The organism is Streptomyces atratus (genome assembly GCF_014648655.1).
Classification (GTDB): domain Bacteria; phylum Actinomycetota; class Actinomycetes; order Streptomycetales; family Streptomycetaceae; genus Streptomyces; species Streptomyces atratus.
In genome coordinates this window covers 1-54307 of the sequence record NZ_BMRN01000042.1, presented here as the reverse complement: position 1 = coordinate 54307, position 54307 = coordinate 1, and the positions used below count along the sequence as shown (strand labels likewise).

The following is a 54307-nucleotide window of genomic DNA, read 5'->3' as shown; positions in this document are numbered from 1 at the left end:
TGCTCGCCGCACCCTCGACCGCCTCAGCCGCCCCGGGTCCCGCAACCCGTCCCGATGCGACCCCTGCGGCACACGCCGCCACCGCACCGTCGCTCGAAGTCCCCCGGCCGACCGGACCCTACGCAACGGGCCGGGACACCCTGCATCTGACCGACTGGAGTCGCCAGGACCCCTGGGTCCCCGCCGCGGGCGCCCGGCAGTTGATGGTGTCGGTCCACTACCCGGCCCGCCCCGGCAGCGGCACGGCGACCGCGCCGTACATGACCACGGACGAAGCCCGGCTGATGCTGGCGTCCCGCGGTCTGGAGGACGTGATCCCCGCGACCACGGTCAGCGCCACCCTTACCCACGCCCGCCCGGCCGCCCGGCCGGCACCCGGCCGGTTCCCGCTGGTGGTGCTCTCCCCCGGCTTCGGCACGCCGCGGACGACGCTGACCGGCCTGGCCGAGGACCTGGCCAGCCGTGGATACGTCGTCGCGACGGTCGACCACGCCTACGAGTCCACCGGCACCACCTTCCCCGGCGGGCGCCTGCTCACCTGCGCCGCCTGCGAACAGACCGCGACGACGGGGATCGCAGCCGTGGCCACGGGGCGGGCCAAGGACCTCTCCTTCGTACTGGACCGGCTGACCGGCCGTCACCCGGCCTGGCGTCACGCCCGCATGATCGACCCGGACCGGATCGGCATGGCCGGCCATTCCATCGGCGGCAACGCCACCGCCTCGACGATGGCCGCCGACCACCGCGTGCGCGCCGGGGTCGACATGGACGGCACCTTCTTCGACCCGGTCCCCGCCGGCGGACTCGACGGCAGACCGTTCCTGATGCTCGGCACCGCCTCCGACCACCATCCCGGCGGTGAGGACGAGAGCTGGGACGAGGGCTGGGCGCGGCTGGACGGCTGGAAGCGCTGGCTGACCGTCACCGGCTCCGGCCACTTCTCCTTCACCGATGTCCCCGCGCTGGGAGACCAGTTGGGCATCGTCGACCCCGAGGCGCCGCTCTCCGGCGAACGCTCGATGCGGATCACCCGGGACTATGTCGCGGCCTTCTTCGATCTGCATCTGCGGGGAACCCCCCAGCCGCTCCTGGACGGCCCGACACCGGACAACCCCGAGGTCGGGTTCCAGCACTGATCCGGCCCGTACGGGACGAGGCGCGTGGCGTCGCGCACGCACGTGGTGCTCGGAGCCCGAGTGCCACGTGCGTGCGGTGGTGCGGGTACCGGGTGAAGTCGCCGTGCTCGCAGCCCGGCGCGCACTCGACCAGGTCCAGCGAAGCCTGCGCGGCAGCGATACGGGTCCGCAGCCGCGCCGCCTCACCGACGAGCACCGCCCGGCGCTCGTCGGGGTCCGCGGCAAAGACCGGAACCCGGATCGCATCCGGGCCGAGCCCTGCCTGCTCGGCCCGGACGACGACACCGACCCGGGTGAGGTCGTCCGTACCGTAACGCCGCCTCTCCGCACCGTCCCACGCGGGCGCCACCCAAATCGCGGGTGCGGGGCACGTTCCGTACGAGCCTGGGGACGTCAGGCGGCGGCGAGCACAGCCTGCGGCTCGTCCACGGGGGAGGACGTCGCCGCGTTGTACCTGTCGCGGTCGAGGATCTTCTCCCGCGAAGCCACGATCAACGGGATTACAACCTGACCGGCAACGTTCGTAGCCGTACGCATCATGTCCAGGATCGGGTCGATGGCCATGAGCAGACCGACGCCCTCCAGCGGCAGGCCCAGCGTCGACAGCGTGAGGGTCAGCATGACCGTGGCACCGGTCAGACCGGCGGTGGCCGCGGAACCGATCACCGAGACGAACGCGATGAGGACGTAGTCACCGACACCCAGCTGGACGTCGAAGATCTGCGCGATGAAGATCGCCGCCAGCGCCGGGTAGATCGCGGCGCAGCCGTCCATCTTGGTGGTCGCGCCGAACGGGACCGAGAAGGAGGCGTACTCCTTCGGGACGCCGAGGCGCTCGGTGACCTTCTGGGTGACCGGCATCGTGCCGACCGAGGAGCGGGAGACGAAGGCCAGCTGGATCGCCGGCCAGGCACCCTTGAAGAACTGCAGCGGGCTGAGCTTGGCGACGGTGACGAGCAGCAGCGGGTACACGCCGAACAGCACCAGGGCGCAGCCGATGTAGACGTCGGCGGTGAACGTCGCGTACTTGCCGATCAGGTCCCAGCCGTAGTCGGCGATCGCATAGCCGATGAGGCCGATGGTGCCGATGGGGGCGAGGCGGATGACCCACCACAGGGCCTTCTGGAGCAGCTCCAGGACGGATTCGCTGAGGGTGAGGATCGGCTGGGCCTTCTCACCGAGCTGCAGAGCTGCGATACCGGCGACGGCCGCCATGAAGACGATCTGGAGCACGTTCAGCTCGGTGAACGGCGTGATCACGTTGTCCGGGACGATGCCGGTGAGGAAGTCGAGCCAGGAGCCCGCGTGCTCCGGCAGCTTGCCGTCCTTCGGGGTCAGACCGGTGCCCGAACCCGGGTTGGTGATCAGACCGATCGCGAGGCCGATGGCGACCGCGATCAGCGAGGTGATCATGAACCAGAGCAGCGTGCGGGTGGCCAGCCGGGCGGCGTTGTTGACCTTGCGCAGGTTGGTGATCGACACCAGGATCGCGAAGAAGACGAGGGGTGCGACGGCCAGCTTCAGCAGCTGGACGAAGATGTGGCCGACCTTGTCGAGCGTGGTGTAGAGCCAGTTGATGTCCTGGCTGCGGGCGAGCCACCCGAGCAGCACACCGAGGACGAGACCGGCGACGATCTGGGCCCAGAACGGGACCTTGGGTATACGGAAACCGGAGCCGGAGCCGGACGGGCTGTCGGTCGCGGCGGCGGACGCGGGATTCGCGGACACGGACACACTCCAGATGTGACGCATCGGGGCGCACGGGGACGTCGTGCGGGGGGACGGGGGTGCGGCGCCCGCGTCAGGGGCGGCGCCGCTGCATGGTGCCGGTTCAGACGTTGCGGCAACAGACCGCGGACATACAGCGGCATAGATCGACATGCAGGCGCTCCACGAGCGGGATGCTCGCGGCAGATCGATGGCGCACTGCTGTCTTCATGTCGAACACGTTAACACTTGAACTTTGAGAACCTCAAAGGTCTTCTTTGAGCGGGGATACGGACCTCGGAGCGCCCGGCACACGTGCGGGAACGACGAAACCCCAGTACAGGAGCGCTCGCTCCGGCACCGGGGTTTCATTCGGAATCTGTGCGGGGTGTGAGGAACCTTACGTAGCCCTTACGCCATCCTCACCGGGTCGTCACTGGGTGACGTGGTCCTCGCGGGTCCGGTTCGCTTCGAGCCGCGCCTTCGTGCGGTCGACCGTGGACACGATCTGCGCGGACATCTCGTCACGCTGCTTGCGCAGCAGCACGTAGCTGAGCGGCGCGGAGAGGACCAGCGCGAGCAGGATCACCCAGACGAAATTGGAGCCACTCGCCCCCGAGGGAAACAGACCGAAGTGGACGGCCACGGCTGCGACGGCGAGGCAGCCGACGAAGATGCCGAGGCGCATCGCGGTGTACCGAATCGTCGCGCTCGGCTTGGCAGCGGACACAGTTGGCCCCTCTCTCTACGTACGACAGTCCTGCGATCCTGCCCGACCAGTGAAGCATGCCCCGGAATCGATCACTTCGGAGGGTTGCACCAAAGGAAGTCCGAGGGGGGCGTCGGCCTGCCCGGCGGACCGGGACCGAGGACCTCAGCCGAGCGGCAGCAGCATGATGATGTCGTCGCGGTCGTCGCCGTCGGCCACCCGTATCGCGTCGGGGACCCGCCCGACCTCCTTGTACCCGCACGAGGTGTAGAACCGGTCGACACCGGTGCCGCCGCGGCAGGTGAGCCGGATCGCCTCCATTCCCTCCATCCCGCGCGCGGCCTGTGCCGCGGCGTCCATCAGGTCGCGCCCGTAACCCTTGCCCTGGTGGCGGGGGTGGACCATCACCGTGTAGAGCCAGAGCCAGTGGGTCATCAGCCGGTGTGTGTTGAGGGCCAGGAAGGCCGTGGCCGCGACGGCGCCCGCCTCGTCGTAACCGACCAGCAGCCGGGTCCGCCCCTCGGCCATGGCGACCAGGTGACTGACCAGTTCGGGCCGGACGTCATCGGCCGTGACGGGCGGTACGAAGCCGACCGCACCACCCGCGTTGGAGACATCGGTCCACAGCTCGGCGATGCCGTCCCGCAGGGTGCGGTCGAACTTGGGATCCAGCTCAAAAGTAAGCGCCATAGGCGCAGGTTAACTATTACCGATCCATCGCCTCAAGCCCTGTCCGGTACGCGAGAGAGCCCCGGCCGGCGGCCGGGGCTCTCTCACATCTGAACTACTGACGACGCGGCAGGTCGGACGGGTCAGACGCGCATCGGCTGCGGCGACTCGCGGCGCTCCGCGTCCGGGCCCGGGTACTCGCGGATGATCTCGTACCGGGTGTTCCGCTCGACGGGGCGGAAGCCCGCATCCCGGATCAGGTCCAGCAGGTCGTCGCGGCCGAGCTTGTTCGGCGTGCCGTAGTTGTCCGCGTCGTGCGTGATCTTGTACTCGACGACCGAACCGTCCATGTCGTCCGCGCCGTGCTGGAGCGCGAGCTGGGCGGTCTGCACCCCGTGCATCACCCAGAAGACCTTGACGTGCGGGACGTTGTCGAAGAGAAGACGCGAGACGGCGAACGTCTTCAGCGCCTCGGCGCCGGTCGCCATCGTCGTCCGCGCCTGGAGCTTGTTGCGGACCTTGCCGTCCTTCATGTCCACGAAGTCGTGCTGGTAGCGCAGCGGGATGAAGACCTGGAAGCCGCCGGTCTCGTCCTGCAGCTCACGCAGTCGCAACACGTGGTCGACGCGGTGACGCGGCTCTTCGATGTGCCCGTACAGCATCGTCGCCGGGGTCTTCAGACCCTTTTCGTGGGCGAGGCGGTGGATGCGCGACCAGTCTTCCCAGTGGGTGTCGTGGTCCACGATGTGCTGACGGACCTCCCAGTCGAAGATCTCCGCGCCGCCGCCGGTCAGCGACTCCAGACCGGCCTCGATCAGCTCGTCGAGGATCTCGGAGGCCGAGAGCCCGGAGATGGTCTCGAAGTGGTGGATCTCGGTGGCGGTGAACGCCTTGAGGGAGACCTGCGGCAGAGCCTTCTTCAGCGCGCTGAGCGAGCGCGGGTAGTAACGCCACGGCAGGGTGGGGTGCAGCCCGTTGACGATGTGCAGCTCGGTGAGGTTCTCGCCCTCCATCGCCTTCGCCAGCCGGACGGCCTCCTCGATGCGCATGGTGTACGCGTCCTTCTCGCCCGGCTTGCGCTGGAACGAGCAGTACGCGCACGACGCGGTGCACACATTGGTCATGTTGAGGTGCCGGTTGACGTTGAAGTGCACGACGTCGCCGTTCAGCCGCGTACGCACCTCGTGCGCGAGGCCGCCGAGCCAGGCCAGGTCGTCCGACGCGTAGAGGGCGATGCCGTCCTCACGGGTCAGCCGCTCCCCTGCGCGGACCTTCTCCTCCAGCTCGCGCTTGAGCCCAACGTCCATGCGGCTGCCTCCCAGTTGTCGACGCGCTGTGCCTTTCCCGGTGATACCGGGCGAAACCCCCGGTCACCCGGGGGCTCCACCACGTTACGCCTACGCCTCCTCGGGAAGTTCCCCGACCCGGTTCTCCCACTTGGTGGAGAGCACGATCGTGGTACGCGTGCGCGAGACGCCCTTCGTACCGCTGAGCCGGCGGATGGTCCTCTCCAGACCGTCCACGTCACCGACCCGCACCTTGAGCATGTACGAGTCGTCGCCCGCGATGAACCAGGCGTCCTCGATCTCCGCGAGGTCCTTCAGCCGGCGCGCCACGTCCTCGTGATCGGCGGCGTCGGAGAGCGAGATACCGATCAGGGCCGTGACCCCGAGCCCCAGGGACGCGGCGTCGACGGTGGCGCGGTAGCCGGTGATGACACCGGCGGTTTCCAGCCGGTTGATGCGGTCGGTGACGCTGGGCCCGGAGAGCCCGACGAGCCGCCCCAGCTCGGCATACGAGGCCCTGCCGTTCTCCCTGAGGGCCTGGATGAGCTGCCTGTCCACCGCGTCCATATGACTGAAACCTTCCATTGTTCAGCAGTATCGCGAGTCTACGTGTAGAATCTAAGGCATGCAGGCTTCAGCGCCTGTAAATCTTTCCGAACATCCAAAAAATGCTTTCGAATCTTCAGGAGTGAGAACACCGTGTACACGATCGAGATGGCCTACGCCCGAATGCGCGAGCTGCAGGACCTGGCCAACCGCTCGCGTGCCCACCAGGCCGCCGCCGCGCACCGGGTCGACAAGACCCGCACCCCGCGCGCCAAGAAGAAGCGCTGACCACAGGCTCAGTCTCCGGAGCCGCGAGAGCCGCGAGAGCCGCCACCGAGCTCTCCCTCCCATCGGCGGTACAGGTCGTGCGGCACCCCCGCCGCGTCCAGCACCCGCCCCGCGACGAAGTCCACCAGATCCTGGATGTGCGTCGCCCCCGCATAAAACGCCGGAGAGGCGGGCAGCACGACGGCGCCCGCCTCGTCCAGGCTCACCAGATGCTTCAGTGTCTGCCCGTTCAGCGGTGTCTCCCGCACCGCGACGACCAGCTTCCGCCGCTCCTTGAGCGTCACGCTCGCGGCCCGCTGGAGCAGATCCTTCGAGAGTCCGAGCGCCACCCCGGCCACACATGCCGTCGAAGCCGGGACGATCAGCATCCCCTTCGCCGGGTACGACCCCGAGGACGGCCCGGCGGCGAGATCACCGGCCGCCCAGTGCCGTACACCCTCGACATCCACATCGAAGGTGTGCGGCTTCCCGTCCGCCCCTCGCGCCAGCCAGCTGCGCAGATCCTCCTGCCAGTGCGCGTCGCGGAACGCGATCCCGGTCTCGTCCAGCAGCGTCAGCCGCGACGCCCGGCTCACCACCAGATCGACGCTCTCCCCCGCGGCCAGCAGACCGCGGAGCACGGCGGCGGCGAATGGGGTGCCCGAAGCGCCTGAAACCCCGACAATCCAAGGCTGCCGCTGGTGCTGACTCACTGAAGTCCCGGAATCCACACAGCCGAGCCTATCCGGCTGCCCGAACCCGGAACCGAGTAAGGTGCCCCAGCCGTTCTGAGGGATGGAAACAGGGGCGACACAGGAGACCGGCAGGGGGGTCGTGATGGCCGCATCGTCAGATCGAATCGCACCGGCGTGGAGCACGGGCGACCGCGCGAAGGCCGCTGCCAAGCTGATGCTGGGCTGGGTGGCGTTCCTCTGGATACTCGAAGTCGTCGACGTGTCGAGTGGCCACTCGCTGGACACGTACGGGATCGAACCGCGCCGGCCCGGCGAACTGCTGGACGTCGTGCCCGCGTCCTTCATCCACTTCGGCTTCGGCCATGTCGCCTCCAACAGCGTGCCGCTGCTGGTCTTCGGCTTCCTGGCCGCGCTGGGCGGCATACGCCGGTTCGCGGCCGTGGCCGCGCTGATCATCGTGGTCGACGGTCTCGGGGTCTGGCTGGTCTCGCCGGCCGGCTCCAACACGGCGGGCGCGTCCGGGCTGGTCTTCGGCCTCTTCGGCTATCTGCTGGTCCGCGGCTTCGTGGACCGCAGAGTGCTGGACATCGGCGCCGGGCTGGTGATCGGCGCGATATGGGGCTCGTCGATCCTGCTGGGGATCTCCCCCGCCAACACCTCGGTCAGCTGGCAGGGCCATCTGTTCGGACTGGCGGCGGGCGTGGCGGCGGCGTTCGTCTTCCGCCGCCGACGGAGCACGGCGACACCCGCCCGACCGCTCATGCCGTAGGGCCTTGTCCGGCTCAGACCGTCAGACCCCGCACCAGCAGATCCAGCAGCGCGCACGCGAACAGCGCTATTCCGATGAACCCGTTGACCGAGAAGAACGCCCGGTTCAGCCGGGACAGATCGTGCGGGCGCACCACCCGGTGCTCGTACACGAAGGCGACGGCGACTATCACCATGCCGATCCAGTAGAACAGGCCCGCCTCCGTGGCCAGCCCGAACCAGACGAGCAGCCCGGTCGTCACCGCATGGCAGACCCGCGCACCCCACAGCGCGGCCGGAATCCCGAACCGGGCCGGCACCGACAGCACCCCGTGCGCCCGGTCCGCCTGGACGTCCTGGCAGCCGAAGATCAGGTCGAAGCCACCGATCCAGATCCCGACCGCGAGGCCGAGGATCACCGCGTCCCACGACCAACTGCCGGTCACAGCCAGCCAGGCGCCGATCGGCCCTATGGCCTGCGCGATTCCCAGGATGGCGTGCGGGTAGTGGGTGAACCGCTTCCCGTACGGATAGACCACCATCGGCACGACGGCGGCGGGCGCAAGCGCCAGACAGAGCGGGTTCAGCAGAGCCGCCGCCCCGAGGAAGACGACAACGGCGACGAGCGCCCCCGTCCACGCCGACTTCACGGACACCGCCCCGGTGACCAGTTCCCGGCTCGCGGTGCGCGGGTTACGGGCGTCGATCTCCCGGTCGATGATCCGGTTGCAGGCCATCGCGAACGTCCGCAGCCCCACCATCGCGATGGTGACGAGCAGCAGCGTGACCCAGTGGATGGACTTGTCCGCCTGGAACATCGCGGTCAGGGCGGCGATGTACGCGAAGGGCAGCGCGAAGACCGAGTGCTCGATCATCACGAGCCGCAGAAACGCCTTGACCTTGCTGTTCGGTTGTACGGGCCCTGAGCCCAGTGCTGCTTCGGCGGCGCTCACAGTCCGTATTCCTTCCACCGGCGGTCGACCTTCGCCGCCGTCCGAGGGTCGGACTCGACCATGTTCGGCCAGCCCCCGTCCCGGGTGTAACCCTCCTCGGGCCACTTCTTCGTCGCGTCGATGCCCGCCTTGCCACCCCAGAACTGCTGGTAGGAAGCATGGTCGAGATGATCGACGGGCCCCTCGGTGACGGTGAGATCACGCGCGTAGTCCGTATTGCCGAGCGCCCGCCACGCCACCTCGTGCAGATCGTGGACGTCGCAGTCGGAATCCACGACGACGATCAGCTTGGTCAGCGACATCATGTGCGCACCCCAGATGGCACTCATCACCTTCTGGGCGTGCTTCGGGTACTTCTTGTCGATCGAGACGATCGCACAGTTGTGGAAGCCGCCCGCCTCCGGCAGGTGGTAGTCCACGATGTCCGGCACGATGATCTTGAGGAGCGGCAGGAAGAACCGCTCCGTGGCCCGCCCCAGCGGCCCGTCCTCGGTCGGCGGCCGTCCCACCACGATCGACTGCAGCAGCGGTCGTTTCCGCATGGTCACGCAGTCGATGGTCAGTGCGGGAAACGGTTCCTGCGGCGTGTAGAAGCCGGTGTGGTCGCCGAACGGCCCCTCGGGAAGCATCTTCCCGGGCTCCAGCCACCCCTCGATGACGACCTCCGCCTGCGCCGGGACCTGCAACGGCACGGTCTTGCAGTCGACCATCTCGATCCGCTTGCCCTGGATGAAACCGGCGAAGAGGTACTCGTCGATGTCCCCCGGCAGCGGCGCGGTGGAGGCGTACGTCACCGCGGGCGGCGCCCCGAACGCGATCGCGACCGGCAGCCGCTCCCCGCGCTTGGCGGCGACCTGGTAGTGGTTGCGGCTGTCCTTGTGGATCTGCCAGTGCATTCCGATGGTGCGCCGGTCGTGACGCTGGAGCCGGTACAGACCCAGGTTCCGCACACCCGTCTCCGGGTGCTTGGTATGGGTGAGCCCCAGGTTGAAGAACGATCCGCCGTCCTCGGGCCAGGTGAAGAGCGCGGGCAGCTGATCCAGATCCACGTCGTCGCCGGTGAGCACGACCTCCTGCACGGGCGCGCTCTCGGACTTCACCTTCTTCGGCGGCACATGCACCATCGAGCCGAGCTTCCCGAATGCCTCACGCACCCCGACGAAGCCGTGCGGCAGCTCCGGCTTGAGCAGCCCGCCGATCTTGTCGCTGATATCGGCGTACGACTTCAGTCCGAGCGCCTTGAGCAGCCGCCTGTCGGTCCCGAAGACATTCATGGCCAGGGGCATCGAGGACCCCTTGACGTTCTCGAAGAGCAACGCGGGCCCGCCCGCCTTGTTCACCCGGTCGACGATCTCGCCGACCTCCAGATACGGGTCGACCTCGGCCTTGATGCGCTTGAGCTCGCCCTCGCGCTCCAGGGCCCGGAGGAGGGAACGAAGATCGTCGTAAGCCATGCCGTCCAGTTTGTCATCACCCCTGTGGATCACCCGGGGTGCCCCACCTCAGCGCCCCTCACGGATCGCGGACGCGCCCGGGACGGTACGGCGGAAGGTGGCCTGTGCCGTGTCGAGGAGGTGGCGCAGGCGAAGGCCGTCCGGGGCGACGGCGGTGACCAGCGCAGCGGGACCGGCGAGCGGTGTCAGCACGGCCTGGCCGTCTTCCGGGGAGCCGCCGAGCAGTTGAACTTCGAGGGGCGTCTCCTCGAAGACGGGGTCGACGATCAGGAGCTGCCCGGCCGCGCGGTGGCCGGCGAGGACGGCGGGGCCGTCCCAGCCGGGTGCACCCGGTCCGTACTCGGCCTGTTGGTCCAGCAGAGTCCGCCCACCGCGTCGGACGGTGAGACGGGTCGCCACATGGCCGGGAGATTCGCCCGTCCGTCCGAGGATCTGTTCCTCGCGCAGTACCAGCCGTGCGGTGGGGGCGAGGTCGACGGTCCAGGTCTGGCGCAGATCGCTGCCGCCCGCGCAGATCAACGGCTTGGGGAGCCAGTGGAGCTGTGCGTGCTCCCCTGCGGTCAGATGCACGTCGTAGGTGGCGTGCTCGGAGTCCGGGCCCCGCAGGGCGAGGGTCGCGGCAGCGGAGGTGATGTGCAGCGCCGCGCCCTGCTGGGCGGTCGCTTCGATGCGCAGCCGGTCACCGCCGAGAGGGGCACTCATCGCGCCGACGATGCACACCCGCGCCTCACTCCCGTGTGAGCGCAGGCGACGGAGCTCGAAGGGCCCGTCGCCGTCGAGGACGGGCAGCGTGGTGGCGGTGCCGCCGACGGTCGCCGTGATGCGGGCGGTGGCACGTACGCCCACCGCAGTCCGCCCGGGAGCCGCCGCGGCCGGCGGGGGTACGAGGGTCATGCGGGGCCTGCGGTCCAGTCGGTGAGTCGCTCGCGGACCCAGTCGGCAACCGGCTTCGCACCGTCCTCGGTCTTGAGGCAGGTGAAGGCGACGGGGAGGTGGCCACGCTGGACCTCGGCGTCGCGCGCCATGCTCTCCAGGTCGGAGCCGACGTGGGCGGCGAGGTCGGTCTTGTTGATGACGAGGAGATCCGAATTGGTGACGCCGGGGCCGCCCTTGCGCGGGATGTCGTCGCCGCCCGCCACATCGATGACGAAGATCTGGGCGTCGACCAGGCCTTTGGAGAAGGTGGCGGTGAGGTTGTCGCCGCCCGATTCCACCAGAACGAGGTCGAGCGGGCCGATGGCGTTCTCCAGGTCCTCGACGGCTTCGAGGTTTGCGGAGATGTCGTCGCGGATGGCGGTGTGCGGGCAGGCACCGGTCTCCACCGCGGTGATCCGCTCGGCGGGCAGTACCGCCTCGCGGAGCAGGAATTCGGCGTCTTCGCGCGTGTAGATGTCGTTGGTGACCACGGCGATGGAGAACTCGTCGCGCAGCACCCGGCACAGGGCTGCGACGGTGGCGGTCTTGCCCGAGCCGACCGGCCCGCCCAAGCCGATCCGCAGGGCACGCCGGGTGCCGTCGGGGCGCCGGGGTTCGGCGCTGTGGGTGTGGCGCTCGGGGAACGTCTCTGCGTGGTCGAGGTGCATACGGGCTCCAGTCGTGTGTGGTGTTCCGTGGTCGTGGGTGTCAGGAGGCGAAAAGGCGTACCGGCCAGGCGGCGTGCTGCTGCGCGGTGATGTCCAGCAGCGGCGCCGAGGCGGCGGGCAGGGCGTCGAACCCCTCCTCGGGGATGCGCCCGGCGGCCGCGGCCGCCGCGGCGGCGGTCCGGTCGAGGTCGGGGGCGAGGCGGGCGAGGACGGCGGTGGCGTCGAACGGGTCCAGGCTCAGCAGCCGGACCGCCGCAGTGGCCGGCCCGCTGACGGTTTCGTACGCCACCGCATACGCGGCATCCAGCGGCGCCAGCCCGGCCGACCGCGCGGCCAGACCCAGCACCACTGGCTGGTGAGCGCCGCGCGGCCGGGCCGCGGACAGCGCGTCCAGCTCGGCCGACGGCCAGGTCGCGCGGGCGGCCCGCATCATCTGCCGCCCCAGCTTGCGGGCAGTGGTCCGCAGCGCCTGCACCGGAGTACGGGCGTCGGCGGCCTCGTCCAGCGCCAGCGGATCGTGGCCCGCGGCGGCCGCGGCGGCCAGACCCGCCGCGACCAGACCCGCGGTGTGCAGCCGCCCCCGGCAGAATTCCTCCAGCGAGTCAGCATCCTTGATCCGGCCCGCGGCCACGGCCGGCTCGGCTCCGCCGGAGTGGGCGTGCCCTCCGGCGGGGAAGCGGCCGTCGGCCAGGACGAACAGCGCGGCTCGGCTCATATTTCGCAGGTCACCTTTCGTCACTCGCCTTCGAAGCTCACACTTCACAGCTCGCCGCCCGCGTCGCACCGCGGCCCTCTCGCGGGACCTCAGAAGAGGAAGTACCGCTGCGCCATGGGGAGTTCACGGGGGTAGTTCCGCTCGACGATCTGGCCTTCGATGCAGGTCGTCACGTCCTCCACCTTTGCGCCCCCGGCGATCACCTCGAAGGTGTCGGGGTCGATCCGGACGTCGGGGGTGGCGTCGTTCTCCTTCATGTCCGCCTTGCGGACGTCACGTGTGCTGCTGATGGCCTTGAACTGCTTGCCCAGCGCGAGCCGTTCGGGCAACCCGTTGTCGATCGCCCGCTGGGTGACGAAGTTGAACGAGGTGGCGCGCGGCGCCAGGCCCGTGGCGCCCCACATGGCGCGGGGCAGGACCGGCTGCGGGGTCGGGATGGACGCGTTGGCGTCGCCCACCTGCGCGTACGCGATCTGCCCGCCCTTGATCACCTGATGCGGTTTGACCCCGAAGAACTTCGGCTCCCACAGCACCAGGTCGGCCAGCTTGCCAGGCTCCACGGACCCGACCACTGCGTCGACTCCCTGGGCGATCGCCGGGTTGATGGTGTACTTCGCGACGTACCGCCGGGCGCGCCTGTTGTCGGAGCCCTTGTCGCCCGTGGGCTGTTCACCCTCCGGCAGCTTGTCACCCTCCAGAAAGCCCCGGCGAACCTTCATGACGTGCGCGGTCTGCCACGTACGCATGATCATCTCGCCGATGCGGCCCATGGCCTGGGCGTCGGACGACATGATCGAGATGGCGCCGAGGTCGTGCAGGATGTCCTCGGCGGCCATCGTGGAGGGCCGGATCCGGGAGTCCGCGAAGGCCAGATCCTCCTTGATCTTCGGGTTGAGGTGATGGCAGACCATCACCATGTCGAAGTGCTCCTTGACCGTGTTGATGGTCAGTGGCCGAGTGGGGTTGGTGGAGGCGGGCAGCACATTGCCCTCATGCACCATCTTGATCATGTCGGGGGCATGGCCGCCGCCCGCGCCCTCGACATGGAAGACGTGGATGGAGTGGCCGTCGATGGCCCGAATGGTGTCGTCGACAAAGCCCGCCTCGTTCAACGAGTCGGCATGGAGCGCGAGTTGGACTCCAGTCTGCCGGCAGACCTCCAGACACTTCTTGATGACCGCCGGTGTGGCGCCCCAGTCCTCGTGGATCTTGAAGCCGATGACGCCCGCGTCCACCTGGTCGTACATGGACTTCTCCGACATCGTGGCGCCCTTGCCGAGCAGTCCGACGTTGACGGGGAAGGAGTCCAGCGCCTCGAATGTCCGGGCGAGGTGCCAGGAACCGGGTGTGACGGTGGTGGCCGTGCTGCCCTCCGCCGGTCCCGTACCGCCACCGATGAGCGTGGTCACGCCCGCGGACAGCGCCTCACCGACCTGCTCGGGGCAGATGAAGTGGACGTGTGTGTCGACCCCGCCCGCAGTGAGGATCTTCCCGTTGCCGGCGATGACCTCGGTATCGGGGCCGATGACGAAGTCCGTGGGGATCGGGCCGACGTCGTTGTGATTGCCGGCCCCCTCGTGGAGAGGGTCCATGGTCTCGTCGTTGTACGCCTTGCCGAGCGCGGTGATGCGACCGTCGCGGATGGCGACATCGGCCTTGACGATGCCCCAGTGGTCCAGGACGACGGCACCGGTGATCACCGTGTCCGGGGGCATGACGACCTCGCCGCCTTCGGACTCGCCAGGGCCTCCCGGCCCGTCGGCACCGGCCGGGTCGCGCGGCGCGATGGACTGCCCCATCGACTCACGGATCACCTTGCCGCCACCGAAGACCATCTCGTTCCCGCTGCGCCCGGGGCCACCCGCCCAGTCGTCCTCGATCTCGATCCGCAGCTCCGTGTCGGCGAGACGGATGCGGTCGCGGACCGTCGGGCCGAACCGGTCCTCGTACGCGGCACGGGTCAGGGGATCGGAGCGCTTGGGGTGCTCCGGGCAGCAAGGACACTCGGTGAAGTCAGTCATCGGACTCTCCTCCGACCTCACCGAACGGACCCTCGGTGTTGTCGAGTGAACCGTCGATCTTGCCGGGCAGACCGTCGATCCTTCCGCGCAGGCCGTGGACCAGACGCTTGCCCTCGATGGGTACGAGTTCGACCTCTTCGGTGATGCTGGGCTCGAAGCGTACGGAGCTGCCGGCCGGGACGTGCAGACGCTTGCCCCACGCGGCCTCACGGTCGAACTCCAGCCCGGAGTTGGCCTCGGCGAAGTGATAGTGGGATCCGACCTGGATGGGACGGTCACACGGGTTCTTGACGGTCAGGGAAGTGATCTCCCGGCCCTCGTTGAAGGGTACGAGCCTGTCTTCCGGCTTCGCGGAGTGATCGACCTGCCCCGGGGAGACGAGCGCCTCTTCCTCCTCGCCCGCCTCCGGCAAGGGATCGTGGATGGTGACCAGCTTCGTACCGTCGGGGAACGTGGCCTCCACCTGCACGTTCTTGATCATCTCGGGGATGCCCTCCATGACCTCCTTCCGGGACAACAGCTTCCGGCCGGAGGCCATGAGTTCGGCCACGGTGCTGCCGTCCCGGGCCCCCTCGAGGACATGCACGGTCAACAGCGCCACCGCCTCGGGGTAGTTGAGCCGCACCCCCCGAGCCCGGCGCTTCTCGGCGACGTCCGCCGCCAGATGGATCATCAGGCGCTCTTGTTCATGTGGAGTCAGGTGCACAGCCATTCCCCTGCGTTCGCCCTGCCCAGGGCTTCTGCCGTGGGCGCTTGTGCTGGGGCCCGGCCGCGCACCATCGGCGGTCCGGGCGGAGTCTCCACGACTTCACGCCCGCGCCGTCGGCGCAGCACGGCTCCCTCGGCCATCCGGCCCCAACCCCTCGCGGGACCATCATGAGCACGCCGACGGAGCCGGAAACGAGCACAGCCCGACCATCGCCCATACGAGTGACGATCGGGCCGAACCGCCCGAACCTGAGGCTCCCCTGTGGTTCAACCGCAGCCGCCTGGTCACCCCGTAACCATCAACGCCGGAAGGCTCCGCGCGGCATACAGGGCGCTTACGGCCTGCGAACATCGTCGGACTCCACGCCGCGTTCCGCCGAAAGGCCCTGCTGGAGCCGTCCGCCCCGGCTCTCGGCGATCCGAAGCGCATCGGTCAGGCACTCGGCCACCCGGACCGCAGCAAAACGGAGTTCTGTCACTGTCGCACCGGCGGCGTCCTGGAGACGGTCCGCACCCAGGAGCTCCTGCGCCGCCGTCTCCCGCCCGCACCGGCATCCGTGCTCGACGTCGGCGGCGGGCCCGGGACGCACGCCCGGTGGCTCGCCGAGGACGGCTACCGGGTGCACCTCGTGGACCCGGTACCGCGCCACATCGCAGAGGCCGAGGCCTCTGGATGCAGCGTCGAACCGGGGGACGCGCGAGCCCTGAGCGCCCGGGACGACTCGTACGACGTGGCTCTGCTCCTCGGCCCGCTGTACCACCTCGTCGACGCCGCCGACCGCAAAACCGCCCTCGCCGAGGCCGCCGGGTGGTCCGGCCCGGCGGCCTCGTCGCCGCGGCGGGCATCAACCGGTACGCCTCGCTGTTCGAGCACACCGCCTTTGCCCACCTCGACCGCCCGGCCCTCCAGGACGGCATCGGCCGCATCCTGGCGACCGGTTCGCACGACGGGAAGGAGGGATTCACCGAAGCGCACTTCCACACCGATCCCGAGCTGGAGGCGGAAATGCGCGAGGCCGGCTTCACCGACACCCGGGTGTACGGCGTCGAGGGCCCCGTCCGGGCGCTGCTGAAAGCGACCGAGCAGCACACCGGTGAGTCACTCACCGGATCATGGATGTTCGCCTCCGCGCCGGCCGCGGCCCGCATGGCGGAGCCGTACCCCGACCTGCTCGCCGCCAGTTCCCACCTGCTCGCCGTGGGACGTAATTGACACCGGCTACTCTGGGCCCGTCACCGGGGCCGGACAAGCCCCGCCAACTCTCCGCAGGGGGACCTTTCCATCATGTTCCGGGCCCTGATCTATCTCCTGCCTCTGGCGCTGACGATCTACGCGTTCATCGACTGCCTGAACACCCCCGAGGACGAGGCCAAGCACCTGCCGAAGATCGCCTGGGTCTTCATCATCCTGCTGTTCTGGATCGTGGGCCCGATCGTCTGGCTGGCCGCGGGCAAGATGCGCCAGGTGCCCGCCGGGGGCCGTACGCCGTCCGAATGGCACCGCAATCACCGCTCGCAGTGGGTGGCGCCGGACGACAATCCGGAGTTCCTGAAGGCGCTGAAGGAAGAGAACAAGAAGGACGAGTCGCTCCTCAAGGACTGGGAGGCGGATCTGCGCCGCCGCGAGGAGGAGCTCAAGCGTCGCGAGAGCGGGGCGGGGCCGGAGGAGTCGGCGCCACCCGCTTCGTAATCGCGAAGGGCCGGCCGGCGCTTGTCGGCGGCCCGTGCATGTCGTTGGACACGCTGCGGCCGTCGTGGGTGCCGGGAATCCGCTGTCCACACGGTGGAGAGTGGGCGCGTGAACGACTACCGCGCCATGCTCGCCGCCGCCCTCGCCGAGGCCCGTGCCGGGCTCGCCGAGGGCGGCATCCCCATCGGTGCCGCGCTCTACGGGCCGGACGGCAGCCTCCTCGGCCGCGGCCACAACCGCCGCGTCCAGGACGGCGATCCGTCCATGCACGCGGAGACGGCGGCGTTCCGAGCGGCCGGACGGCAGCGCTCGTACCGGGGCACGACGATGGTGACGACGCTCTCCCCGTGCTGGTACTGCTGCGGTCTCGTGCGGCAGTTCGGGATCTCGCGGGTGGTGATCGGCGAGGCGGAGACCTATCCCGGCGGACACGACTGGCTGGCCCGGCACGGGGTGGGGATCGTGCTGCTCGACGATGCCGAATGCGTCGCACTCATGCGGGACTTCGTACGGGAGCATCCCGACGTGTGGAACGAGGACATCGGCGCCGACTGATTTACGGCCCCGCGTTCCCGATCGTTCGAAATTCTTCACCCTGCTCCAACACCCTGCCGATATCCTTGTGTTGACGGTGTGACAGTTCGGGTGGGGCATCGGCGCTGGGGGTGCTGTGGAGAGAGAGCTGTACGGGCGCGAGGCGATCTTCGGCAACGACGGACTTGCGGCGCGTCTGACAGGTCTCACTCCGTACGGCTCCGCCCGGGTCGCCTACGAGCACCGTGACGATCCGCCGGTCGCCGTGCTGACCGGCGGCCGCGGCATGGGCAAGACGGCCGCGCTCAAACAACTGCGTCATCTGTACCGGGAGATCACTCCGGTGGCCCTGGTCGACTGCGAGGCCGTCGCGCCGCCCGCGGACCCGGGCCCCGGCTGGACTCCGGTCACCGGGGCGCTGCCGGAGCTCGCCACCCAGCTGACGGCGAAGGTGCGTGCCGCGCGGCCGGTGCAGTTTCCCCGGCTGAGTCTCGGGCTCGTGGCGGTCGCCTCGATCTCCTGGACACGGGAGGACGAGACGCGGGCACAGCGGGATCTGCAGTCGCTCGGCCCGGTGCTGGCGACCGTCGACACCCGTGGGGACGCGGCGACGGGCTGGGTCACCAAGGTGCTGACGAAGCTGGCCGCGAGTGCCTTCGACTCGGTGGTCCCGCTGGCCGGGATGGTCGCCGAGGCCACGATCGAGACGGTGCTGGAGGAGACGTTCAGCCGGTTCCAGCGGCGTTCGGCGGACTGGTACGGGAGTTATCCGCACGCGGGCGGCAACGGCCGGATCGGGCTGCGGCAGCTGGCGGTCGATTTCGAGCGCGGCGGCGATCTGCGCCGCCGGGCCGAGGACCATCTGGTGCTCGCACTGGTCGCGGATCTGGTGCGGGCGTACGGGGGTCTGGCGCGGGGTGCCCGCCGGGGCCGTCCTGTGCTCCTGCTGGACAACGCGCACACGTTGCTGGGCCGGCAGCTGGTCGAGCCGGTGCTGCGGCAGCGGGCCTCCGGGGTGCGCGATCAGATCGCCCTGTTCGCCTCCTCGCGCGCCCGTGACCATGAGGGGCTGAGCCATGCGGTGCGCCGGCGGCTGCCCGAGGTGGCGCACGGCTCGCACTGGGTCCGCGGTTCGGAGGTGACGTCCGGGATTCTGGCCGTGGAGCTCACCGCGCTGAGCCCGGCGCACGTACAGGCGGCGTTCGACCGGCACGATCCGGTGGGCCGCACCCCGGCCGGGCTGGCACGTGGGGTGCACCGGCTGACGGGTGGGCGCCCGCTGGGTGTGGCGCTGTTGGCGCAGGCGGCGGGCGAGGCGCTGGTGCCGGGAGCGTCGCAGCCGGGCTCTCTGGTGCCGGGGGCGCTGCTGGGCCGCACGGTGGAGCTGCGTGAGGGCCGGGCGCCGGTGCGGGTCGCGGACGAGCTGTTGGCTCAGCTGCTGCCTGGGCAGCAGCTCGACGTACTGAGTGTGCTGGCCGCCGCGCACTCAGAGGACTCGGCGCGGCTGCTGGCCACGGCCCGGCTGCGCGGCCGGTCGCTGGACGGCGATGTGGCGCTGCAGGTGCGGGACATGCTGCGGGCCCAGGACTGGCCGGTCGGCCCCGAGTACTTCGTCGCCGATCCGCTGCTGCGTGCGCTGCTGCTGCACCGGCTGCGGTTCCAGGACGACGACCATCCGTACTACGCGGTGTGGCGTGCGGTGCACGAGACGCTGCGCACGGCGTACGCGCCCGGGGGCCGCTGCCCGAGCGTCCCGCACCGGCTGCACCAGGAGCTGGTGCTGGGCAGGACGAGAGACTGCGTGACGCATCTGCGGGAGCGGTTCACCGACGGGGATGTCACCGCCTGGCTCGGCTCGTTGCGGTTCATCGCCTCGGCCCCGTATCCGCGTCCGCCCGGTCACGCCGGCCCCGATCCGCGGCGGGCGGTCGCGCTCGGCCGCGAGGCGGCCGGTTCGCTGCCGGACGGGGAGACGGGGCTCGCGGGGCTCGGCGAGCGGGCCGTGGAGCTCCAGTTGCAGCTGCGCCGGCTGCTGCACGCGGTATGGCTGCTGTCCGATCCACTGGCTGTGCCGGACGAAGAGGTGATCGACAAAATGGCGCACGAACTGCGACAACTGTCCGGCAGGCATCCGACGGGCAACAGCGTGCTGTGGGACGCGGCGACGCACTGGCCGCGGGACATCAGGGCCTGGCGGCCGCTGTCCATGCCGCCGGGATCGTCGGACACGGGCGGACCGGGCACGGGCGGAAGCGGGCAGAGGCGGGGGAACGGTGGCTCGGATGCGTAATCCACTGCGTTATCACGTCTGGTACACGGCAAGGCAGAAGGTGGTCACCACGGTGGTGGTCGGCGCCCTGGTCGTCACGTCCGGCTGGTACGGCATAGGCCGGCTCACCGCCCCCGAGGACCGCTCGTGCGCGAAGGGTGTCGAGCGGCCGCAGGGCAGCGACGAATGCATAGGCGTCTCCGGCGACGGCTACGACTTCGGGCGGCCGAAGCTGACCGAGGTCGCCGCGGCCATCGCCCGGGAGAACAACACCCTGAAGCCCGGCCGGTACGCGACGGTCGCGCTGCTGCTGCCGCTGACGTCGACGGACGAAGCCATGCAGACGAAGATGCAGCGCGAGCTGCAGGGCGCGTTCGCCGAGCAGTACCGGGCCAACCATCTGTCGAACGAGCAGGTGCCGGGGATCCGGCTGGTTCTCGCCAACACGGGGAAGAACAACCTGCTGTGGCAGCCGACGGTGGACCGGCTGAAGAAGATGACCGGGGCCCCGGACCATCTGCGGGCCGTGTCGGGGGTCGCCACCAGCAGTACGCAGGTCAGGTCGGCGGTCAAGGAGCTGACCGCCGCGCACATCGCGGTCGTCGGTACCACGATCACCGCCGACGACATCGCCAACAGCCCTGGCGGCGACCCGTTCCCCGGTCTGGCGCGGGTGTCGCCGACGAACCGGGACGAGGCGCGGGCGCTGGCGCACTTCGGGAAGGTGAAGGCGGACAAGGCGCTGCTGGTGCAGGACACCCGCACCGGGGACCACTACACGGACACGCTGCGGGCGGCGTTCACCTCGCTGGTGAAGGGCACGCAGTACGAGCCGCAGCTGTTCACCTCGCGCAAGGACCCCAACGACGAGGGCACCACGGCCAACACGTTCCAGCAGATCACACACCTCATCTGCGACACGGACGCGGAGACGGTGTTCTTCGCCGGACGCCACACCCAGCTGCGGCAGTTCATCAACGCGCTCGGGTCCCGCGGCTGCCAGAGCCGCCCGTTCACGATCCTGACCGGCGACGAGGGCTCGTACCTCGGCAACGACAAGAAGCTGGACCGGGGTGCGCTGCGCCGGAAGGTGACGGTCCGCTACGCCTCGCTGGCGCACCCGGACGCCTGGGCGGTGGCGAAGGAGAAGGGCGGGGCGGCGACGGGCGGTTCCCCGGCGGACTACCGGAGCTTCCTGGACCTGCTGGCCACGGTGGCGAAGAAGCCCGTGGGCCCGATCGGTCCGACCGGTCACCAGGAGCTGACCGACGGCCAGGTCATCATCGCGTACGACGCGATGTCGCTGGCGGTGCACGGCATCCGGCAGGCGACCGGGGAAGGCAAGCAACTTCCGCAGCCCGCGGACGTGGGTGAGCAGTGGCCGCGGGTGAAGGGTTCGCTGCGGGTGTCGGGGGCCAGTGGCTGGATCTGCCTGGACAACCACGGAAACCCGTACAACAAGGCGGTGCCGGTGGTGGAGCTGGCGCCCGAGGACGCCCGTCAGCGGTTCGTGGCGATCGCCTGGCCCGAGCGCACGCCGCCGGACCCGAAGTGCCTGCCGCCGTCCTCGGCACCGTGACGCCGCGTCACCGCTCGGCCGCCGCGTACTCCTCGCGCAGCCCCGCCCACCGGACCGGGGTCCACTTCGACCAGTCGGCGGGGTATCCGTCGAGCGCGTCGACGAGGTAGCGGAAGTGGTCGTGCCAGCCGGCGAGGCAGTCCAGGCGCAGCTCGTCGTCGCCCCGGAACTCGTTGGTGAAGCGCAGCAGCACATGGTCGCCGCGCGGTGGCTCCAGGTGGAAGCGGATGCGGCCGTGGGGTCCTTCGAGGGTGTATTCGGCGACCCGCTCGATGTCCCAGGCGGTGACGGTGCCGGTGGCGACCGTGGCATGCCCGTCCCGGTCGGTGTTCAGCCAGCGCAGCGTGACGGCCCCGCCGATGCGCGGTTCGAACGGGTCGGCGCAGGCGAGCCAGCCGGGCAGCCCCTCGGAACTGGCAACGGCTGCCCACACCCGTGGGACGGGGTGGGGCAGCCGTAGCGTGAACCGCAGGATGTGCCGGTCACCATGGGTTTCGCTGGTGCCACGCTCGATGACGGGGGTCGCATCGGTCATGGTTCCAGCGTGGCCCGGTGGTGCGGGATCCGCACCCGTACGGGATGGGGCCGGTCAGACGCCCGCGTAGGAGTGCTTGCCGGTGACGAAGATGTTCACGCCGTAGTAGTTGAAGAGCCAGCAGCCGAACGCGATCAGTGCCAGGTAGGCGGCCTTGCGGCCCTTCCAGCCTGCGGTGGCGCGGGCGTGCAGGTAGCAGGCGTACGCGACCCAGGTGATGAAGGACCAGACCTCCTTGGGGTCCCAGCCCCAGTAGCGGCCCCATGCATCGCCCGCCCAGATGGCACCCGCGATGATCGTGAACGTCCACAGCGGGAAGACCGCGGCGTTGATGCGGTACGAGAACTTGTCGAGCGAGGCGGCGGCGGGCAGCCGGGAGAGCACGGACCGGGCGAACGAACCGGGCTGCCCGCCATTGGCGAGCTTGTTCTCGTAGCTGTCGCGGAAGAGGTAGAGCAGGGTGCCGACCGCGCCGATGTAGAAGACGGCGCCGCAGAGGATGGCGGTGGAGACGTGGATCCAGAGCCAGTACGAGTGCAGTGCGGGCACCAGCTGGTCGCTGTCGGTGTAGAGCCACGTGGTCGCGATACCCAGGTCCAGCAGGACGGTGGTGACCAGGAGCAGCCCCATCCAGCGGACGTTCTTCTTCAGCGCGAGGAGGGTCAGGTACGCGGCGACCGCCACCGTGGAGAAGGTGATGGAGAACTCGTACATGTTGCCCCAGGGGGCACGCTGCACGGACAGCGCGCGGGCGATGACGCCGCTGGCCTGCACGAGGAAGGCGAGCACGGTCATGGAGACCGCCATGCGTCCGTACAGGTCGCCCTTGAAGGTGCCACCGGCCGCGCCGGGCCCGTCCGGGACGTCTCGGGTACCGGCCGCGGAGCGCGTGATGATCTTCGGGCGGTCCAGTACGGCGGTGCCGCCGCCCTTCTGCGCGACCTGCACCTTCGCCGACGCCCCGGCGCCCTCGGCCCCGGCCTCGGCCTCGGTCAGGGCGGCCGCGGTGCGGCCGACCTTGCTGCGGCTGCCGAACACCCACTCCGCGATGTGCGCGAAGAAGGCCAGGGTGTAGACGGCCATCGACGAATAGATCAGCACATTGCTGGTGTGCGCCAGGTTCTCGTTGGTTGCGGCGGCGAGATTCACTTCTCAGCCCCTTCGGCAGGTTCTACGGAGGATTCTTCGACGGAGCCGGCATCGGATCCGGGGTCGGTGTCAGGGCCGGGCGCTGTGGGCGCCACGGCATTGAGCGTGACCGCGAGATCGGCCAGCTCCTCGGGAAGCTTCGCGGACTCGCTGCGGCCGAGACCCGCCATTTCGACGACGGTGACGCCGTCCGCACCGCGCACGGCCCGCACCCAGATGCGGCGCCGCTGGATGAACAGCGAGCCCGCGAGTCCGGCGATCGCGGCGATGGCGCCGGTGAGCGCCCAGCCGCTGGCGGGCTGCTCGGAGATCTGGAAGCTGGCCCACTCCTCGACGCCCTCGAAGGTGATCGAACCGGCGCCGTCGGGCAGCTTCATCGTGTCGCCGACGGCCAGCCGCTGCTTGAGCTGCTTGCCCTTGCTGTCCTTGAACTCCGTCATCTTGGACTTGTCGAGCTGGTACACGTTCTGCGCCAGCCCGGAGTCGGGCCCGAGGTAGCCGTGGTAGCCGTTGAGGGCGAGCCGCGGATTGTCGGCGGCGGGGAACTGGGAGAACATCGTGCCCTGGTTCTCGCCCGCGAAGCTCGGCACGAAGAAAGCCTGGAAGCCCAGCTGGGTCTTCTTGCCGTTCTTGTCGCGGTAGCCGTCCAGCACCTTGATCGCCCCGGTCGAGGTGACGTTGTTGTCGATGGGCAGCAGCGGCACGGCGTTGCGGTAGACCACCTTGCCGCTCGCGTCCTTGACGGAGACGACGGGCGCGTAGCCGTGCGCGTTCAGATAGACCTTGGTGCCGTCGATGACGAGGGGCTCGTTGACCTTGATGACGGTCTTCTGCGGCTTGCCGTACGCGCCCTTCTCGTACGTCACATGGGCCTCGTAGGTCCGGGGCGTACCGATCTGGGGGCCGCTGCGCTCGTACGTACCGATGAACTTGTCGAGCTTGAAGCTGAACGGGGCGAGCGAGTCGCTGTCGAACATCGAACCCGGCTTGAAGTCGTCGTACTGCGTCAGCGTGTTGGAGAAGCCGTCGCCCTCGACGATCAGCTTGCCGCCCTCGGACTTGAAGAGCTGTCCCCAGGCGAACGCCACCAGCATCACGATCAGGGCGACATGGAAGACCAGGTTCCCGGCCTCGCGCAGATAGCCCTTCTCCGCGGCGACCGCGTCCCCCGCAGTATGCGCGCGGTAGCGCCGCCGCCGCATCATGGCGAGTGCGGCCTCGCGGACCTGCTCGGGCTCGGCCTCGGTGCGCCAGGTGGTGTACGCGGGCAGCCTGGTCAGGCGCTTGGGGGCGCCCGGCGGCCGGCTGCGCAGCTGGCCGATGAACTGGCCGGTGCGCGGCACGATGCAGCCGATGAGCGAGATGAACAGCAGGATGTAGATCGCGGAGAACCACACCGAGCTGTAGACGTCGAAGAACTGGAGCTTCTCGTAGATCGGCGAGACAGCGGTGTGGGCCTTCTTGAAGGTCTCCACCTTCAGCTCGTCCACGCTGTTCTGCGGGATCAGCGAGCCGGGGATGGCGCCGAGCGACAGCAGGAAGAGCAGGATCAGCGCGACCCGCATCGAGGTGAGCTGCCGCCAGAACCAGCGGGCCCAGCCGATGACGCCCATGGCCGGCAGGTTGGCCACGCTCTCCTCGCGCGGGGCGGTGGAGAGCTGGGAGCCGGCCGCACCGAGTTCGCGGGCGTTCTCCCGGTCCCGCTCGTCCTGGCGCTCGCGCTCGTCCCGGTGCTCGCGCTCCGGGGCCGGGTTGGACTTGGTGTTGCTCATGGAACTCAGATCCCCACAGTGAAGCCGTTGGACCAGCCCTGCAATTCCTGCATCATGGTGTCCCAGACGCCGGTCAGCAGGAGCAGCCCGGTCGCGATCATCATGACGCCGCCGATCCGCATGACCCATGCATAGTGGCGCTTGACCCAGCCGAAGGCGCCGAGCGCCTTGCGGAAGGCGACCGCCGCGAGGACGAAGGGCAGACCGAGCCCGAGGCAGTACGCGACGGTCAGTATGGCCCCGCGTCCGGCGGTGCCCTGGTCCATCGCGAGGATGCTCACCGAACTGAGCGTCGGGCCGAGGCACGGGGTCCAGCCGATCCCGAAGAGGGCGCCCAGCAGCGGCGCGCCCGCCAGCCCGGTCACCGGCCTCCTGTGGATACGGAACTCGCGCTGCGTCATCCAGGGCATCAGGCCCATGAAGAAGATCCCCATCAGGATCATCAGCACGCCGAGGATCTTGGTGAGGATCCCGCTCTGCTCCTGGAGGGTCTGGCCGAAGAAGCCGAAGAGCGCGCCGCCGGAGACGAACACGGCGGTGAAACCGAGCACGAAGAGCGAGGCGCCCGCGACCATCCGCCCCCGCTTGGCCTGCGCCAGGTCCGTGCCGCTGACCCCGGTGACGTAACTGAGGTAACCGGGAACGAGCGGCAGGACGCACGGCGAGAAGAACGAGACGAGCCCGGCGAGTACGGCGACGGGCAGGGCGACGATCAGCGCCCCGTTCTCGATGGTCAGGTTCTCGCCCTGGACCGCGGCAAGAGTGAGCACGGAATCACTTCTCCGCGATCAGCGGGTCGATCATCTTGTGCAGCTTGTCGGAGTCGAGCCCGGTCAGGGAACGGGCGGCGATCTTCCCGTCCCGGTCGAGCACCACGGTCGACGGAATGGCCTGCGGACGCAGCGTGCCCTTGGGGAAGCGGAGCATGAGCTTGCCGGTCGGGTCGAAGAGGCTCGGGTAGGGGACCCCGTAGTCCTTCTCGAAGCTCACCGCGGGGCCCTTCTTGGCGTCGCGCGTGTTGATCCCGACGAACTGGACGCCCTGGTCCTTCGTCTCCTTCGCCACCCTCGCGAAGTACTGGGCCTCCAGACGGCAGGGTCCGCACCACGAGCCCCACATGTTCAGCACGACGACCTTGCCCTTGTAGTCGGCGACGTCGAGCTGCTTGCCGTCGAGGGTCTCGCCGTCCAGCTTCGGGGCGGCCTTGCGGTCACCCTTGGCCACGGTGGCGATTCCGCCACTGCCCGTGACGAAGTTCGTATTGCCACCACCGCCGGCCTTGTTGCCGTCCCCACTGCACGCGGTCAGCGTGAGTGCGAGTGCGACGGCCGCTGCGGGGGCGGCGAGCAGGGTGAAGCGGCGTCGGGGTGCGCGGCCATAGCTCATGTGAAAAGTTTCGCATGGCGGTTCCGGCGATCTCGGGCACCCCCCTCGGTGCCCGTAAAGCCCGTTGTCAGGTCTGTTTAAAGAAGGCGTTCCAGCCGCCTTCGGGAGACTGTCCGACTCCCAGCGTACGGAGCTTGTCGAGCACGGCCGGGGTCTGGACGTCGAGCCAGTCGACGAACTGCTTGAAGGAGACGAGCCGTACATCCGGCTTGCCCGCGATTTTCTTGAGCGCTTCCTCGACCGCGTCCATATAGATGCCGCCGTTCCACTCCTCGAAGTGGTTTCCGATGTAGAAGGGCGCGCGATTCGTCGTGTACGCACGGTTGAAACCGGCGAGATACGACTGGGCGGCCTGCTTGCGCCAGCCCGGATAACGCGAAGGCACGCCCCTGGTCGAATTCACCGACTGGTTGGCGAGGATGTTGTAGTCCATCGAAAGGACTTCGAAGGAGTGCCCCGGGAACGGCATGCCCTGCAGCGGCAGATCCCACACGCCCTGACGCTTCCGGGGCCACACCTGGGTGCCACCGGGCGAGCTGGCGTCGTAGCGCCAGCCGAGCTTGCGCGCCGTGGGCAGCAGATTGTCCTGGCCGAGCAGGCAGGGAGTGCGGCCGCCGACCAGTTCCTTGCGGTAGTCGAAAGGCAGCGGATCGAGGTCGCTCCAGCCGGTGTTGGTGCGCCATTCGGTGACGAAGGAGACCGCCTGATCGATTTCGCTCCGCCACTGGGAGGCCGACCAGTTCGCGACCGATCCGGAACCGCCGCAGAAATGCCCGTTGAAGTGGGTGCCTATCTCATGCCCGTCGAGCCAGGCCTGACGGACGCACTTCAGCGTCTCCTTGATGTGGTCATCGGTGAGATAACCGATGTCGGAAGCACCGATCGGGTTGTTGGGCGGCCGGTACATGGACTTCTTCGACTCGGGCAGCAGATAGAGGCCGGAGAGGAAGAAGGTCATCGACGCTTCATGATCCTTGGCGAGTTCCAGAAAGCGCGGGAACAGCCCGTTGCCGACCTCGCCCGCCCCGTCCCAGGAAAAGATCACGAACTGCGGTGGCGTCTGCCCGGGTTCGAGCGGAACCGGCGCGGAAGGCTGGTGCGGCTGCTTCCCGGTGTCCGCGGTGGAACCATCCCCTATCTCGCGAACGTCCTTCTTCGCGGGCCCGGTCCCCCGGGTGTGCCCGTCGGCGCCCTTGTCCCCCGCGGTCCCCGTCTCAGCACCCGGCCGGCCCGTGCCGGAGGAACCGCACCCCGTCAGACCGATGGCGGCCGCGGCCCCAAGCCCGGTTCCGAGCAGACCCCTTCGGCTGATGTCGCGCATGAGTTCCCCATCTGCGGTCGTTTTGCCTCAAGTCCATACAAACTGGCAAAGGCTTAGATGAGGGAAGCAGCCCAGAGGTTCCGCCGATTAGCATATTTTTCTGTGCGCGACCAGACCTCGGCCTTGACCGAACGCATGACTGAGCGACCTGGACGCGGCGGGAGCAGGGCTCAACCGCCGCCTCGGAGCGCCGGTCCCGTGACAGCAGCAAAAACGCCGGACGGGCGAAAAGATCAAGCCCGTCCGGCGATTGAGAACAAACCGGCAACCGGACGACCGGGGAAACCGGCGGCCCGGGGCCGGGGCTCGGGTGCACTCCACCCCACCCCACACCCCGCCGGCCCCGGGCCGGCTACGCGCCGAACGCCTTCGACTTCCCCTTCACCGGCTTCGCGCCGGCCCGCAGATGCGCCGGCACCAGATCCCGCGCCGGCTCCGTGTACCCGACCGACACGATCTTGTCGCCCTGGTACGTGAAGCTGGTCAGCGAAGCGAGCGTGCACTGCCGCCTGCGCGGGTCGTGCCACAGCCGCCGCCGCTCCACGAAGCTGCGCACGATCCAGATCGGCAGCTGATGGCTGACGCACACCGCCTCGTGCCCGCGCGCCGCGTCACGCGCGGCGTCCAGGGCGCCCATCATCCGTACGACCTGCTCGATGTACGGCTCGCCCCACGACGGCCGGAACGGATTCGTCAGGTGCTTCCAGTTGTCCGGCTTGCGCAGCGCCCCGTCGCCGACCCCGAAGGTCTTGCCCTCGAAGACGTTGGCGGCCTCGATGAGCCGCTCGTCGGTGGCCAGGTCCAGGCCGTGCGTCTTGGCGATCGGTGCGGCCGTCTCCTGGGCGCGCTCCAGCGGGGAGGCGACGACATGGGTGATGTCGCGGCCCTCCAGGTGCTCGGCGACCCGGTCGGCCATCTGCCGGCCGAGCTCGGAGAGGTGGTAGCCGGGGCGGCGCCCGTAGAGCACGCCCTCCGGGTTGTGCACCTCGCCGTGCCGCATCAGATGGACGACGGTGATGTCCTTGCGGCTTCCGTTCTCGCTCATGCGGTGGCCTCCGATGCGGCGCGGGCAGCGGCGGGCAGGGCGGCGGCGATGCGCTCGACGGCCTGCGTGTCGTGGGCGGTGGAGACGAACCAGGACTCGAAGGCGGACGGCGGCAGGTAGACGCCCTGCGACAGCAGCGAGTGGAAGAAGGCGGTGAAGCGGAAAGCTTCCTGCTGCTTCGCGTCCTCGTAGTTCCGCACCGGCCGGTCGGTGAAGAAGACGGAGAACATGTTGCTCGCCGTCTGCACGGTGTGTGCCACACCTTCCTTGGCGAGCGCCTCGCTGACCAGGCCGCGGATCTCCGCGGAGACCGCGTCCACCTTCGCGTACGCGGCGTCGTCGAGCAGCCGCAGCTGGGCGAGACCGGCGGCGGTGGCGACCGGGTTACCGGAGAGGGTGCCCGCCTGGTAGACGGGACCGGCCGGGGCGAGGTGCGCCATCACGTCCGCACGCCCGCCGAAGGCCGCGGCCGGGAAGCCACCACCCATGACCTTGCCGAAGGTCATCAGGTCGGGCCGCACCCCGTCGATGCCGAACCAGCCGGCCTTCGAGGTACGGAAACCGGTCATGACCTCGTCGGAGATGTAGAGCGCACCGCCCGCGGCACAGATCTCCTTGAGCCCGGCGTTGAAACCGTCCAGCGGCGGTACGACGCCCATGTTGCCCGGCGACGCCTCGGTGATCACACAGGCGATCTCACCGGGCTGCGCGGCGAACGCCTCCCGCACGGCGTCCAGGTCGTTGTACGGCAGCACGATCGTGTCGCCGGCCTGCGCACCGGTGACCCCCGGGGTGTCCGGGAGGCCGAAGGTCGCGACCCCGGACCCGGCGGCGGCGAGCAGTGCGTCGACGTGGCCGTGGTAGCAGCCGGCGAACTTCACCACCTTGGGCCGGCCGGTGAACCCGCGGGCGAGACGGATCGCGGACATGGTCGCCTCGGTGCCGGACGACACCAGCCGCACCTGCTCCACGGGCTCGACCCGGGCCACGATCTCCTCGGCGAGCGCGACCTCGCCCTCACCGGGCGTACCGAACGAGGTGCCGCGGGCGACAGCCTCCTGGACTGCGGCGATGACCTCGGGGTGGGAATGGCCGAGGATCATCGGCCCCCACGAGCACACGAGGTCGACATACTCACGGCCGTCGGCATCGGTGAGGTACGGACCGGTACCGGACACCATGAAGCGGGGCGTACCACCCACGGCCCGGAAGGCACGGACGGGAGAGTTCACGCCGCCGGGCGTCACGAGGGACGCGCGGTCGAAAAGCGTCTGCGAAACTGGGGCGTCATAGGGAAAGCTCACACAAGCCATGGTGTCAGAGCCACGGACGGTCTTGCGGACAGGTGTTTCACCGCACGCCCGTGGGGGAGGTCACTGACACGATGATCGGGTTGCGCGGCGGGGGCTGTGTCTCCTAAGTAGTAGTCGGGTGGATGAGATATGCATCGCGGTGGCGGAGTGGGCGAAGGGACCGACGACCTGGGGCCCGAGCCTGCCCGGCGGGGTCGGCACCGGCGTGAGGCGGAACGCAAGCAGGGCATACAGGCCGATGGTGCGCAGGGTGTCGGAGCCGGAAGCAGGAGTGGTGGCCGGGTGGGGGTGACCTACAAGTATTTCGGTGCCCCCGACGGGGCGACCGCGGCACGCGTGCCCATTTCGATGCGCCCCGAGGAGCTCGGCGGCGACGAACTGGGCACGGGCGGCATGTTCACCAAGATCAAGCCGGAGACGGTGGCGGCGATGGTCCTCACCGGCATCCAGGGCATACCCCTGCACAAGGTCCCACCGCTGGAACTGGTCGTACTGCACCCCGACTACGCGGTGGTCAGGCTCCCGATGACGGTCGTCGACCCGCTGCGCGGCGTCGGCGAGGAGACGGTGGGTGCCGCAGCCTTCATCTGGTCCACGGTCCCGGACCGCGGCGGCCCGCGCGACGCGTTCAACGTCTACCAACTGCTGCACCAGTGGCAGGATTTCAGCCATCGTCTGCATGACGCGGGGCATCAGGCGTACTGCCTGGTCTGGCCCTGACCTGGATTTCCATTCAGTACGGACGGCCCTCTGGAGAGCTTGCCCCTTGCCCGGGGGCTGTCCGGGAACGCCCGTCAGGCCGCGTCGCCGATGAACACGTCGAAACGGCGCGGAAGCGACTCGCTCGCGCCGGAGCAGCCCACGATCGGACCACGTCCACCGCAGGCCGGGCCCAGGGACCGGTCCGGCGTCACTTCCGCGGCGCCGGCCGGAGTGCTGAACGCCCGTGCCCGGCCGATGGATTCGGCGTCACCGCAGCTTCCGCGAGGTGTGGGTCAGCCGGCCCATCGTCCGGAGAGGAAGGTGACGGCGAAGACGGTCATCAGGGGTGCCACGATGACGAGGTAGGCGGTCTGGACGCGGGCGTTCCGCAGGCTCCAGGCAGCGAGGCCGGTCCACAGGGGCCACCACAGGAGGGTCGCGCGGGGGATGGACGTGTACCAGTAGGAGGTGCCCAGGGCCCACAGGCTGAGGCCGATGTACACGGCTTCCGGCCAGCGCCGCTGTCGAAGGAGCAGGCCGCACAGGCCGATGCCGACCAGCATGGTGAGGAGTTCCGCCTGGCTCATCAGGGCGTACCCGGTGCTCTGGGAGTGCCCGAAGGCGGCGTGCCAGGTGTTCTGCCAGGCCTCCCAGGGGGCGTGGAAGTCGCGGTACCAGCCGCGTTCCTCGGCGTGTTTCCAGGCCATCCAGTCGCCGGTGTGCGTGTGCAGGTACCAGCTGTAGAGAAACGGCGGGAGGGCCGGCAGGGTCAGCCAGGGAAGACGTCGCCAGTGGCCGGGGGTGCGGGCGGTGACCAGGAAGTGGACCGCGAGAGCCGCAGCGAGGAAGAGACCGCTGACACGGACGGTGGTGGCCAGGCACGTCAGGGCGGCTGCGAGCGGCCAGTTGAGGCGCTGGGCGGCCAGCCAGGCCGGCAGGGCCAGGGCGAGGAAGAGCGCTTCGGTGTAGCCGGCGGCCAGGAAGACCGCGCACGGGGAGAGCAGGAAGAACAGGACCGCGCGCCGGCCCGCGTTGTCCTGTGGCAGGTGCAGCCGGGCGATCCGGGCCAGGGCCAGTACGGCGACGCCTCCGGCAACGAGGGAGATCAGTGCACCGGCAGCGGGCCAGCTCGGGATGACGGTGTGGACGGCCCGCAGCACGAAGGGGAAGCCGGGGAAGAAGGCTTCCCTGTTGTCCCAGCCGGATATCCAGGGGCCGGACCGGCCCGGGAAATAGCCGTCCTGGGCTATGTGCAGGTAGTGCCACCAGTCCCAGCGCTGCCACGGTGAGAAGAACGAGGCGGCGTGGTGACTCTGGCCGTCGTCGGCGAACAGCCAGCGGGTGCAGTAGGCGGTGATCCAGATGCCCGCGCGGGTCAGCAGGTAAAGCCACAGCACCTCGCGGTCGGCGGGCCCCAGCCGGAGGAACAGCCGCCGCAGGAACAGCCGGCCGAAGGATGTCGTGCTCGGCGACGGCGTGTCGCGGGGCGGCCCGGGAGCGGTCCTGGTCCGGGCGGGCAGGCGCTCACGCTGCCGTTGGGGGGACGAAAGGCTCAACAGGATCTCCTGGGTCGAATGTGTGCGCGCCGAACGGCCCCGGGCAGAGTCACCCGGGGCGCGGGAATCGGGAGGTCAGCGGGGCGGGTTGCTCTGGCTCCGGGTGGGGGTGGCCGGTGTCCCCGATGCGCTCCGGCCGGGGGGGGAGCTGCTCGCCGACGGCGGGCTGGTGCGGGGCGAGGAGGGCAGGGAGGACGCAGGAGAGGGCCGGGGGGTGGAAGGAGTGGCCGGGACGGTGGTGCCGGTGCTGTCGGGCAGGAGCGCGGCCACGGCCACGCCCGTGCCGGAGAAGACCAGGCAGACCCCGACGGCCAGCGCAAGGATCCGGCGCCTGCGCACTTGCTCCGCACGCTCGGCGATGAAGGAGAGCGGAGCGGAACGGGCACGGGACTGACCGGTGGCGGCAGCCTCCTTGAACAGGGACCGCAGCGGATCTTGGGGTTCAGACACGGGGCCCCTCCTCGGTACGCGGATCCTGCAGACGATGCGAGAGCGTGGCCCGGCCCCGGGCCAGATGCGTCTTGACGGTGCTGGCCGCCAGACCGGTCTCCGCGGCGATCTGCTCGACAGTCAGATCGCATACGTAGTGCAAGGCCAGCGTGCGGCGCTGTTTGGGCGGCAGATCCCGCAGCACTTCCACCAGGGCCACCGACTCCGGGCCAGGAGCCTCCAGATGGGGCGGGGCACCACTGCGCTGCCAGGCATCCGCCGTACGGCGCCGCCCGCGCCACCGGCTCACCGCCAGTCGCCAGGCGACCGTGCGGACCCACGCTTCGGGCTGCCCGTCACGGTCGAGCTGACGCCGTCGGCTCCAGCCCTTGACGAAAGCTTCCTGCACCACGTCCTGCGCCTCGTGCTGGTCGCCGAGCATCACAAACAACTGCCCCGTCAGCCGGGCAACCGTCTGCGCATAGAACTCTTCGAACTCCTCGACGGTCAACAATCAGCTCCTGGATCTCCTCGTTCTCACCGGGCATACGCCCGGCACCCCACATCCGGACGACACCGAAACCGAAATGATCAGCGTGACGGTCATCACACAGGCCCGCCGGTCCGGGGCATCGGATTGCGGTCCGGTCAGCCCGCTGTCACAAATGATCGCCTGCGGGCATTCCGAGAAGACCCCGGGCCCCACCCCGTTTCCGCAGGTGAGCGTATGCGGCAGTCCCCCGGGACCCGCGCGTTGCGCGACGGGCTTCCGAGGGACTGCCGCCATGAATTCGAGGCCCTGGAAGCCCCCTCCACACCAGGCACACCGAAGGGCCGTCGCAACACCCGCGTGTTGCGACGGCCCTTCGGTGAGCCAGGGAAGTCCGGGACTTCCGCCTCGGCGCCGGTCCGCGCGGCGGTGACGGTGCCGCCCCGACCGGCGCGGCCGGCCTTCTTCGGCGCCTCGACGAGGCGCACGCGAGGAGGTCAGGCAGCCGCGGAAGCGGCCTGCGAGGTCACCTGCTGGATGACCTCGGTGAGCGCGGTGACGACCTCGGCGTCGTCGGCGGGGTGGGTGTCGGCGAAGCGCGTCACGGAGCCCGGGATGGACAGCTTGACGTCCTCCAGGACCACACCGCCCGCGATCCCGGCGGACTTGCGGGCGTCGTCCTGCGCCCATACGCCGCCGTACTGGCCGAAGGCGGTGCCGACCACGGCGACCGGCTTGCCGGAGATGGCGCCGGCACCGTACGGGCGGGACAGCCAGTCGATGGCGTTCTTCAGGACGGCCGGCATGGTGCCGTTGTACTCGGGCGAGAACAGCAGGAACGCGTCGGCCTGGCCCGCCACCTCGCGCAGCCGGGCGGCAGCGGCCGGGACGCTTCCCTCGACGTCGACGTCCTCGTTGTAGAAGGGCACGTCGGCCAGGCCCTCGTACAGCTCGATGTCGGCACCCGCGGGGGCGTGCTTGGCGGCGGCTTCGGCGAGCTGACGGTTGTGCGAGCCGGCGCGGAGGCTGCCGACGAGCGCGAGGATGCGTACAGACATGGAGAACTCCCGGAAGGCGGAATCTGCGGAACAAGCGGACCGTGGTCCGTTGAAAGTTGTATCACTTAAGCGGACTGCGGTCCACTTATGTCCTCCGGGCGATACTCTGAGCCCATGACCGGTCACGTTCCCCCACCGCTCAGGCCGCCCGAGGCGCGGACGACTCTCCCGCTCGCCCCGACCGGTGAGCCGCCGCAGCTACGGGCGGACGCGGCGCGCAATCGCACGCGCCTGCTGGACGCCGCTTCCCGGCTTCTGACCGAGTGCGGAGCGGCGAATCTGACCATGGAATCGGTGGCCGCCGCGGCAGGGGTGGGCAAAGGCACCGTCTTCCGGCGCTTCGGTGACCGAGCCGGACTCCTGCTCGCGCTCCTGGACCATCGCGAGGAGCAGCTCCAGGCCGCCTTCCTCTCGGGTCCGCCGCCCCTGGGCCCCGGCGCCCCCGCGGCAGAGCGTCTGCACGCCTTCGGGCCCGCCGTCCTGCGCCACGAACGCAATCAACACCCCCTGATCCTGGCCAGCCGGACGGACCCGCTGCGCAACTACACCGTCCCGGCCCACCATCTGCGGCTCAGTCACATCACGATGCTGCTGCGTCGGGCGGACGTGGCAGGCGACCCGGAACTGCTCGCACACACCCTGCTCGGATCCATCGACACCGCCCTGGTCCACCACCTCACCGAGGAGCGCGGCATTCCGCTGGAGCGCCTGGAGGAGGGCTGGCACCACCTGGTCACGCGACTCGGGGCGACCCGGTAGTCGACGAGTCGCAGCGAGGGCGTGCGTCGCGGCCGGCGGCGGCCGAACGGGTTCGGGGTCGGCCGTTCACGCCGACTGTCTCCGCCGGGCAGTTCCGGCCCCACCGAAACGGTGAGAAGTCGCTCCGCCAGGTGTTCGACGCCGGGCCGGTGGATGGTCCGTGCACAAGCGCAGCCGGCGAGAGGAGGACGTCAGGGGCCCGGGTGGTCGGTCGTCCGCCCGTTCGAGGGGTGGGGCCAGAACTTCCCGTTCCCCCGGGGCCGACGAGCCCCGTTCAAGGCAGGGTGGGTGCCGGCGAAGCGCGTCACGGAGCCCGGGATGGACAGCTTGACGCCCTCCAGGACCGCACCGCCCGCGATCCCGGCGGACTCGCGGGCGTACCGTTCAGGCCGACGGTCACGGGGCGGGGCATCATGCACCTCCGGTGAGAGACGTTCCGCCTTCTTCCTCCACGCCCCTCCCTGTTCCTCGGCCGGGCGAGGGAGGGCTTCCCCGGGCGGACGAGGCAGGGCTTTCACGGCCGGGCGGGGGAGCACCGTGCCCGACCGGGGGCAGATCGAGCCATCGGGCCGTACCGGGTGTGATCACATGGGTATGGCCTCCGAGGACGACCCGGACGGCCGGGTGGGGCGAGTCCGGTACGGCGATCCGCAGGCGCTGGGCGCGGATGCGCAGGTCCACGTCCCAGTGCCGGCGGAATCTGATGCCTACCCCGAGTTTCGAGAGCTGGGGCAGCGTGGCCGGCGCGAGCCACAGTGCGTCGTCGCGGGTCTCCAGCCCCGTCATCCCGCGCTGTACGAAGTCGAGGGTGCCCGCCATCGCCCCCAGATGGATGCCTTCCTCGGTGGTGCCGCCCTGGATGTCGGTCACGTCCCCGGTCAGCGCCTCCTCGCAGTACTTCCACGCCGTCTCGCGGCGTGTGCGCGCCAGCACCCAGGCATGGACCAGAGAGCTCAGCGTGGAGCCGTGGCTCGTACGGGCGAGGTAGTAGTCGACGGTGGCGCGCCAGGTGTCGTCGTCCAGCACATGCCCGAGCTGCCGGAAGAGGCCGGCGAGTTCCTCCGGCGAGAAGAGGTAGCCGAGCATCAGCACATCGGCCTGTTTGGACGCCTGGTAGCGGTTGACGGTGTCGCCCTCCGCCTCCAGGATCCGGTCCAGTCGCCGAATGTCCCCGTACCGCTTCCGGTACCCCTCCCAGTCGAGCTCAGCCAGCTCCCCGTAACCGGCGAACTGGCTGATGACACCCCGGTGATACGGCACATGCAGCCGGTGGGAGATGTCCTCCCACCGTTCCGGTTCATCGTGATCGAGCCGGATCCGGTCGAGGAGCTGCCGGCGTCGTGTCTCGGACAGGGCGCGGTACAGCTCCGTCGAACGTGACAGGACCCAGGCCGCTGTCACGTTCGTGTACGCGTTGTCGTCGAGGCCTGCCGCCTCGGTTCCCGGATAGGCGTCGTGGTACTCGTCCGGTCCGACGACACCGCGGATGCGGTACCGGGCCAGTGACGCGTCCCATTCGGCGCTGTCCGCCCAGAACCTGGCGATCTGCAGCAGCATTTCCGCGCCCTCGGAGTACAGGTACTCCGTGTCCCCGGTGGCCTGGCAGTACTGCCAGACGTTGTACGCGACGGCCGAGCCGACATGGTGCTGCAGCCGGGAGCGGTCGGGCAGCCAGCGCCCCGAACGCGGGTTGAGATGGAGTTCCTGGGTCTCCTCACGTCCGCTGTCGGCGCTCTGCCAGGGGTACATCGCACCGGCCCTGCCCGCCTCGCTCGCCGCTCGGCAGGCTGCGGCCAGCCGCCTGTGGCGGTAGTCGAGAAGTCCTCGGGAGACTTCCGGGAGATGCAGATTCAGGAACGGCAGTACGAACAGCTCGTCCCAGAAGACATGGCCCCGGTACGCCTCACCGTGCAGTCCTCTCGCCGGTACCCCCACATCGAGTCCGGCGGTGTGCGGGGAGAGCGTCTGCAGTACGTGAAAGAGGTGCAGCCGGAGAATGCGGCCCGCTTCGCCCGGGACCTCCAGCCGGACCTGCTGCCACAGATCGGCCCAGGCCCGCTGGTGCGAGGAGAGCAGATGCGAGAAGCCCGGGGCTCTTCGAACCTCGGCGACGGCTGCCCGCAGGGGGCTGCCGATCGCGCGGTCGCGCGAGGTGTACAGCGCCACCGTCTTGTCGACGACGGCGTCGCAGTCCGGGCCCAGCGGGAGCATCAGCCGTTGGAAGACCGCCTTCGCCGTGTGCCGGGAACTCGGGCCGACCTGCTGTCCCTTCCCTTCACCGCCGCACCCGGCCAGTGTGCGGGCCGCCAGCGCGATCCCGATGTCCGACTCCACCGTGCGGCACCTCAGCGACACCGCACCGTCCTCCTCCGTCGAGGTCACCCAGCCGGTCAAGTGCTGGTTCGACAGATCCCGGTACCGCGCGACGCCGGAGTTGCGGACGTCGCCGTCGATCCCCGCCTCCACCTCGATCGCGCCCGCCCATCCCTCCGCCCGGAACACCGTGTGCAGGGCGGCGAGATGCGGATCGCCCATGTGCACCAGGCGGCACTGCTCCACATGCAGCCGCCGGCCCGCCCCGTCCTCGTAGACGGACCGGCGGGTCAGCGTGCCCCCGCGCAGATCGAGTGACCGGCGGTGTTCCACGAGGTGCTCGTGATCCGGGGAGAGCCACGGTCCCGGGGCGGTACCGGCGGGGTGGATGCGGTAGCGCAGCGGCAGCCAGTTCGGCAGGTTGACCAGGTCCTCGTTCTCCACCCGGCGGCCCCGGACCGAGGAGGCCAGCCGGTTGTAGCAGCCCGCCGCATAGGTGCCGGGGTAGTGCGACCGGCCCTCGGCCGTCTCGGACGCGGCTCCGCGAGTGGCGAAGTATCCGTTGCCGAGCGTGCACAGCGCCTCGCGCAGCCGTTCCTCCTGCGGGTCGTACCCCTCGTACGACCAGGTCCAGGCCCGCGCCATCAGTCGTCCCCGGCCGTCAGCAGGTCCCCCGGGTCGGGCACCACGATGTCGGCACCGTGGCGGCGCAGCTCGGCGGCGCCGGCGGTGGTGCCTGTACGGTCCACGCCGACCACGAGTCCGAAGCCGCCGCGTCGCCCGGCCTCGACCCCGGCCAGCGCGTCCTCCACCACGGCGGTGTCCCGGGCCGGGGTCCGCAGACGCCTCGCCGCTTCGGCGAAGAGCGAGGGGTCCGGTTTCCCGGGCAGCCGCAGCCGACGCGCCTCGTTTCCGTCAACCACGGCGTCGAACCGGTCGATGAGGCCGGCCCGCGCCAGCAGCTCCGTCGCGTGCCGGGACGCGGAGACGGCGGCACAGGGCACCCGCTCACCGCGCAGCACACCGAGGAGACGGACCGTGCCGGGCCAGACGTCGACCGGGTCGCTGCGCAGGCTCTGCGTGAACAGCTCGTCCTTGCGGGCGGCGATCGCCCACACCGTCTCGGTTCCCGGTGCGTCGTCGGGGCTGCCTTCGGGAAGGTCCAGTCCCCTCGATGCCAGGAAGGCCGCCGCACCGTCCTTCCGCGACCGGCCGTCGACGTGGCGCAGATAGTCGTCGTCGGCGTCGAACGGCCGCTGCCCCTCGACGGCCGACAGACAGGCGTCGAACGCCTTCTTCCAGGCTGCGGCGTGTCTCCGGGCGGAGTCGATGATCACTCCGTCGGTGTCGAAGACCACGGCCCGCACGGAGCGCAGGCACGGTGCCAGGGACGGTGCGGCTGCCATGACCGGGGCGGTCCCTTCGTCAGGGGCTCCTCTTCATGGCACCACGGTTCCGGCGCACGGGCGCGTCGTGGACTCCGTACGGCATCGCGGCCGAGCGCCCTTTGGAAACCGCACATATCGTTCACAACAGGCAGTCGCGGCCGGGCACGCGCGGCCGCCGCCGCAGCCCTCCAGGGACCCGCCACGGACGGAGGATTCCATGTCAACGACCAGGAGTCTGCTCGACGCGCTCCCGCCCGACGGCCGGACACGCCTGCTCGACGAGGCGGCCCGCGAAGTGCCTCTGGCCCTCGATGAACGCCTCTTCGAAGAAGGCAGACGGGCCGACCACTTCTGGATCATCCGCTCCGGACAGGTCGAGGTCGACATCCGTGTGCCCGGCCGTCGTGCGGCGGTCATCGAGACGCTGGGCCAGGACGATCTGCTGGGCTGGTCCTGGCTGTTCACCCCGCACGTGTGGCACATGGGCGCGCACGTGATCCGGGCAGGACAGGCCGTGGAATTCGATGCCGCCGCCGTCCGCTCGTTGTGCGAGGCCGATGCGAAGCTGGGCCGGGCGGTGTACAAGTACGTCGCCGAGACGGTGGCGGAGCGCCTGTACGGAACACGGAAAAGGCTGCTGCAGCTGTACGGTCCCCGGGGCGCGTCCCTTGAGGACTGAAACGTTCCGAGGCGTTGGACCTTCCGGGGTGCGGGACCGTCCGGGCGCGGGGCCCTTCGCGGCAGGACCCTCCGCGGCGTGCCCGAGGGACGAAAGGCCCATACCATCCGGCCGGCATCTGTTCCATGCTGAAGAGACCATCGACCGTTCCCGATCTCCGGGAGTTCCGATGCCCAGCCAGACTCTCGACGACGCAACACTGGCCGGCCTCGTCGCCGATGCCACCGCCGCCCCGTCCATGCACAACGCCCAGCCCTGGCAGTTCCGCTACACACGCGCCGGCCGGACCCTCACCCTCGTGGCGGACCTCGACCGCGCGATGCCGGAGGCCGACCCCGCCACCCGTGCACTGCACGTGGGCTGCGGAGCGGCGCTGCTGAACCTGCGGGTGTCCGCCGCCCACCACGGCCTGGACGCGGTCACCGCGCTGCTGCCCGAACCGTCGGACCCTGCCGTACTGGCCGCCGTCCGTCTCGGCGTCCGCCCCGACGCTCCACGGGAACCCGCGGATGAAGCGCTCGCCACTCTCCACCCTGCGATCCGGGACCGGCACACCAGCCGCTATCCGTTCGACGAGCAGGCGATCCCCGAGGACATCCGTGCGCGGTTCGCCGACGCGGCCCGTATCGAGGGCGCGGACTTCGCGTTCCTGGCCCCGCCGCATCTGCAGACCGTGCTCGAACTGATCCGGGACGCCGAGGGATACAACCGCGGGGATCCGGCCCGGGAGGCGGAGCAGGAGCACTGGACCCGGGACACGAAGACCGAGGCGCCCGTCGACGGAATCCCGGACTACGCCTTCGGCCCCCGCGACGCCTCCGAACGAGCGACCACCCGCGATTTCGCGGGAACGGGCGTCCTCCCGGGCCGGGCACACGTCCGGTTCGAGAAGGAACCGCAACTGGCCCTGCTGAGCACCCCGGGTGATCACCCCATGGACTGGCTGAACGCAGGACAGGCGCTGGAGCGCGTACTGCTCACCGCCACGCTCCACCATGTGTCCACCTCGTTCGCGACCCAGCCCATCGAATGGCCCGACCTGCGGTGGCTCCTGCGCGACCCGGTCTTCGGCACGGGGCACGCACAGATGATCGTCCGCCTGGGATACGGGCCCACGGGACCGCACACGCCACGCCGCCCCTTGGACCAGGTGCTGACGATCGAACCGTAGGAACATCCGGGCTCATGCCCGGACGTGCGCCCGAGCAATTCGCCCGAGCCCGAGGTGAACCGAGCACGGAAGGCGGTGGGAGCGATGCAGCTCCCCGTAGTCGTCGGAGTGGACGGGTCAAAGGGCAGCCTCCGCGCCCTGGACTGGGCAGCGGCGGAGGCGGCACGATCGGGGCGCCCGCTGCGTATCGTCCACGCGTCGCTGTGGGAGCGCTACGAAGGCACGCACTCCCCCTCCGACACCGAGCGTCCCACCGAACAGGTCCTCGCGGAGCGTCTCGTCGCCGACGCCCAGGAACGCGCGCAACGGCTCGGCCCCGAGATGCGCGTGGTGACATCCGTGGAGCCCGAGGACCCGGTGGCCACACTTGTCAGGGAGAGCCATGAGGCAGCCCTGGTCGTCCTCGGCTCCCGCGGCCGGGGCCGGATCGCGGGGATGCTCCTGGGGTCCGTCAGCCTCGCGCTCGCGGGCCGGTCCCACTGCCCGGTCGTGGTGGTCCAGGCAACGGCGCCGGGCACCCCGCCGAAGCCCGGCCGCGTCGTCGTCGGGATCGGCAGCGCCGCAGGACCCTCGGCAGCCGCCGCCTTCGCACTCGACCAGGCGGCGTCGCGCCACGGCGAGCTGATCGCCGTACGGGCCTGGCGCTCCCCCGCCCACGAGGCCATGAGCCATCCGCTCCTCGCGGGCTCCCCGGCCTCCGCACACCACCAACAGGCCGAGGAACACCTCGAAGAGGTACTGGCGGCGCTGGACCGGAGCGGTTCCTCCGACGTCACCATCCACAGGTCGGTGGTGCAGGGACCGGCGCACCAGGAACTGATCGAAACCGCCGCAGGTGCCGAACTGCTGGTCGTCGGCGCCCGGCGGACCGGCGGATGGCACGGATTCCATCTGGGCCCGGTGAACCACGCGATGCTGCACTACGCGCCCTGCCCGGTCGCCGTCGTCCCCGATGCGTACCTGGCGTCCCGAGCCTGAGACGTACCGGAGCTGACGCCGGTCGGGAAAGCCCTGCGGTCAGCAGCCGCCGGAGCCGGCAGCGGGGACACCGACGCCGATCGAAGCAGTCGAAGCGACTGCCGCCCGGCCGCACCCGCCGGTTCACGGCCCCGACGGGTCGCCCGTACCCGACTCTCCCGCGCTCGGCGTGGGGTCGGTGTCGGGGACGTACGTCGAAGCCGGCCAGGGCTCGTACGCCGGCACGGTGCTCCACGGCGTGGGTTCGGGGCGCGCGAAGGGGCCCATGCGCTCCTGCATGAGGATCAGCATCACCACGGCGAAGAGCAGGCTGATCAGGATCAGCGCGAGGCCGACGGGGTTGCGCGGGTTGTAGACATAGCGACTCGTCCCCCACTTGCTCCGTATGAAGACTGGCTCATCGTCACGGTCCACGAACCGGATACTACGTCGAACACTTGAGCAGTCGAGGAGATCGGGCACGGCGTGGGTCGGGGCGCGCGAGGACCCCATGGGCGCGAGCGACTGTCGGTTCCCGGCCGTACGGTTCTCCTCGTACCGATGCACTCATGTACGAGTCGATGCACTCATGTACGAGGGGGAGGGCCGACCCATGGCCAACACTGCCGCCGCACGTCTTGTCACCACACTCGCCGCACCGCTGGACCGCAAGCAGGACGCCCCGCACCTCCTGCGGTGGCCCGCGCATCAGAAGGACACGCGGCCCGCATCCGGCGACGAGCAGCCCGCTCCCGGCCGGCGTCTGCTCCTCCAGCGCAGCGACACCGAGTTGGTTGCCCTCGACCCGGACACCGAGGGCGCCCCGGCGATCCGTTTCCCCGCGCCCTGGCCCCGCCGCTTCGGTACCTGCACGGTGGCGCCGAGCGGCGATCTCGCGGTCTTCGCCGGGGTGCACGCGCTGCGCGCGGTGGACCCGACGGGCGCGGTGCGCTGGGAGGTCCGGCACGGCTGCTGGGACGGCAGCTGCCGCACGCTCCACACGTCGTACGAGGAGTACGCGACCGACCATTCGCATCTGTACGCGGACAGCGGCTCGGCCGTGTTCTCGGCGGACGGGACACTGGTGTGGGCCCACATCCGCGGCCCCGTCGCGGCGGCCGGACCCGACCCGGAGGCGCTGGACGAGTGGCTGGTCATCGACGCCGCCGACGGGCGGGTGCTCGGCCGGGCGGACGCGGAGACCGTCGCGGCGGGCTCGGATCATGTCCCGCACCCGGACCCCTCCCGGATGGGGCTGAGCGTCGGCGAGGGCCAGGACGGGGTGCCGATGCTGTGGGGCCGGTGGGACGGCGAGAAGCTCTCCATCGAGCGGTTCTGCAACGACGAGCGGATCCTGATGGCGGTGAGCCCGTCGGGCGAGCGCTTCCTGACGGTGACTCATTACGAGGAGACGCTCGGCGTGCACCGGGTCGACGACGGTTCCGTGCTGTGGGAACTCGACACCGAGAACGCCGTTCCCCGCCACCCGGGGGCCGATCCCGACGACCAGGACGCCAACGAGACGATCTGGGACTACGAGTGCGGCTTCCTCGACGAGGAGACCGTCGTCGCCGGTACGTCGGAGAGCGACGCGGAGTACGGCGAGCAGCGCCACTGGCTGGTGAGCACGGACGCGGCGCAGATGCGCGTGACCGCGCAGATCACGTACCCCTTCCCGATATCCGGCATGGTCACGGCCCTCGGCGACGGCACCTGGTACACGGTGTCGGAGGCGGGCGACGCCGTGCATGTGTGGAGCCGGTAGGCCGGGTCGGGGCATCGGCCCGAGGCCCCCGTCCCCGATCACCCGCATTCGGCCATTCATTGGCCGAAGAATGATCTTCAGCTGACCTGTCGATCCTGCCGATGCAGACGACATCCACGTTGTTCCACGCCGCGAGGAGGCCTGTCATGGACGACACCGCGCTGGCCCTGTCCATCCCCGTGCTGGTCTTCGCCGGCGGTATCTACGCGGCGTGCGAGAGCTGGTGGAGGCGTCGGCACCCCGCGCCGCCGTCCCCGTACACGCATCAGGCGGCGCGGCTGGCCGAGCGCGCGATGCTGGTGGACGCCGAGGACATCGTCGACGGCGCCTACACGCGGCTGGGCGGCCTCTACGACAGCCCGGGTTCGCCGGACACGCACCCACCGGCCCCCGGCGTCACGCGCGGGGAGGCCGCCAGCCCGGATCCCGGCCGGTCAGCGCCAGCACCTGCTCGAAGGGGCTAGCCCCGTCCGGTACGGGACGGGGCTCGCCGAACACCTTCGCCTCCCGGGCCATCGGCGCCATCGCGGCCAGTCCGGGACCGATCTCGCTCAGCACGGACTCGTCCGGAACGAACTCCTGGCCGGTGGCACGGGCCAGGTCCCAGGCATGAACGGTCAGATCGCCCAGCACCATGTTCCCGACGGTCCTGGCCGGGAGCCCCATGGACCCCGCGGTCCCCTCGTCGGCGCCGGGTACGGCCCAGGCCGCCACCAGCTTGGCCGTCTCCTCGCCGAAACGGGCCCGCCAGTCCCCCGTGACGGCGTCCGGCGCCTCGCCGAAGTCGGCCTGCTCCCTGGCCGCCAGGGCCTGGAAGTTGACGACCACTTGGAAGAGATGGCCGACCAGGGCCCGTACGTCGTACTCCGCGCACGGCGTGGGGTCTCCCAGGCTGTTGTCGTCGATCCCGTGCATCACGGGGACGGCCCGCCCGGCGGCCGCTTCCAGCAACTCGCTGATCTTCTTCATGCTTCGACCCTGCATGCCGGAGCTGACCGCCACTTGAAGAAACGCGACACTGCCCCAACGGAGTTCCGCGCGTCATAGGATCGCCGCCATGGCAGGTCCTCGACGCGACACCCGGGGCATCGTCGACGCCCCCGAACTCTTCGCGCAGGTACGTTTCCGCCGCCGCGAGCCCGCCCCCGTACTGCGGCCGTACCTGGAGCACTACTGGCTCATCGACTGGGATCTGCCGAAGCCGTACGCCTCCCATCTGGTGCCGCACCCGTCCGTGAATCTGGTCTTCCAGCGGTACGGGACCGGTGAGGACCCCGGCGCCGGGTTCGCAGAGGTCTCGGGCATCGGTCTGGAGCTCTTCACGCAGAAGCTGGAGGGCCGGGGGCGGGTCTGCGGGGTGCAGTTCCGGCCCGGTGGCTTCCGCCCGTTCGCACCGGACCGGCCGGTGTCTCAGTGGACGGGGCGGCGGCTCCCCGCAGACGAGGTGTTCGCCCCGCCCGCCCCGCCGTCGGCCGTGCTGGACCCGGCGGACGAGGACGCACGGGTGGCGGCGCTCGACGCGTATCTGCTGGCGCTCGGCCCGGAACCGGACCCGCAGGCCGAACGTGCGATGGCCCTGGTCGACCTGGTCCGTACTGATCGCACGGTGCGCCGCGTCGACGAGCTCGCCCGCATCGAAGGGCTGTCGTCGCGCTCGCTCCAGCGGCTCTTCGCCGCGTACGTCGGCGCCGGCCCCAAGTGGGTCATCCTCCGCTACCGCATCCACGAGGCGCTGGAGCGGGCCGAGTCGGACCCGGAGGTGGACTGGGCGGCACTCGCCGCGGAGCTCGGATACAGCGACCAGGCCCACCTGATCAGAGACTTCACGGCCACGGTCGGTGTCCCGCCGACGGCGTTCGCCCCACGCTGATGGCCAAAGGGCCCCCTCTGATTGCCCAAGCCCCATCCGGCTGTCAGTGCCGCGTCCTACAGTTTTGGCATGGAACGCACCGCTTCATCATCCGTACGGATCGAGCCCTGGTCGGAAGCAGACCTGGAGCTGCTCCGCCGTGCCAACGCACCGGAGCTGATGGACCATCTGGGCGGCCCCGAGACGGAGGAGCAGCTCATAGCGCGTCACGAGCGCTACGTGGCGATGAGCGCGGACCGGACGGGCGGAGGCAGGATGTTCCGCATCACCCTGGCCGACGGGGGCGAGGCCGTGGGCACGATCGGTTTCTGGGAGCGGAGCTGGCAGGGCCGGGAGGTGTACGAGACGGGGTGGGCCGTCCTCCCCGGATACCAGGGCCTGGGCATCGCGACGGTCGCCACGACGGCCGTCGCCGAACAGGCCCGCGCCGAGCACAAGCACCGCTATCTGCACGCCTATCCGTCCGTCGGCAACGGTGCGTCGAACGCGGTGTGCCGCAAGGCGGGCTTCACCCTGATCGGCACGTGCGACTTCGAGTACCCGCCCGGCAATGTGCTGCTGACGAACGACTGGCGGTTGGACCTCACCCCGGACGCCCCGGACACGGGACGCTGAACCTCGGCCCACGCTCAGGCCCGCGCCGGGCCCGGGCTCGGGCCCTTGAGCTCAGTCCAGATCAAGGACCTTGTCGAAGTTGAACGCGACGATGCTCAGCCGCTCCCGCAGATAGAAGCGGTGGGCGTCGGTGCGCTGCGTGCCCGAGTCCAGGTTGAGGTGCAGACAGCCGGCCTCCCTGGCCCGCCCTTCGAGATGCCCGAGGAGCCGGCGGCCGACCCCGGTGGAACGGGCACCTTCGGCGGTGACCAGGTCGTCCACGTACAGCATCCGGATCTGACTGGTGTTGTCGACGATGCGCCAGCCGGCCGCGCCCACGCAGGCACCCTCGTCGTCGTAGGCGGCACTGAACCGCAGCCCCTGTGCGTGCCCCTTCTCGTACACCTCCCGGAAGAGGTCCTCGGTGAGGTGCGGGCGGAGTTCGCGCAGGACGGGAAGCAGGTCGGCGGCCAGTCGGGCATCGCCGGGTTCGAGGTCAAGGATCTTCATGCGGGAACTGTAGGCGCCGGGGCCGCCCGGGCCCATCCGCTTCCTCCCGGTTCTTGCGCGGACGCCCGACCCATCCATCTAATGGACAGCCGCACATAAACCATTAGATCAACTTCATCGACCGACGGGGCGAAGCGATGCTGCCGGCGCACATCAGCGATCTGCATCTCGACGGCACCGACCGGGCCACGGACAGGGCCACCCGAGTGGTGGCGTACCTCAACTCCCTGGCCCGGCAGCCGGATGCGGTCCTGGTCACCGGAGACATCGCGGACCACGGCGCCCCCGAGGGTCGCCTTCCACGTCCTGGACGAGGACGACAGGGGCGCGGGCGGGCGCATCACCACGCACTGCCGCGTCGTGCCGTAGCCGCCACGCCCCGCCCCGCCCCGCCCTCCGGAGCCCTGCCCCCGGGCCCGCCCGAAACCGTTTGACGGGCGGGTCCTCCTTGAGGATATTTATCTGCGTCACGCAGCTTATGTGTATCGCAGATAAAAACGCACAGGAGACACCCATGCTCACTCTCGTCACCGGATGCCGAGGCCGTATCGGCTCCACGCTCGTCTCGCTCCTGCACCGGGACGGTCACGCCGTACGTGCCGCCTCGCGCAACCCCGGGACGCTCACCGCCCTGCCCGCCGACGTACCGATCGTGGCCTGCGATCTCGGCGATCCCACCACCTTCGCGACCGCTCTCGACGGGGTCGGCTCCGTCTTCCTCTACGCCGAGGCGTCCTGCATCGACGCCTTCCTCACCGCGGCCGAGACCGCCGGGGTCGACCACATCGTGCTGCTGTCCTCCAGCTCGGTCCTCGGCCCAGACGCCCACAGCAACCCGATCGCCGCCTCCCACCACGCGGTGGAACAGGCCCTGAGCGCCTCGCCCCTCACCACGACGTTGCTCCGCCCCGGCGCCTTCGCGAGCAACGCGTTCCAGTGGGCGGAGTCGGTACGAACCCACGGCTCCGTCGGCCTTCCCCACCCCCGCAGCCACGCCAGCCCGATCCATGGGACGGACATCGCCGAGGCCGCCCTCGCCGTTCTCACCGACCCTCGGCTGCAGGGCGCGGCGTACCACCTGACCGGCCCCGAATCGCTCACCGCCGCCGAACAGGTCGGCCTGCTGGCGGCGGCAGCCGGGCGCCCCATCACCGTCGACACCGTGACCGAGGAGGCCTGGAAGAAATCCATGGCCTCTTTCGTTCCCGAGCCGATCGCCGACGCGCTGCTCGCCTACTCGGCCGCCACGGACGGCTCACCGGCCGAGGTGACCGGCGACACGGAGAAGCTGACCGGCCACCCGGCCCGCACCTTCGCCACCTGGGCCGAGGAGCACGCGGCCGCCTTCCGCCCCTGAGCCCAGCACCCGGTGCCGAAACCCCTGGCTGACGCACCCCGCGCGATGACATCCTGACGAGGTGAACGGACCGGAGATCCACCTCGAAGTCGACCCCGAACTGCGGCTCTTCGTCGCCCATGAACGCCGCAGGGGACGCACTGCCGTGACCACCGACGGCTCCTCCACCCTCGGTCATGTCGTGGAGTCGCTCGGCATCCCGCTCACCGAGGCCGGACAGCTCCTGGTCGACGGCCGCCCCGTACCCGTCTCGCACATCCCGGGGGCGGGCGAGCTGGTCGAGGTACGCGCCGTGGAACGCCCCCAGCGCATCCCGGGCGCACCCCTGCGGTTCCTGCTCGACGTCCACCTCGGCACGCTCGCCCGGCGGCTTCGGCTGCTGGGTGTCGATGCGGCGTACGAGAGCGAGGACATCGGTGATGCCGCGCTGGCCACCCGGTCGGCGGACGAACGCCGCGTACTGCTCTCCCGGGACCGCGGGCTTCTGCACCGGCGGGAGATCTGGGCCGGGGCGTACGTCTACAGCGACCGGCCGGAGGACCAACTGCGGGACGTGCTGGAGCGGTTCACGCCGCATCTGGCCCCCTGGACCAGATGCACCGCCTGCAACGGCCCGCTGAAGGCGGCCGACAAGGACTCCGTCAGCGACCATCTGGAGCACGGCACCCGGCGCTCGTACGACGTCTTCGCGCAGTGCACGAAGTGCGACCGCGTCTACTGGCGGGGCGCCCACCACTCCCGCCTGGACGCAATCGTCACGAAGGCGCTCGACAACTTCGCGACCGCTCCCCCGGACGACACCGAGGAGAACGACCACGACCGGGCGCCGTCAAGCCCGTCCGGGGCCGGAGACTGACGGGACGCCCTCCCGCAACGCCGTGACCTGCAGTGCACTCAGCTCGACCGTCCGCCGCATATGGGCAATGAGCAGAGCCACTTCGTCGTCGTCGTACGCCTCGAACATCGCCGCCCATGCCCCGTTCAGCCGCTCCCACACCTCACCGATCTCCGCCATCCGCTCCGGGACGGTCGTGACGAGCACCCGCCGCCGGTCGGCCGTGTCACGCTCGCGCGTCACATAGCCGCCCCGCTCCAGCCGGTCGACCAGCCGGGTCGCCGACCCCGTGGTGAGCCCGGTCAGCTCCGCGATGCGACCCGTGGTGACCGGCACCGTCTCCAGGCTGAGCAGATTGAGGCACTGCAGATCGGTCGGGTGGAGCCGCAAATGGTCCGCGACGGCCTGGTTGAAGAGGGCGTACGCGGCCATGTAGCGGCGCGACTCGACGGTCAGCTCGGCCATCAGCGCACTGCGGCGGGACTTCTGCGGCATGCAGAGAGTGTACGAAGCAGACAACAGCCCTCGCGGCTGCGTTACGGCCGCTCGGCGGTCAGATGGCGCTGAACGGTGGTCGCGAGCCAGGCGATCACCTCCTCGCGCGCCATCGCAGCAGCGGGCGCGATCCGCAGGACATGGCGCGCGAGCGCCATGTCCTGCGGATCTGCGAGGCGACGAGGGCCGCACGACGCGGGGCGTCGGCCGGGTCGGGGCAGACGCCGGCCGCTATCGGACCGAGCTGCTCGCTCCAGCGGCGCCCTCGTCCGCCTCGCCATGGCCCGCACCCCGCTCCAGCGGACGGTCCGGGCACTCGCCGCCGGAGCGCTGTCCACGATCCGGCCCGCCTCCGACAAGGCCATCGGCCTGATCTCCGGTATCTCGATCGCCTACGCGGCACCGCGCGGCGCCCACCCCCTCACCGCAAAGCGCGCCCCCGACCTGAGCCTGCAGGAGGGCCGCCTCCACCGACTTCTGCGCGACGGCACGTTCGTCCTCGTCACCCCGGACGACGCCGCCACCCCGGCATCACCGGCCCCGCTGCTGCACACCCACTGGAGGGGCGATCGCACCACCACCCTGCTCGTCCGCCCCGACGGCTACATCGCCCGGGCGAGCGACCACGCGGACCCGGCGGCCCTGCAGGCCGCACTCACCCCATGAGCACACACCCAGGGCCCGAGCCCGTAATGCACCGAATCGTCCATATTCACCCACTGGATCGGCGTGCCCTCCTTCTCACCGTCCATGGCACGCTGCTTCCATGGTCGTCGCCCGCTCTGTCGCTCTGTTCGTCATCGCCGCACTCTTCGAGATCGGCGGCGCCTGGCTCGTCTGGCAGGGCTTGCGTGAGCACCGGGGCTGGATCTGGATCGGCGCGGGCGTCATCGCGCTGGGTGCCTATGGTTTCGTCGCCACACTCCAGCCGGACGGCGAGTTCGGCCGCATCCTCGCCGCGTACGGCGGTGTCTTCGTCGCGGGCTCGATCGCCTGGGGCATGGTCGCCGACGGCTATCGCCCCGACCGCTGGGACGTGATCGGCGCGCTGATCTGTCTGGCCGGCATGGCCGTGATCATGTACGCCCCGCGCAACCACTGACCGAGCGCCTGCCTATCCTGGCCCCGTACCGATCAGCTGCCCGAGGAGTCCGCCATGGCCGCCGTCCCGATCGCCGTCATCACCGGAGCGAGCAGCGGCATCGGCGCCGCGACCGCCCGACAGCTGGCCGCCGCCGGCTACCGCGTAGTCCTGACCGCCCGTCGCAAGGACCGCATCGAGGCGCTCGCCGCCGAGATCAACGAGGCGGGCCACCAGGCGACGGCCTACACCCTGGATGTCACCGACCGCCATGCGGTGGACGAGTTCGCCACGGCGTTCCGCACCCTCGCCGTCCTCGTCAACAACGCCGGCGGCGCACTCGGCGCCGACCCCGTCGCCACCGGCGACCCCGCCGACTGGCGCCAGATGTACGAGACGAACGTCATCGGCACGCTCAACGTCACCCAGGCCCTGCTCCCCGCCCTCACCGAGAGCGGGGACGGCACGGTCGTGATCCTCTCCTCCACCGCAGGCCTCGCCACCTACGAGGGCGGCGGCGGCTACGTGGCTGCCAAGCACGGCGAACACGTCCTGGCCGAGACCCTCCGCCTGGAGATCGTCGGCACCCCGGTCCGCGTCATCGAGGTCGCCCCCGGCATGGTCAAGACGGAGGAGTTCGCCACGACCCGCTTCCGCGGTGACACCGAGAAGGCGGCAAAGGTGTACGCGGGCGTCGAGGCCCCCCTCACCGCCGACGACGTGGCCGACACCATCACCTGGGCCGTCACCCGCCCCAGCCACGTCAACATCGACCTCCTGGTGGTCCGCCCCCGCGCCCAGGCCTCCAACGCCAAGGTCCACCGCACCACCTGACCCGCACCACCTGACCCGCACCGCCTGAGCCCGGCGAAGACCCGCAAGAGCCCAAAACCCAGAAGGAGCTCCGGACACACCACCCGCGTCCGGAGCTCCTCCGTTCAGAGGTCCTTCCGCCCGAAGGCCCTCCGTTCAGTCGTGCGCAAAAGGCCTCAACCCTTCACACACACAACCTGCTTGAGCTTGGCGACGACCTCCACCAGATCCCGCTGCTGCTCGATGACCTGCTCGATCGGCTTGTACGCGGCCGGAATCTCATCCACGACGCCGGAGTCCTTACGGCACTCCACGCCCCGCGTCTGATCCTCCAGGTCCCGCGTCGAGAAGCGCCGCTTCGCGGCGTTCCGGCTCATCTTCCGGCCGGCGCCGTGCGAGGCCGAGTTGAAGGACTTCTCGTTCCCGAGGCCCTTCACGATGTACGAGCCGGTGCCCATCGAGCCCGGGATGATCCCGAAGTCCCCGGAACCCGCACGGATCGCCCCCTTCCGCGTGACCAGCAGGTCCATGCCCTCGTACCGCTCCTCCGCCACATAGTTGTGGTGGCAGGAGATGACCGGATCGAAGGTGACCTTGGCCTTCTTGAACTCCTTGCGGACCACGTTCTGGAAGAGCGCCATCATGATGGCGCGGTTGTGCTTCGCGTACTCCTGCGCCCAGAACAGGTCGTTCCGGTACGCCGCCATCTGCGGGGTGTCGGCGATGAATACGGCCAGGTCGCGGTCGATCAGGTCCTGGTTGTGCGGCAGCTTCTGCGCCTGCCCGATATGGAAGTCGGCCAGTTCCTTGCCGATGTTCCGCGATCCGGAGTGCAGCATCAGCCAGACCGAACCCGACTCGTCGAGGCAGAACTCGATGAAGTGGTTGCCCGAACCGAGCGTTCCCATCTGCTTCGTCGCACGTTCCTGACGGAACTTGACCGCATCGGCAACCCCGTCGAACCGCCCCCAGAAGTCGTCCCAGCCCGGCGCCCGGAAGCCGTACAGCCGGTCCGGCTCCACGGCCTCGTCATGCATGCCGCGGCCCACCGGAATCGCCTGCTCGATCTTCGACCGCAGCCGGGACAGGTCGCCCGGCAGGTCATTGGCCGTCAGGGACGTCTTCACCGCGGACATTCCGCAGCCGATGTCCACACCGACCGCCGCCGGACAGACCGCACCGTGCATCGCGATCACCGAACCGACCGTCGCCCCCTTGCCGAAGTGGACGTCCGGCATGACGGCGAGACCCTTGATCCAGGGCAGGGTGGCCACGTTGCGCAGCTGCTGCATCGCGACGTCCTCGACCGAGGCCGGATCGGCCCACATGCGGATGGGAACCTTCGCGCCCGGCATCTCTACATACGACATAGTTCCTCGATTCCCCCGAAAAGTCTGAAAACGCAAAACCGGTGCCAAGGTCGGCAAATGAGTCGGTCGACCGGCATTCACAGCGGCGCGTGCGATACACATTGTGTCCACCGGTCGCCGTCGAGCGGCAACCGTTTTTCGCACGAAGGGAGCCCAGGACCGTGCGACGAATGGCGTACGTACCCGGCACCGCGCTACTGGCAGCGCTTGTCGTCGGCTGCAGTGCCAGCACCGGAACGGGTGGCTCCGCCCCCGACAGCAAGCCCGGCGAGGCAACCGTCGCCGCCGCGGCCCCCGGCAAGTACCGCACCCTCCCCGACCCTTGCCGCGCCGTTGCACCGTCCACGCTGAAGGACCTGCTCCCGGGCGCCGCCGAACTCCCCGAGGACCAGCAGAAGAAGGTGTACGAGGGCACGGCCACCGTCACCTACGACACCGACCGCAGGGTCGGCTGCCGCTGGAAGTCCGAGGCCCCCGACTCCTCGCGCACCCTCTTCATCGACTTCGAGCGTGTCGTGTCCTACGACCCGTCGGTGAGCGACGACGACCGCGCCCGCGAGGTGTACGCCAAGAAGGAGAACGCCGCCGGTCTGTCCTCGTCCTCCGCCGCACCCAGCAGCACGAAGGACACGGAGAAACAGGCACCCCCCTCCTCGGACTCCGCGTCGGACTCCGCCTCGCACGCCCTGTCCCGCCCGGCCTCCGAAGACGGGAACGCGGACGAGCCCACAGGCGGGAGCCCCGACGAGAACGGCAGCGAGGGCAGCGACAGCGGCACGGACGGCAGCGCAGGCAGCGCCGACGAGAGCCTTCTGCCACGCACCCTCGACAACCTCGGAGACGGTGCATTTCTGGACGATTTGCCCAGTCGGGCAGGTTCCACCGCACAGAACCGCACGGTGAGCGTGGTATTCCGCACATCGAACGTCATCGTGACCGTCGAGTACACCGAGCAGCCGACCGTCTCCACCGTGCTCCCCGACAGCAAGGAACTGCAGGACATGGCCCAGTCGCTGGCCAGGCAGCTGGTCGACAAGTTCAGCGAATGACCCCGCCCGGGGCACCCCGGACCGGTGTCGGTCACGCCCGCCGAGCGCCCGGCCGAGGCGGCATCCGGCCGCCGTCCGTCGTACCGTGGCCCTCCGGAACACCCGCCGACCGCCGACGTCCGACCGCCCGCGCCGACCACCTGGCAGCCCGCCCGCCGCGCCACCCGAGTGAAGGAACCATGCACCGTTCAGCCCCGCGACTCTCCCGCATACTCGCCTGCGCCGCCGTTCCGGTGATGCTCGTCGTCGCCGGCTGCTCGTCGGACTCCGGCGACAAGAAGGACTCGGATTCGTCCTCGGCGTCCGCCGCGCCGAGCGCGAAGAAGTCGGAAGCGAGCGTCGAGCCGGCGAAGTTCGCCGCGCTGCCCGACCCGTGCAAGTCGATCAGCACGAAGACGGTCACCGCCCTGGTCCCCAAGGCGAAGTCCAAGGGCGGCACGCCCGCCACCTCCAGCGACACCGCGTACCGCTCGGGCTGCTCCTGGAACGGCCTCGACGACAACGGCGTGAAGGGCTCCCAGTACCGCTGGCTCGACGTCGGCTTCACCCGCTTCGACTCGGACCAGGCCCTGGGCAGCGGCGCCAAGCGCGCACAGCAGGACTACGCGAAGCAGGTCGCCAAGGCCAAGGCGACCGAGGGTGCGAAGAAGGTCGCCGAGGCGCCCGTCTCCGGCATCGGCGAGCAGGCCACCAAGATCACGCATGACCTCACCAAGACGAGTGAGGACTTCAAGTACGCAACAGTCGTGGCCCGTACGGGGAACGTCGTCGTCACCCTCACCTACAACGGCGCGGGTTACGCGGGCGCGAAGACTCCGTCCGCCGACGACATCCTGAAGGGTGCCGAGAAGGCGGCCAAGGAGGCAGTGGCCTCGGTCGCCGCCGCCGACACGAAGCCGGACGCGCCGAGCAAGTCGGCCGAGCCGAGCGGGTCGGCCAAGCCCGGCGAGAAGGCCACGGAAAAGAAGACGAGCTAGCCGACGCGGCAGGACCTGTTCCAACGCCCCTGCCCAGAAGCAGTTTCACGAAGCCCGGTCCTCCTGCGAGTACCGGGCTTCGCCCCTCCCCGCGCAACACGCCGCTCCCTCATGTGCCAGGCTGTGCCCGCCAGAAGTCGGAACAGGACGTCGGAGCAGAGCTTCGGCGCAGGACGTCGGACAAGGGAAACGGGGAGGGGAACGCGGGTGGCCGCGATGCAGCTGACACGCACCCACCGAATACTCATCGGGCTCGTGGTCGCCGGTGCGGTGCTCATCGCCGCGATCGGTTTCGCTGGT

Annotated in this window: 57 protein-coding genes and 3 pseudogenes (1 of these 60 cut by a window edge); 25 read left to right on the top strand and 35 right to left on the bottom strand. The window is 69.9% G+C overall.

Annotated features, from left to right (window positions below):
• Nucleotides 1-1136 carry the 3' portion of an alpha/beta hydrolase family protein gene (locus IEZ15_RS36000; protein ID WP_229846339.1) on the top strand. The gene continues 52 nt to the left of window position 1, outside the view, so 1136 of the gene's 1188 nt are visible here — the last part of the coding sequence; the start codon falls outside the window, past its left edge; the stop codon is at nt 1134-1136.
• A 393-nt stretch (nt 1137-1529) separates the two neighbouring features.
• Here IEZ15_RS36000 and IEZ15_RS35995 read toward each other — a convergent pair whose 3' ends face one another.
• From IEZ15_RS35995 to IEZ15_RS35975, 5 genes are all read right to left on the bottom strand, one after another.
• Nucleotides 1530-2864: a dicarboxylate/amino acid:cation symporter gene (locus IEZ15_RS35995; protein WP_114245108.1), complete on the bottom strand. Its 1335-nt coding sequence runs from the start codon at nt 2862-2864 to the stop codon at nt 1530-1532.
• Between the two features lie 412 nt (nt 2865-3276).
• Nucleotides 3277-3531, bottom strand: a complete 255-nt coding sequence (locus IEZ15_RS35990; protein ID WP_189281091.1) for a DUF4229 domain-containing protein — start codon at nt 3529-3531, stop codon at nt 3277-3279.
• 186 nt (nt 3532-3717) lie between these two features.
• Nucleotides 3718-4242, bottom strand: a complete 525-nt coding sequence (locus IEZ15_RS35985) for a GNAT family N-acetyltransferase (RefSeq protein ID WP_189281084.1) — start codon at nt 4240-4242, stop codon at nt 3718-3720.
• Between the two features lie 122 nt (nt 4243-4364).
• Nucleotides 4365-5528 (bottom strand): aminofutalosine synthase MqnE, encoded by a 1164-nt coding sequence (mqnE, locus tag IEZ15_RS35980; RefSeq protein WP_189281083.1) that lies wholly within the window; start codon nt 5526-5528, stop codon nt 4365-4367.
• 90 nt (nt 5529-5618) lie between these two features.
• On the bottom strand, nt 5619-6074 hold the full coding sequence (locus tag IEZ15_RS35975) for an Lrp/AsnC family transcriptional regulator (RefSeq protein ID WP_114245111.1): 456 nt from the start codon (nt 6072-6074) through the stop codon (nt 5619-5621).
• 132 nt (nt 6075-6206) lie between these two features.
• On the opposite strand from IEZ15_RS35975, the gene IEZ15_RS46550 reads away from it, so the two are divergent.
• Nucleotides 6207-6341, top strand: coding sequence for a hypothetical protein (locus tag IEZ15_RS46550; protein WP_268250472.1), 135 nt, complete (start codon nt 6207-6209; stop codon nt 6339-6341).
• Nucleotides 6342-6349: 8 nt separating this feature from the next.
• Here the strand turns inward: IEZ15_RS46550 and IEZ15_RS35970 are convergent, their stop codons facing one another.
• Nucleotides 6350-7033, bottom strand: a complete 684-nt coding sequence (locus IEZ15_RS35970; RefSeq protein ID WP_189281082.1) for a UbiX family flavin prenyltransferase — start codon at nt 7031-7033, stop codon at nt 6350-6352.
• A gap of 124 nt (nt 7034-7157) precedes the next feature.
• Between IEZ15_RS35970 and IEZ15_RS35965 the strand changes: the two genes are divergently transcribed.
• Nucleotides 7158-7784, top strand: a complete 627-nt coding sequence (locus IEZ15_RS35965; RefSeq protein WP_114245113.1) for a rhomboid family intramembrane serine protease — start codon at nt 7158-7160, stop codon at nt 7782-7784.
• A gap of 13 nt (nt 7785-7797) precedes the next feature.
• Here IEZ15_RS35965 and mqnP read toward each other — a convergent pair whose 3' ends face one another.
• The 8 genes from mqnP to IEZ15_RS45575 all read right to left on the bottom strand — a co-directional run bounded on the left by mqnP (nt 7798) and on the right by IEZ15_RS45575 (nt 15786).
• On the bottom strand, nt 7798-8715 hold the full coding sequence (gene mqnP / locus IEZ15_RS35960) for a menaquinone biosynthesis prenyltransferase MqnP (RefSeq protein WP_114245114.1): 918 nt from the start codon (nt 8713-8715) through the stop codon (nt 7798-7800).
• Entirely contained in the window at nt 8712-10169 is a 1458-nt protein-coding gene (locus tag IEZ15_RS35955) for a menaquinone biosynthesis decarboxylase (protein WP_114249101.1), read from the bottom strand. The genes mqnP and IEZ15_RS35955 overlap by 4 nt, the downstream gene beginning before the upstream one ends.
• Nucleotides 10170-10217: 48 nt before the next feature.
• Complete coding sequence (locus IEZ15_RS35950) at nt 10218-11063, bottom strand: urease accessory protein UreD (RefSeq protein ID WP_189281081.1); 846 nt, start codon at nt 11061-11063, stop codon at nt 10218-10220.
• Nucleotides 11060-11752 carry an urease accessory protein UreG gene (gene ureG / locus IEZ15_RS35945; protein WP_114245116.1) on the bottom strand — a complete coding sequence of 231 codons (693 nt, stop codon included), beginning with the start codon at nt 11750-11752 and terminating at the stop codon, nt 11060-11062. Before ureG ends, IEZ15_RS35950 begins: the two co-directional genes overlap by 4 nt.
• A gap of 40 nt (nt 11753-11792) precedes the next feature.
• Nucleotides 11793-12467, bottom strand: coding sequence for an urease accessory protein UreF (locus IEZ15_RS35940; RefSeq protein WP_114245117.1), 675 nt, complete (start codon nt 12465-12467; stop codon nt 11793-11795).
• A gap of 89 nt (nt 12468-12556) precedes the next feature.
• Nucleotides 12557-14488 carry an urease subunit alpha gene (locus IEZ15_RS35935; RefSeq protein ID WP_189281080.1) on the bottom strand — a complete coding sequence of 644 codons (1932 nt, stop codon included), beginning with the start codon at nt 14486-14488 and terminating at the stop codon, nt 12557-12559.
• Nucleotides 14481-15200, bottom strand: a complete 720-nt coding sequence (locus tag IEZ15_RS35930) for an urease subunit gamma (RefSeq protein WP_268250471.1) — start codon at nt 15198-15200, stop codon at nt 14481-14483. Before IEZ15_RS35930 ends, IEZ15_RS35935 begins: the two co-directional genes overlap by 8 nt.
• Before the next feature lie 331 nt (nt 15201-15531).
• A complete protein-coding gene (locus IEZ15_RS45575; protein WP_373302696.1) occupies nt 15532-15786 on the bottom strand; it encodes a hypothetical protein in 255 nt (84 codons plus the stop codon).
• Between IEZ15_RS45575 and IEZ15_RS47365 the strand changes: the two are divergent.
• The 5 genes and pseudogenes from IEZ15_RS47365 to IEZ15_RS35905 all read left to right on the top strand — a co-directional run bounded on the left by IEZ15_RS47365 (nt 15694) and on the right by IEZ15_RS35905 (nt 21268).
• Nucleotides 15694-16409, top strand: a pseudogene (locus IEZ15_RS47365) (class I SAM-dependent methyltransferase). The gene IEZ15_RS45575 and the pseudogene IEZ15_RS47365 sit on opposite strands and share 93 nt — an antisense overlap.
• 72 nt (nt 16410-16481) lie before the next feature.
• Complete coding sequence (locus tag IEZ15_RS35920) at nt 16482-16886, top strand: PLD nuclease N-terminal domain-containing protein (protein WP_114245120.1); 405 nt, start codon at nt 16482-16484, stop codon at nt 16884-16886.
• 126 nt (nt 16887-17012) lie between these two features.
• Nucleotides 17013-17441 carry a nucleoside deaminase gene (locus tag IEZ15_RS35915; protein WP_189281090.1) on the top strand — a complete coding sequence of 143 codons (429 nt, stop codon included), beginning with the start codon at nt 17013-17015 and terminating at the stop codon, nt 17439-17441.
• A gap of 115 nt (nt 17442-17556) precedes the next feature.
• Complete coding sequence (locus tag IEZ15_RS35910) at nt 17557-19710, top strand: hypothetical protein (protein ID WP_229846336.1); 2154 nt, start codon at nt 17557-17559, stop codon at nt 19708-19710.
• On the top strand, nt 19703-21268 hold the full coding sequence (locus IEZ15_RS35905) for a type 1 periplasmic-binding domain-containing protein (protein WP_189281078.1): 1566 nt from the start codon (nt 19703-19705) through the stop codon (nt 21266-21268). The genes IEZ15_RS35910 and IEZ15_RS35905 overlap by 8 nt, the downstream gene beginning before the upstream one ends.
• Nucleotides 21269-21275: 7 nt before the next feature.
• On the opposite strand, the gene IEZ15_RS35900 is transcribed toward IEZ15_RS35905, so the two are convergent.
• The 8 genes from IEZ15_RS35900 to hemL form a co-directional block, all read right to left on the bottom strand.
• A complete protein-coding gene (locus IEZ15_RS35900) occupies nt 21276-21803 on the bottom strand; it encodes an SRPBCC domain-containing protein (RefSeq protein WP_114245122.1) in 528 nt (175 codons plus the stop codon).
• Between the two features lie 54 nt (nt 21804-21857).
• Entirely contained in the window at nt 21858-22952 is a 1095-nt protein-coding gene (ccsB, locus tag IEZ15_RS35895; protein ID WP_189281077.1) for a c-type cytochrome biogenesis protein CcsB, read from the bottom strand.
• The gene (gene resB / locus IEZ15_RS35890; RefSeq protein ID WP_114245124.1) at nt 22949-24724 is read right to left on the bottom strand and encodes a cytochrome c biogenesis protein ResB; all 1776 of its coding nucleotides are present in this window, start codon (nt 24722-24724) and stop codon (nt 22949-22951) included. The genes ccsB and resB overlap by 4 nt, the downstream gene beginning before the upstream one ends.
• A gap of 5 nt (nt 24725-24729) precedes the next feature.
• A complete protein-coding gene (locus IEZ15_RS35885; protein ID WP_189281076.1) occupies nt 24730-25494 on the bottom strand; it encodes a cytochrome c biogenesis CcdA family protein in 765 nt (254 codons plus the stop codon).
• A gap of 4 nt (nt 25495-25498) precedes the next feature.
• The gene (locus tag IEZ15_RS35880) at nt 25499-26110 is read right to left on the bottom strand and encodes a TlpA family protein disulfide reductase (protein ID WP_189281075.1); all 612 of its coding nucleotides are present in this window, start codon (nt 26108-26110) and stop codon (nt 25499-25501) included.
• A gap of 67 nt (nt 26111-26177) precedes the next feature.
• On the bottom strand, nt 26178-27431 hold the full coding sequence (locus IEZ15_RS35875; protein WP_189281074.1) for a hypothetical protein: 1254 nt from the start codon (nt 27429-27431) through the stop codon (nt 26178-26180).
• 352 nt (nt 27432-27783) lie between these two features.
• The gene (locus tag IEZ15_RS35870) at nt 27784-28476 is read right to left on the bottom strand and encodes a histidine phosphatase family protein (RefSeq protein ID WP_114245128.1); all 693 of its coding nucleotides are present in this window, start codon (nt 28474-28476) and stop codon (nt 27784-27786) included.
• Complete coding sequence (hemL, locus tag IEZ15_RS35865; RefSeq protein WP_373302695.1) at nt 28473-29789, bottom strand: glutamate-1-semialdehyde 2,1-aminomutase; 1317 nt, start codon at nt 29787-29789, stop codon at nt 28473-28475. Before hemL ends, IEZ15_RS35870 begins: the two co-directional genes overlap by 4 nt.
• 129 nt (nt 29790-29918) lie before the next feature.
• Here hemL and IEZ15_RS35860 point away from each other — a divergent pair, with 129 nt between their 5' ends.
• Nucleotides 29919-30509 (top strand): hypothetical protein, encoded by a 591-nt coding sequence (locus tag IEZ15_RS35860; RefSeq protein ID WP_189281072.1) that lies wholly within the window; start codon nt 29919-29921, stop codon nt 30507-30509.
• A gap of 275 nt (nt 30510-30784) precedes the next feature.
• On the opposite strand, the gene IEZ15_RS35855 is transcribed toward IEZ15_RS35860, so the two are convergent.
• From IEZ15_RS35855 to IEZ15_RS35840, 4 genes are all read right to left on the bottom strand, one after another.
• Nucleotides 30785-32047, bottom strand: coding sequence for a mannosyltransferase family protein (locus IEZ15_RS35855; protein ID WP_373302694.1), 1263 nt, complete (start codon nt 32045-32047; stop codon nt 30785-30787).
• Nucleotides 32048-32122: 75 nt separating this feature from the next.
• Nucleotides 32123-32497: a hypothetical protein gene (locus tag IEZ15_RS35850; protein ID WP_189281071.1), complete on the bottom strand. Its 375-nt coding sequence runs from the start codon at nt 32495-32497 to the stop codon at nt 32123-32125.
• Nucleotides 32490-32987, bottom strand: a complete 498-nt coding sequence (locus IEZ15_RS35845; protein ID WP_114245132.1) for a SigE family RNA polymerase sigma factor — start codon at nt 32985-32987, stop codon at nt 32490-32492. Before IEZ15_RS35845 ends, IEZ15_RS35850 begins: the two co-directional genes overlap by 8 nt.
• 476 nt (nt 32988-33463) lie before the next feature.
• The gene (locus IEZ15_RS35840; RefSeq protein WP_189281070.1) at nt 33464-34024 is read right to left on the bottom strand and encodes an NAD(P)H-dependent oxidoreductase; all 561 of its coding nucleotides are present in this window, start codon (nt 34022-34024) and stop codon (nt 33464-33466) included.
• 114 nt (nt 34025-34138) lie between these two features.
• On the opposite strand from IEZ15_RS35840, the gene IEZ15_RS35835 reads away from it, so the two are divergent.
• Complete coding sequence (locus tag IEZ15_RS35835; RefSeq protein WP_114245134.1) at nt 34139-34783, top strand: TetR/AcrR family transcriptional regulator; 645 nt, start codon at nt 34139-34141, stop codon at nt 34781-34783.
• A gap of 278 nt (nt 34784-35061) precedes the next feature.
• On the opposite strand, the pseudogene IEZ15_RS45560 reads toward IEZ15_RS35835, so the two are convergent.
• From IEZ15_RS45560 to IEZ15_RS35825, 3 genes and pseudogenes are all read right to left on the bottom strand, one after another.
• Nucleotides 35062-35160: pseudogene (locus IEZ15_RS45560) on the bottom strand (FMN reductase); the annotation flags it as partial.
• 34 nt (nt 35161-35194) lie between these two features.
• Nucleotides 35195-37741 (bottom strand): glycoside hydrolase family 65 protein, encoded by a 2547-nt coding sequence (locus IEZ15_RS35830; protein ID WP_189281069.1) that lies wholly within the window; start codon nt 37739-37741, stop codon nt 35195-35197.
• A complete protein-coding gene (locus tag IEZ15_RS35825; protein WP_189281068.1) occupies nt 37741-38502 on the bottom strand; it encodes an HAD family hydrolase in 762 nt (253 codons plus the stop codon). The genes IEZ15_RS35830 and IEZ15_RS35825 overlap by 1 nt, the downstream gene beginning before the upstream one ends.
• A gap of 199 nt (nt 38503-38701) precedes the next feature.
• Between IEZ15_RS35825 and IEZ15_RS35820 the strand changes: the two genes are divergently transcribed.
• From IEZ15_RS35820 to IEZ15_RS35810, 3 genes are all read left to right on the top strand, one after another.
• Nucleotides 38702-39163 (top strand): cyclic nucleotide-binding domain-containing protein, encoded by a 462-nt coding sequence (locus IEZ15_RS35820; protein ID WP_189281067.1) that lies wholly within the window; start codon nt 38702-38704, stop codon nt 39161-39163.
• 169 nt (nt 39164-39332) lie between these two features.
• Nucleotides 39333-40334 (top strand): Acg family FMN-binding oxidoreductase, encoded by a 1002-nt coding sequence (locus IEZ15_RS35815; RefSeq protein ID WP_189281066.1) that lies wholly within the window; start codon nt 39333-39335, stop codon nt 40332-40334.
• An 84-nt stretch (nt 40335-40418) separates the two neighbouring features.
• Complete coding sequence (locus IEZ15_RS35810; RefSeq protein ID WP_189281065.1) at nt 40419-41312, top strand: universal stress protein; 894 nt, start codon at nt 40419-40421, stop codon at nt 41310-41312.
• Nucleotides 41313-41435: 123 nt separating this feature from the next.
• On the opposite strand, the gene IEZ15_RS35805 is transcribed toward IEZ15_RS35810, so the two are convergent.
• On the bottom strand, nt 41436-41726 hold the full coding sequence (locus tag IEZ15_RS35805) for a hypothetical protein (RefSeq protein WP_189281094.1): 291 nt from the start codon (nt 41724-41726) through the stop codon (nt 41436-41438).
• 178 nt (nt 41727-41904) lie between these two features.
• Here IEZ15_RS35805 and IEZ15_RS35800 point away from each other — a divergent pair, with 178 nt between their 5' ends.
• Entirely contained in the window at nt 41905-43056 is a 1152-nt protein-coding gene (locus IEZ15_RS35800) for a hypothetical protein (RefSeq protein WP_189281064.1), read from the top strand.
• 146 nt (nt 43057-43202) lie between these two features.
• Nucleotides 43203-43520, top strand: a complete 318-nt coding sequence (locus IEZ15_RS35795; RefSeq protein WP_189281063.1) for a hypothetical protein — start codon at nt 43203-43205, stop codon at nt 43518-43520.
• Here the strand turns inward: IEZ15_RS35795 and IEZ15_RS35790 are convergent.
• On the bottom strand, nt 43453-44025 hold the full coding sequence (locus IEZ15_RS35790; protein WP_189281062.1) for a TIGR03086 family metal-binding protein: 573 nt from the start codon (nt 44023-44025) through the stop codon (nt 43453-43455). The genes IEZ15_RS35795 and IEZ15_RS35790 overlap by 68 nt on opposite strands.
• A gap of 88 nt (nt 44026-44113) precedes the next feature.
• Between IEZ15_RS35790 and IEZ15_RS35785 the strand changes: the two genes are divergently transcribed.
• Together IEZ15_RS35785 and IEZ15_RS35780 are read left to right on the top strand one after the other, a co-directional pair.
• Complete coding sequence (locus IEZ15_RS35785; protein ID WP_189281061.1) at nt 44114-44926, top strand: helix-turn-helix domain-containing protein; 813 nt, start codon at nt 44114-44116, stop codon at nt 44924-44926.
• A 69-nt stretch (nt 44927-44995) separates the two neighbouring features.
• A complete protein-coding gene (locus tag IEZ15_RS35780; RefSeq protein ID WP_189281060.1) occupies nt 44996-45541 on the top strand; it encodes a GNAT family N-acetyltransferase in 546 nt (181 codons plus the stop codon).
• A 51-nt stretch (nt 45542-45592) separates the two neighbouring features.
• Here IEZ15_RS35780 and IEZ15_RS35775 read toward each other — a convergent pair whose 3' ends face one another.
• Entirely contained in the window at nt 45593-46030 is a 438-nt protein-coding gene (locus IEZ15_RS35775; RefSeq protein ID WP_114249105.1) for a GNAT family N-acetyltransferase, read from the bottom strand.
• Between the two features lie 137 nt (nt 46031-46167).
• On the opposite strand from IEZ15_RS35775, the pseudogene IEZ15_RS35770 reads away from it, so the two are divergent.
• The 3 genes and pseudogenes from IEZ15_RS35770 to IEZ15_RS35760 all read left to right on the top strand — a co-directional run.
• Nucleotides 46168-46314: pseudogene (locus IEZ15_RS35770) on the top strand (metallophosphoesterase); the annotation flags it as partial.
• A 230-nt stretch (nt 46315-46544) separates the two neighbouring features.
• Nucleotides 46545-47387, top strand: a complete 843-nt coding sequence (locus IEZ15_RS35765; RefSeq protein WP_189281059.1) for an NAD(P)H-binding protein — start codon at nt 46545-46547, stop codon at nt 47385-47387.
• A 61-nt stretch (nt 47388-47448) separates the two neighbouring features.
• Nucleotides 47449-48243, top strand: coding sequence for a Mut7-C RNAse domain-containing protein (locus tag IEZ15_RS35760; protein ID WP_189281058.1), 795 nt, complete (start codon nt 47449-47451; stop codon nt 48241-48243).
• Here IEZ15_RS35760 and IEZ15_RS35755 read toward each other — a convergent pair.
• Nucleotides 48217-48717: a MarR family winged helix-turn-helix transcriptional regulator gene (locus IEZ15_RS35755; protein WP_114245147.1), complete on the bottom strand. Its 501-nt coding sequence runs from the start codon at nt 48715-48717 to the stop codon at nt 48217-48219. The genes IEZ15_RS35760 and IEZ15_RS35755 overlap by 27 nt on opposite strands.
• A gap of 41 nt (nt 48718-48758) precedes the next feature.
• Entirely contained in the window at nt 48759-48875 is a 117-nt protein-coding gene (locus IEZ15_RS46890) for a TetR/AcrR family transcriptional regulator (protein WP_308427476.1), read from the bottom strand.
• A gap of 121 nt (nt 48876-48996) precedes the next feature.
• On the opposite strand from IEZ15_RS46890, the gene IEZ15_RS45550 reads away from it, so the two are divergent.
• The 3 genes from IEZ15_RS45550 (at nt 48997) to IEZ15_RS35740 (ending at nt 50632) form a co-directional block, all read left to right on the top strand.
• Nucleotides 48997-49383 (top strand): aromatic-ring hydroxylase C-terminal domain-containing protein, encoded by a 387-nt coding sequence (locus IEZ15_RS45550; RefSeq protein WP_229846335.1) that lies wholly within the window; start codon nt 48997-48999, stop codon nt 49381-49383.
• Nucleotides 49384-49483: 100 nt separating this feature from the next.
• Nucleotides 49484-49819, top strand: coding sequence for a YnfA family protein (locus IEZ15_RS35745; RefSeq protein ID WP_093898485.1), 336 nt, complete (start codon nt 49484-49486; stop codon nt 49817-49819).
• A gap of 54 nt (nt 49820-49873) precedes the next feature.
• The gene (locus IEZ15_RS35740; protein ID WP_189281057.1) at nt 49874-50632 is read left to right on the top strand and encodes an SDR family NAD(P)-dependent oxidoreductase; all 759 of its coding nucleotides are present in this window, start codon (nt 49874-49876) and stop codon (nt 50630-50632) included.
• A gap of 155 nt (nt 50633-50787) precedes the next feature.
• Here IEZ15_RS35740 and IEZ15_RS35735 read toward each other — a convergent pair whose 3' ends face one another.
• The gene (locus IEZ15_RS35735; protein WP_114245150.1) at nt 50788-51981 is read right to left on the bottom strand and encodes an RtcB family protein; all 1194 of its coding nucleotides are present in this window, start codon (nt 51979-51981) and stop codon (nt 50788-50790) included.
• A 170-nt stretch (nt 51982-52151) separates the two neighbouring features.
• Between IEZ15_RS35735 and IEZ15_RS35730 the strand changes: the two genes are divergently transcribed.
• Together IEZ15_RS35730 and IEZ15_RS35725 are read left to right on the top strand one after the other, a co-directional pair.
• Nucleotides 52152-53030 carry a DUF3558 domain-containing protein gene (locus tag IEZ15_RS35730; protein WP_189281056.1) on the top strand — a complete coding sequence of 293 codons (879 nt, stop codon included), beginning with the start codon at nt 52152-52154 and terminating at the stop codon, nt 53028-53030.
• A 179-nt stretch (nt 53031-53209) separates the two neighbouring features.
• Complete coding sequence (locus IEZ15_RS35725; protein ID WP_189281055.1) at nt 53210-54007, top strand: DUF3558 domain-containing protein; 798 nt, start codon at nt 53210-53212, stop codon at nt 54005-54007.
• Nucleotides 54008-54307 lie beyond the last annotated feature (300 nt).

Coding starts and splice junctions, on each gene's coding strand:
- IEZ15_RS35990 (WP_189281091.1), bottom strand. CDS start 3,531: ATGCGCCTCGGCATCTTCGTCGGCTGCCTCGCCGTCGCAGCCGTGGCC.
- IEZ15_RS35985 (WP_189281084.1), bottom strand. CDS start 4,242: ATGGCGCTTACTTTTGAGCTGGATCCCAAGTTCGACCGCACCCTGCGG.
- mqnE (WP_189281083.1), bottom strand. CDS start 5,528: ATGGACGTTGGGCTCAAGCGCGAGCTGGAGGAGAAGGTCCGCGCAGGG.
- IEZ15_RS35975 (WP_114245111.1), bottom strand. CDS start 6,074: ATGGACGCGGTGGACAGGCAGCTCATCCAGGCCCTCAGGGAGAACGGC.
- IEZ15_RS35965 (WP_114245113.1), top strand. CDS start 7,158: ATGGCCGCATCGTCAGATCGAATCGCACCGGCGTGGAGCACGGGCGAC.
- IEZ15_RS35955 (WP_114249101.1), bottom strand. CDS start 10,169: ATGGCTTACGACGATCTTCGTTCCCTCCTCCGGGCCCTGGAGCGCGAG.
- IEZ15_RS35950 (WP_189281081.1), bottom strand. CDS start 11,063: ATGACCCTCGTACCCCCGCCGGCCGCGGCGGCTCCCGGGCGGACTGCG.
- ureG (WP_114245116.1), bottom strand. CDS start 11,752: ATGCACCTCGACCACGCAGAGACGTTCCCCGAGCGCCACACCCACAGC.
- IEZ15_RS35940 (WP_114245117.1), bottom strand. CDS start 12,467: ATGAGCCGAGCCGCGCTGTTCGTCCTGGCCGACGGCCGCTTCCCCGCC.
- IEZ15_RS35935 (WP_189281080.1), bottom strand. CDS start 14,488: ATGACTGACTTCACCGAGTGTCCTTGCTGCCCGGAGCACCCCAAGCGC.
- IEZ15_RS35930 (WP_268250471.1), bottom strand. CDS start 15,200: ATGGCTGTGCACCTGACTCCACATGAACAAGAGCGCCTGATGATCCAT.
- IEZ15_RS35920 (WP_114245120.1), top strand. CDS start 16,482: ATGTTCCGGGCCCTGATCTATCTCCTGCCTCTGGCGCTGACGATCTAC.
- IEZ15_RS35915 (WP_189281090.1), top strand. CDS start 17,013: ATGCTCGCCGCCGCCCTCGCCGAGGCCCGTGCCGGGCTCGCCGAGGGC.
- IEZ15_RS35905 (WP_189281078.1), top strand. CDS start 19,703: ATGCGTAATCCACTGCGTTATCACGTCTGGTACACGGCAAGGCAGAAG.
- IEZ15_RS35900 (WP_114245122.1), bottom strand. CDS start 21,803: ATGACCGATGCGACCCCCGTCATCGAGCGTGGCACCAGCGAAACCCAT.
- resB (WP_114245124.1), bottom strand. CDS start 24,724: ATGAGCAACACCAAGTCCAACCCGGCCCCGGAGCGCGAGCACCGGGAC.
- IEZ15_RS35880 (WP_189281075.1), bottom strand. CDS start 26,110: ATGAGCTATGGCCGCGCACCCCGACGCCGCTTCACCCTGCTCGCCGCC.
- IEZ15_RS35875 (WP_189281074.1), bottom strand. CDS start 27,431: ATGCGCGACATCAGCCGAAGGGGTCTGCTCGGAACCGGGCTTGGGGCC.
- IEZ15_RS35870 (WP_114245128.1), bottom strand. CDS start 28,476: ATGAGCGAGAACGGAAGCCGCAAGGACATCACCGTCGTCCATCTGATG.
- hemL (WP_373302695.1), bottom strand. CDS start 29,789: ATGGCTTGTGTGAGCTTTCCCTATGACGCCCCAGTTTCGCAGACGCTT.
- IEZ15_RS35860 (WP_189281072.1), top strand. CDS start 29,919: ATGCATCGCGGTGGCGGAGTGGGCGAAGGGACCGACGACCTGGGGCCC.
- IEZ15_RS35840 (WP_189281070.1), bottom strand. CDS start 34,024: ATGTCTGTACGCATCCTCGCGCTCGTCGGCAGCCTCCGCGCCGGCTCG.
- IEZ15_RS35835 (WP_114245134.1), top strand. CDS start 34,139: ATGACCGGTCACGTTCCCCCACCGCTCAGGCCGCCCGAGGCGCGGACG.
- IEZ15_RS35830 (WP_189281069.1), bottom strand. CDS start 37,741: ATGGCGCGGGCCTGGACCTGGTCGTACGAGGGGTACGACCCGCAGGAG.
- IEZ15_RS35825 (WP_189281068.1), bottom strand. CDS start 38,502: ATGGCAGCCGCACCGTCCCTGGCACCGTGCCTGCGCTCCGTGCGGGCC.
- IEZ15_RS35820 (WP_189281067.1), top strand. CDS start 38,702: ATGTCAACGACCAGGAGTCTGCTCGACGCGCTCCCGCCCGACGGCCGG.
- IEZ15_RS35815 (WP_189281066.1), top strand. CDS start 39,333: ATGCCCAGCCAGACTCTCGACGACGCAACACTGGCCGGCCTCGTCGCC.
- IEZ15_RS35810 (WP_189281065.1), top strand. CDS start 40,419: ATGCAGCTCCCCGTAGTCGTCGGAGTGGACGGGTCAAAGGGCAGCCTC.
- IEZ15_RS35800 (WP_189281064.1), top strand. CDS start 41,905: ATGGCCAACACTGCCGCCGCACGTCTTGTCACCACACTCGCCGCACCG.
- IEZ15_RS35795 (WP_189281063.1), top strand. CDS start 43,203: ATGGACGACACCGCGCTGGCCCTGTCCATCCCCGTGCTGGTCTTCGCC.
- IEZ15_RS35790 (WP_189281062.1), bottom strand. CDS start 44,025: ATGAAGAAGATCAGCGAGTTGCTGGAAGCGGCCGCCGGGCGGGCCGTC.
- IEZ15_RS35785 (WP_189281061.1), top strand. CDS start 44,114: ATGGCAGGTCCTCGACGCGACACCCGGGGCATCGTCGACGCCCCCGAA.
- IEZ15_RS35780 (WP_189281060.1), top strand. CDS start 44,996: ATGGAACGCACCGCTTCATCATCCGTACGGATCGAGCCCTGGTCGGAA.
- IEZ15_RS35775 (WP_114249105.1), bottom strand. CDS start 46,030: ATGAAGATCCTTGACCTCGAACCCGGCGATGCCCGACTGGCCGCCGAC.
- IEZ15_RS35765 (WP_189281059.1), top strand. CDS start 46,545: ATGCTCACTCTCGTCACCGGATGCCGAGGCCGTATCGGCTCCACGCTC.
- IEZ15_RS35755 (WP_114245147.1), bottom strand. CDS start 48,717: ATGCCGCAGAAGTCCCGCCGCAGTGCGCTGATGGCCGAGCTGACCGTC.
- IEZ15_RS46890 (WP_308427476.1), bottom strand. CDS start 48,875: ATGGCGCTCGCGCGCCATGTCCTGCGGATCGCGCCCGCTGCTGCGATG.
- IEZ15_RS45550 (WP_229846335.1), top strand. CDS start 48,997: ATGGCCCGCACCCCGCTCCAGCGGACGGTCCGGGCACTCGCCGCCGGA.
- IEZ15_RS35745 (WP_093898485.1), top strand. CDS start 49,484: ATGGTCGTCGCCCGCTCTGTCGCTCTGTTCGTCATCGCCGCACTCTTC.
- IEZ15_RS35740 (WP_189281057.1), top strand. CDS start 49,874: ATGGCCGCCGTCCCGATCGCCGTCATCACCGGAGCGAGCAGCGGCATC.
- IEZ15_RS35735 (WP_114245150.1), bottom strand. CDS start 51,981: ATGTCGTATGTAGAGATGCCGGGCGCGAAGGTTCCCATCCGCATGTGG.
- IEZ15_RS35730 (WP_189281056.1), top strand. CDS start 52,152: ATGGCGTACGTACCCGGCACCGCGCTACTGGCAGCGCTTGTCGTCGGC.
- IEZ15_RS35725 (WP_189281055.1), top strand. CDS start 53,210: ATGCACCGTTCAGCCCCGCGACTCTCCCGCATACTCGCCTGCGCCGCC.